The 46,060-nt window shown below is 67.2% G+C and carries 43 protein-coding genes and 1 pseudogene; 17 read left to right on the top strand and 27 right to left on the bottom strand.

Features of this window, described 5'->3' with window-relative positions; genetic code table 11:
* From A3ES_RS47580 to A3ES_RS0118750, 4 genes and pseudogenes are all read left to right on the top strand, one after another.
* Positions 1-251 (top strand): annotated as a pseudogene (locus A3ES_RS47580) (ISAs1 family transposase); the annotation flags it as partial.
* Positions 252-562: 311 nt separating this feature from the next.
* The gene (locus tag A3ES_RS0118760) at positions 563-1,153 is read left to right on the top strand and encodes a hypothetical protein (protein ID WP_157630598.1); all 591 of its coding nucleotides are present in this window, start codon (positions 563-565) and stop codon (positions 1,151-1,153) included.
* A 43-nt stretch (positions 1,154-1,196) separates the two neighbouring features.
* Positions 1,197-1,799: a hypothetical protein gene (locus A3ES_RS54105; RefSeq protein ID WP_157630597.1), complete on the top strand. Its 603-nt coding sequence runs from the start codon at positions 1,197-1,199 to the stop codon at positions 1,797-1,799.
* A 33-nt stretch (positions 1,800-1,832) separates the two neighbouring features.
* A complete protein-coding gene (locus tag A3ES_RS0118750) occupies positions 1,833-2,411 on the top strand; it encodes a hypothetical protein (RefSeq protein WP_020388377.1) in 579 nt (192 codons plus the stop codon).
* Between the two features lie 2 nt (positions 2,412-2,413).
* Here the strand turns inward: A3ES_RS0118750 and A3ES_RS0118745 are convergent, their stop codons facing one another.
* From A3ES_RS0118745 to A3ES_RS54100, 5 genes are all read right to left on the bottom strand, one after another.
* On the bottom strand, positions 2,414-2,806 hold the full coding sequence (locus A3ES_RS0118745) for a hypothetical protein (RefSeq protein ID WP_157630596.1): 393 nt from the start codon (positions 2,804-2,806) through the stop codon (positions 2,414-2,416).
* 144 nt (positions 2,807-2,950) lie between these two features.
* A complete protein-coding gene (locus tag A3ES_RS0118740) occupies positions 2,951-3,550 on the bottom strand; it encodes an RNA polymerase sigma factor (RefSeq protein ID WP_020388375.1) in 600 nt (199 codons plus the stop codon).
* Positions 3,551-4,280: 730 nt separating this feature from the next.
* On the bottom strand, positions 4,281-4,976 hold the full coding sequence (locus tag A3ES_RS0118735) for a response regulator transcription factor (protein ID WP_020388374.1): 696 nt from the start codon (positions 4,974-4,976) through the stop codon (positions 4,281-4,283).
* The gene (locus tag A3ES_RS47575; protein WP_020388373.1) at positions 4,973-6,517 is read right to left on the bottom strand and encodes a sensor histidine kinase; all 1,545 of its coding nucleotides are present in this window, start codon (positions 6,515-6,517) and stop codon (positions 4,973-4,975) included. Before A3ES_RS47575 ends, A3ES_RS0118735 begins: the two co-directional genes overlap by 4 nt.
* Positions 6,459-6,935, bottom strand: a complete 477-nt coding sequence (locus A3ES_RS54100; RefSeq protein ID WP_157630594.1) for a hypothetical protein — start codon at positions 6,933-6,935, stop codon at positions 6,459-6,461. Before A3ES_RS54100 ends, A3ES_RS47575 begins: the two co-directional genes overlap by 59 nt.
* 278 nt (positions 6,936-7,213) lie before the next feature.
* Between A3ES_RS54100 and A3ES_RS0118720 the strand changes: the two genes are divergently transcribed.
* Both A3ES_RS0118720 and A3ES_RS0118715 read left to right on the top strand, forming a co-directional pair.
* Positions 7,214-7,447 (top strand): helix-turn-helix domain-containing protein, encoded by a 234-nt coding sequence (locus tag A3ES_RS0118720; RefSeq protein WP_020388371.1) that lies wholly within the window; start codon positions 7,214-7,216, stop codon positions 7,445-7,447.
* 5 nt (positions 7,448-7,452) lie between these two features.
* Positions 7,453-8,118: a Clp protease N-terminal domain-containing protein gene (locus A3ES_RS0118715; protein ID WP_083933517.1), complete on the top strand. Its 666-nt coding sequence runs from the start codon at positions 7,453-7,455 to the stop codon at positions 8,116-8,118.
* 174 nt (positions 8,119-8,292) lie between these two features.
* On the opposite strand, the gene A3ES_RS47570 is transcribed toward A3ES_RS0118715, so the two are convergent.
* The 4 genes from A3ES_RS47570 to A3ES_RS0118695 form a co-directional block, all read right to left on the bottom strand.
* The gene (locus tag A3ES_RS47570) at positions 8,293-9,747 is read right to left on the bottom strand and encodes an AAA family ATPase (protein ID WP_020388369.1); all 1,455 of its coding nucleotides are present in this window, start codon (positions 9,745-9,747) and stop codon (positions 8,293-8,295) included.
* 75 nt (positions 9,748-9,822) lie between these two features.
* A complete protein-coding gene (locus A3ES_RS0118705) occupies positions 9,823-10,230 on the bottom strand; it encodes a nuclear transport factor 2 family protein (protein ID WP_020388368.1) in 408 nt (135 codons plus the stop codon).
* Positions 10,231-10,492: 262 nt separating this feature from the next.
* Complete coding sequence (locus A3ES_RS0118700) at positions 10,493-10,852, bottom strand: DUF1801 domain-containing protein (RefSeq protein WP_020388367.1); 360 nt, start codon at positions 10,850-10,852, stop codon at positions 10,493-10,495.
* A complete protein-coding gene (locus A3ES_RS0118695; RefSeq protein ID WP_020388366.1) occupies positions 10,849-11,193 on the bottom strand; it encodes a nuclear transport factor 2 family protein in 345 nt (114 codons plus the stop codon). Before A3ES_RS0118695 ends, A3ES_RS0118700 begins: the two co-directional genes overlap by 4 nt.
* 45 nt (positions 11,194-11,238) lie before the next feature.
* Between A3ES_RS0118695 and A3ES_RS0118690 the strand changes: the two genes are divergently transcribed.
* Both A3ES_RS0118690 and A3ES_RS47565 read left to right on the top strand, forming a co-directional pair.
* Complete coding sequence (locus A3ES_RS0118690) at positions 11,239-11,565, top strand: ArsR/SmtB family transcription factor (protein WP_026162992.1); 327 nt, start codon at positions 11,239-11,241, stop codon at positions 11,563-11,565.
* Positions 11,562-11,966 carry an SRPBCC family protein gene (locus tag A3ES_RS47565; protein ID WP_020388364.1) on the top strand — a complete coding sequence of 135 codons (405 nt, stop codon included), beginning with the start codon at positions 11,562-11,564 and terminating at the stop codon, positions 11,964-11,966. Before A3ES_RS0118690 ends, A3ES_RS47565 begins: the two co-directional genes overlap by 4 nt.
* A gap of 149 nt (positions 11,967-12,115) precedes the next feature.
* Here A3ES_RS47565 and A3ES_RS47560 read toward each other — a convergent pair whose 3' ends face one another.
* Positions 12,116-15,430: a S8 family peptidase gene (locus A3ES_RS47560; RefSeq protein WP_020388363.1), complete on the bottom strand. Its 3,315-nt coding sequence runs from the start codon at positions 15,428-15,430 to the stop codon at positions 12,116-12,118.
* 66 nt (positions 15,431-15,496) lie between these two features.
* Here A3ES_RS47560 and A3ES_RS0118675 point away from each other — a divergent pair, with 66 nt between their 5' ends.
* Positions 15,497-16,465: a helix-turn-helix domain-containing protein gene (locus A3ES_RS0118675; protein ID WP_237744993.1), complete on the top strand. Its 969-nt coding sequence runs from the start codon at positions 15,497-15,499 to the stop codon at positions 16,463-16,465.
* Between the two features lie 4 nt (positions 16,466-16,469).
* Here A3ES_RS0118675 and A3ES_RS0118670 read toward each other — a convergent pair whose 3' ends face one another.
* From A3ES_RS0118670 to A3ES_RS0118660, 3 genes are all read right to left on the bottom strand, one after another.
* Positions 16,470-17,099: an HNH endonuclease family protein gene (locus A3ES_RS0118670; RefSeq protein ID WP_020388361.1), complete on the bottom strand. Its 630-nt coding sequence runs from the start codon at positions 17,097-17,099 to the stop codon at positions 16,470-16,472.
* A 108-nt stretch (positions 17,100-17,207) separates the two neighbouring features.
* Positions 17,208-17,975 (bottom strand): YaaA family protein, encoded by a 768-nt coding sequence (locus A3ES_RS0118665; RefSeq protein ID WP_020388360.1) that lies wholly within the window; start codon positions 17,973-17,975, stop codon positions 17,208-17,210.
* Positions 17,972-18,916 (bottom strand): aldo/keto reductase, encoded by a 945-nt coding sequence (locus A3ES_RS0118660; RefSeq protein ID WP_020388359.1) that lies wholly within the window; start codon positions 18,914-18,916, stop codon positions 17,972-17,974. The genes A3ES_RS0118665 and A3ES_RS0118660 overlap by 4 nt, the downstream gene beginning before the upstream one ends.
* 58 nt (positions 18,917-18,974) lie before the next feature.
* On the opposite strand from A3ES_RS0118660, the gene pepN reads away from it, so the two are divergent.
* Positions 18,975-21,434: an aminopeptidase N gene (gene pepN, locus A3ES_RS0118655; protein ID WP_020388358.1), complete on the top strand. Its 2,460-nt coding sequence runs from the start codon at positions 18,975-18,977 to the stop codon at positions 21,432-21,434.
* Between the two features lie 223 nt (positions 21,435-21,657).
* Positions 21,658-23,130, top strand: coding sequence for a septation protein SepH (gene sepH / locus A3ES_RS0118650; protein WP_020388357.1), 1,473 nt, complete (start codon positions 21,658-21,660; stop codon positions 23,128-23,130).
* On the opposite strand, the gene pdxR is transcribed toward sepH, so the two are convergent.
* On the bottom strand, positions 23,127-24,554 hold the full coding sequence (pdxR, locus tag A3ES_RS0118645) for a MocR-like pyridoxine biosynthesis transcription factor PdxR (protein ID WP_020388356.1): 1,428 nt from the start codon (positions 24,552-24,554) through the stop codon (positions 23,127-23,129). The two genes, sepH and pdxR, sit on opposite strands and share 4 nt — an antisense overlap.
* A 102-nt stretch (positions 24,555-24,656) precedes the next feature.
* Here pdxR and A3ES_RS0118640 point away from each other — a divergent pair, with 102 nt between their 5' ends.
* Both A3ES_RS0118640 and A3ES_RS0118635 read left to right on the top strand, forming a co-directional pair.
* The gene (locus A3ES_RS0118640) at positions 24,657-25,211 is read left to right on the top strand and encodes a dihydrofolate reductase family protein (RefSeq protein WP_020388355.1); all 555 of its coding nucleotides are present in this window, start codon (positions 24,657-24,659) and stop codon (positions 25,209-25,211) included.
* 272 nt (positions 25,212-25,483) lie between these two features.
* Complete coding sequence (locus tag A3ES_RS0118635; RefSeq protein ID WP_020388354.1) at positions 25,484-25,894, top strand: hypothetical protein; 411 nt, start codon at positions 25,484-25,486, stop codon at positions 25,892-25,894.
* Positions 25,895-26,129: 235 nt separating this feature from the next.
* On the opposite strand, the gene A3ES_RS47555 is transcribed toward A3ES_RS0118635, so the two are convergent.
* From A3ES_RS47555 to A3ES_RS57100, 3 genes are read right to left on the bottom strand one after another with little or no spacing between them, the layout of a single operon-like run.
* Complete coding sequence (locus tag A3ES_RS47555; RefSeq protein WP_083933513.1) at positions 26,130-26,423, bottom strand: GNAT family N-acetyltransferase; 294 nt, start codon at positions 26,421-26,423, stop codon at positions 26,130-26,132.
* A 36-nt stretch (positions 26,424-26,459) separates the two neighbouring features.
* Positions 26,460-27,719, bottom strand: coding sequence for an erythromycin esterase family protein (locus A3ES_RS0118625; RefSeq protein WP_020388352.1), 1,260 nt, complete (start codon positions 27,717-27,719; stop codon positions 26,460-26,462).
* 42 nt (positions 27,720-27,761) lie between these two features.
* On the bottom strand, positions 27,762-28,274 hold the full coding sequence (locus A3ES_RS57100) for a metallopeptidase TldD-related protein (RefSeq protein ID WP_420323147.1): 513 nt from the start codon (positions 28,272-28,274) through the stop codon (positions 27,762-27,764).
* 82 nt (positions 28,275-28,356) lie between these two features.
* Here A3ES_RS57100 and A3ES_RS0118615 point away from each other — a divergent pair, with 82 nt between their 5' ends.
* From A3ES_RS0118615 to A3ES_RS0118605, 3 genes are read left to right on the top strand one after another with little or no spacing between them, the layout of a single operon-like run.
* On the top strand, positions 28,357-29,013 hold the full coding sequence (locus A3ES_RS0118615; protein WP_020388350.1) for an aKG-HExxH-type peptide beta-hydroxylase: 657 nt from the start codon (positions 28,357-28,359) through the stop codon (positions 29,011-29,013).
* 59 nt (positions 29,014-29,072) lie between these two features.
* Positions 29,073-32,939: a glycosyl hydrolase family 28-related protein gene (locus A3ES_RS0118610; RefSeq protein ID WP_063745972.1), complete on the top strand. Its 3,867-nt coding sequence runs from the start codon at positions 29,073-29,075 to the stop codon at positions 32,937-32,939.
* Between the two features lie 30 nt (positions 32,940-32,969).
* A complete protein-coding gene (locus tag A3ES_RS0118605; protein ID WP_020388348.1) occupies positions 32,970-34,064 on the top strand; it encodes a Gfo/Idh/MocA family protein in 1,095 nt (364 codons plus the stop codon).
* Positions 34,065-34,077: 13 nt separating this feature from the next.
* On the opposite strand, the gene A3ES_RS0118600 is transcribed toward A3ES_RS0118605, so the two are convergent.
* From A3ES_RS0118600 to A3ES_RS0118580, 4 genes are all read right to left on the bottom strand, one after another.
* Entirely contained in the window at positions 34,078-34,605 is a 528-nt protein-coding gene (locus A3ES_RS0118600) for a GNAT family N-acetyltransferase (protein WP_020388347.1), read from the bottom strand.
* A gap of 32 nt (positions 34,606-34,637) precedes the next feature.
* Positions 34,638-35,912, bottom strand: coding sequence for an ROK family transcriptional regulator (locus A3ES_RS0118595; protein ID WP_020388346.1), 1,275 nt, complete (start codon positions 35,910-35,912; stop codon positions 34,638-34,640).
* A 131-nt stretch (positions 35,913-36,043) separates the two neighbouring features.
* Complete coding sequence (locus A3ES_RS0118585) at positions 36,044-37,309, bottom strand: enolase C-terminal domain-like protein (protein WP_020388345.1); 1,266 nt, start codon at positions 37,307-37,309, stop codon at positions 36,044-36,046.
* Complete coding sequence (locus A3ES_RS0118580; protein WP_237744995.1) at positions 37,309-38,145, bottom strand: NAD-dependent epimerase/dehydratase family protein; 837 nt, start codon at positions 38,143-38,145, stop codon at positions 37,309-37,311. Before A3ES_RS0118580 ends, A3ES_RS0118585 begins: the two co-directional genes overlap by 1 nt.
* Before the next feature lie 137 nt (positions 38,146-38,282).
* Here A3ES_RS0118580 and A3ES_RS0118575 point away from each other — a divergent pair, with 137 nt between their 5' ends.
* Positions 38,283-39,479 carry an RNA-guided endonuclease InsQ/TnpB family protein gene (locus A3ES_RS0118575; RefSeq protein ID WP_026162988.1) on the top strand — a complete coding sequence of 399 codons (1,197 nt, stop codon included), beginning with the start codon at positions 38,283-38,285 and terminating at the stop codon, positions 39,477-39,479.
* Between the two features lie 34 nt (positions 39,480-39,513).
* Here A3ES_RS0118575 and A3ES_RS0118570 read toward each other — a convergent pair whose 3' ends face one another.
* The 6 genes from A3ES_RS0118570 to A3ES_RS0118545 all read right to left on the bottom strand — a co-directional run bounded on the left by A3ES_RS0118570 (position 39,514) and on the right by A3ES_RS0118545 (position 46,048).
* Positions 39,514-40,404, bottom strand: coding sequence for a carbohydrate ABC transporter permease (locus A3ES_RS0118570; RefSeq protein ID WP_020388342.1), 891 nt, complete (start codon positions 40,402-40,404; stop codon positions 39,514-39,516).
* Positions 40,401-41,336: a carbohydrate ABC transporter permease gene (locus tag A3ES_RS0118565; RefSeq protein ID WP_020388341.1), complete on the bottom strand. Its 936-nt coding sequence runs from the start codon at positions 41,334-41,336 to the stop codon at positions 40,401-40,403. Before A3ES_RS0118565 ends, A3ES_RS0118570 begins: the two co-directional genes overlap by 4 nt.
* Positions 41,337-41,340: 4 nt before the next feature.
* Positions 41,341-42,720: an ABC transporter substrate-binding protein gene (locus A3ES_RS0118560; RefSeq protein WP_020388340.1), complete on the bottom strand. Its 1,380-nt coding sequence runs from the start codon at positions 42,718-42,720 to the stop codon at positions 41,341-41,343.
* A gap of 172 nt (positions 42,721-42,892) precedes the next feature.
* Positions 42,893-44,143 (bottom strand): ABC transporter permease, encoded by a 1,251-nt coding sequence (locus A3ES_RS0118555; protein WP_237744992.1) that lies wholly within the window; start codon positions 44,141-44,143, stop codon positions 42,893-42,895.
* Positions 44,140-44,862 carry an ABC transporter ATP-binding protein gene (locus A3ES_RS0118550; protein ID WP_020388338.1) on the bottom strand — a complete coding sequence of 241 codons (723 nt, stop codon included), beginning with the start codon at positions 44,860-44,862 and terminating at the stop codon, positions 44,140-44,142. The genes A3ES_RS0118555 and A3ES_RS0118550 overlap by 4 nt, the downstream gene beginning before the upstream one ends.
* The gene (locus tag A3ES_RS0118545; RefSeq protein ID WP_157630593.1) at positions 44,855-46,048 is read right to left on the bottom strand and encodes a peptidoglycan-binding domain-containing protein; all 1,194 of its coding nucleotides are present in this window, start codon (positions 46,046-46,048) and stop codon (positions 44,855-44,857) included. The genes A3ES_RS0118550 and A3ES_RS0118545 overlap by 8 nt, the downstream gene beginning before the upstream one ends.
* Between the last annotated feature and the right edge of the window lie 12 nt (positions 46,049-46,060).

The raw sequence follows: 46,060 nt of genomic DNA, 5'->3' as shown, positions 1-46,060 counted from the left end.
ATGCCCAAGCCGACCGGGTCGCTCGCATCGTGCGGGAGCACTGGGGCTGCGAGGTGATCCACTGGCAACGCGACGTGGTCTTCGGCGAGGACGGACACACCGCTCGCACCGGGAACGGCCCGATCAATCTCGCCATCCTCCGCAACACGGCCCTGACCAGGGACAACACCAAGGACATCACGGCAGGCATCAAGACCCTACGAGCACGCGCTCGCAAACCCGAACATGCGCTGCTGGCGCTCGCATCGTAGGAAGATCAACTTTGCAACCGCCCTGCTATGGCCCGGTCGTATATGAGGCCTCCACTGGCTGTGATTCGAGCATCGACCAGGACTGGCAACTCGCGTATCTCGGCGATGCTCGTAACGACTACTACAAATCATTCAAGGGTTATGGCAGTTGCTTGGTCAAACATTGGGAGAACCGGAACTTCGGCGGCACCCAAACGCCGTTGCAGATCCAAGATAACGACATGGGGATCATGAACGCGAAAGCAAGTTCTATCGCCTGGTACTAGACCAAGCGCCTGGCGCAGTCCAGAAAATCTACAGGGGGATCAGAGATGTCCAACGCCGCTCATCGTTGCGTTGCAGTCGCACTCCTGGCAATCCTCGCAATCGCGATGACGCCACTCACCGCCTTGGCGACGCCCGTAGGTGGAATGCAGCCCACGCCGTCTCCCAGATCACACTGCGTCGCCACTGTCAACGGAGAGGGCGTCCGATGCTTCGCCACCTTCAAAGAAGCAATCATGGTAGCGACTGGCGGCCTGGTGCACGACGCGCCAGCACACCCAACGGACGCAGTAAGCAGCAAAGCATTCGAAACAAAGGTCAATTCAATTGAGCCGGGACTGGCGGCGAGTTACCTACTGAGCATCGAGTACCACTGCAAGAGATACGCCACTTTCAGTTGCTCGACGCTCAATGTCACCGGAGCCGGCCCGTGCGACGCCAATGCCGATCTGGACTGGTCGCTCGCCTACGTCGGCGACGCGCACAATGACCGATTCTCTTCCTTCAAGGGCTACAGCAACTGTGCCGTGCGGCACTACGAAGATCGCGATTTCGGCGGGGTCCGCACAGAACCCGCCACTCTCAGTCCTGATCTCGGAGCCATGAATGACGAGACGAGCTCTCTGACCTTCTACTGAAGCTTCGATTCTCTGCGAACGGCGAACAGATCAGGAGATTGGTATGAGCAATGGAGTCCGCGCCACTCTGATACGAGCCATCGTGAGCGTCGGCGCTGCAAGCATCCTGGCGATCGTATTCCAACCTGCAGCAGCTCGTGCCGCATCCCCGCCAACTCCGCCCGACGCAGCGACTCGATCACCAGCGACCTGCACCGTGAACGTTGAGACGCACCAGCAGCGATGCTTCACCTCATTCCGTGCTGCGATCAGGGCAGCCACTGCCGGCGCCGTCACAGACGCAACAGAAGACGGTAAATATGCGGCTACTGACGCCAAGCTCACAGCGAAACTTGACGCCATCGGTAAATCCAGCACAGCGGCGTCAGTAGTGCTGAGTATCGAGTACAGCGTGAGCGGCTACGTCGGTGACCAATGGGTCGTAACGGCATCGAGTGGCTGCGATACCAACCTGGACGAGGACTGGGAGCTGTCATATGTCGGCGACAGGTGGAATGACACCATCGGTTCGTTCAGAGGCTACGGAAACTGCTGGGTTCGCCACTGGGAAGATCGGGACTTCCGTGGCTCGTACACGCCAATTCAAGGCACCGACAATGACATGGGAATCATGAACAACAAGGCCAGTTCAATTGCCTGGTATTAACCGTTCGCCGCCGCATCCACGGAGGAACAGCAGATGTCTCGCGCAACCGGCAAAACCCTCACATTGCTCCTCTCGGCCGTCATTATCGGTGGCTTTGCTGCCCCGCCTGCGGCGGCGAGTGTGGCCGATGACGAGATGGCCGAAACGTCTGGCGAAACATGCGTCGTCAACGTCCAGACGAAGAAGCAGCGATGCTTCGATTCCTTCGCGCAGGCTGTTAGCCACGCAACGGCAGGCAAGGTCCGCACCGGCACCAAGACTGCGCGTCAGGCAGCGGCCGATCCCGCATTCGAAAGGCAGATCAACGCAATCGCCGCGACGCCGGCTGCCTCATATGTTCTCAGCATCGAATGGTTGTCAGGCAACTTCTCCGGCGCGCAGAGGGTATTCACGGCGACGGGCCCATGCGATTCCAGCGCCGACCTCGACTGGCAGTTAGGCTATGTCGGCGATGACTGGAACGACCGAATCACGTCATTCAGGGGATACAGCAACTGCCTGGTAAAACACTGGGAACACAAGGACTTCCGCGGTCTCTCGACTGGATTGCAAAGCGAGTCTTCAAACCTAGGAATTCTTGACAACAGGACGAGCGCCCTGCAGTGGTTCTAACCTCATTTTGCTAGTCTGGGCAGTCCCAGACCCTCACAAGTGCCCTCGCGGCCAGGGAAGACGGCAGCGATGCCGTTGCTCAGGGTGCAGGCAACCAGCGGCGGCACCTGGCCATTCGGGTTGCGCTCGTCGGGCTCCCCAGGCTGCCTCTGCCCTTCGCGGAGCATCTTGAGACGCCACAGGTCGGCGCACCGCGATATTGCGGCCGATGCGACATCTTCGGCCTTGCCGTCTTGGCCAACGCGAACCAGCGAAACCCCGGGGAAGCTTCCGTCGATGTCTCCCACGTCCGCGACGCTGTAGCAGCGCAGCTCATCGCGAACAGTTGCGGGTCGGTCGATGATGACCGCGGCGGCAGCGCTGGCGATGGCGGCAGCCGCAACTCCCGCGGACACGATCAACCATCGACGTCCGTGACGCCGCGCCTTTGACCGCGGCCGGTTCTTCACGTGCTGAAGCACGTCCGCTCTGGCCTGCCGGACCCGGTCCGGTGCCATCGTCACTGAGGGGGGCTGAAGATCATCGTTGCTCATCATTGTCTACCTTGCTTCCTGGCGGTCAGCGGTCAACTCGCGAAGCTTGGCCCGCGCCCGCGACAGTCTGGATCGGATCGTCCCGACTGGAACCCCAAGGACACTCGCCGCATCCTGATAGCTAAGACCCGCCCAACCGCACAGAGCCAAGACCTCCTGGTCATGCTTTGGCAGGTGACGCACCAGCACGAGCAGATCCTGTATCTGTCTTTCGGCATCGACTCGGTCGGCCACTTCGTCCGCCAGGTCGTCATTTGGGCGCGGCTCAGGCAGCCGGTGGAGTAGCCGTCGATACCGCCACAGGGACCGGGACCGGGACCGAACGACGATCGTGGCCACACCGAGAAGCCAGGGCAGCAGGGAGCCGTCCTCGGCCGCCGGCGGATCGCCGCCCCGCTTCCATGCCTCGATAAAGACCGCAGACGTGAGGTCGTCGGCTGCGTCAGCTGAACCGCTGAGCCGGAAACAGTGTCTGTAGACCGCCTGAACGTGGCGGTCGAAGATCTGGCCAAACGCATCGGGCTGGCCAGCCGTCGCCCGACGCCACAGGACCGCATCGCTCATCTGCGTGTGATCATCCATCTGGATCCCTTCCACGGCCGCCATACCAACCTATGGTCGCCTATCGGACCTGGGTTCCATGTCCTCAAGCACCGTGCGCTGCTGCCGACATGGGGTGTCGGCACCATCGCCGACCAAGCCCAGGCATCGACGACGACTTCACCAGCCCTATCCAGCGCCGCACCTTCGGCACCACCCCTCGTCCGCGACTGCGGCGACCCCGGTTCCCGCGAGGTCACCGGCCGCTGCGCACGATGACCGGACCTCCTGCCCGAAGTGCAAACCCTCGCAGTCCCGACACGATGGCTACACCCACTCGATCAAGGAACGACCACACACCCCATCGTGACGCCGCCGGATCTTGGTGTTGACCACACAGCTCCCTTTGCTGAGACGGGCCCGGCCGCACGACCGACATCAAAATTCGCGGAGATCTTGACCCTCACCACAGCTCAACCGACACCCATGTTCGCGGGCAGACGACTCCCGAATTCACGGTCAAAGCGGCCTCACGACGCCGCGGACGTGGCCAGCGCGATCAGAAGGTTCAAAGACTAATCGGTGCTGCGGACCGAGCTGCGGGCCAGCGGGAGAGCCGACGCCCCGGATACTCGCTGCCGCGCACGGCAGCGGCACCCACCGAGCTCGGCCAACAACTCATTTCCTGACCGGCGAGCTGTTCAACCGGTCGCACTGGCCGGATCACTAGTCGAGCGTCTCAGTCAAGTCGCCGAGCTGAGCGGTTTGGGAGACGTGGCGTCGGGTCGGGCGTCGTTCAGTGCGCCGTGGTGGTGGCCGGAGGGTCATCTGTTCCTGGTGCGAGGCGGTACCCCATCCCCCGGACGGTCTCAATCCGTTCCGTGCCGAGCTTCTGCCTCAGATAGCGGACATAGACGTCGACGATGTTCGACCCCGGATCGAAGTAGTAGCCCCATACATGGCTCAGCAGCTGTTCACGGGTCAGGACCTGCCCGGGATTGCGGAGGAACATCTCCGCCAGGAGGAACTCCCGAGCCGTGAGCTCGACCACCTTGCCGGCCACCGCGGCGCGCCGGGTGCGCAGATCGAGGACGAGGTCGCCGCATTGCAGCATGGTCGGCTCGGCCGATCGATCGTCCCGGAGCCGGAGCCGGATCCGAGCCAGGAGCTCCTCGAAGCGGAAGGGCTTGGGGATGTAGTCGTCCGCGCCGCCGTCGAGCCCGGCGACGGTGTCCTCGATCGAGTCCTTCGCGGTGAGGATGACGATCGGTATCGTGCTGCCGGCGGAGCGAAGCCGGCTCAGGACCGTGAATCCGTCCAGAGCCGGTAGCCCGAGATCGAGCACCAGCAGATCGAAGTCACCCGTCAGGGCATGGTCAAGCGCGGTCTGCCCGTCGCCAACCGTGGTCGGTGTGAAGCCGCTGGCGCGGAGCCCCTTCGCGACGAACGACGCGATCAGCTTCTCGTCCTCGGCGATCAGAATGCGGCTCACGCGCGTTCTCCGTTTCCGGCGCCACGGTATCCCTTGCTCCACCCGCGGTAGCGGACGGCCGTCCGGGGGATCTCCAGCAGGAAGGTTGCGCCGGTTCCCGGCGGGGACTCCACCCAGGCTCGGCCGCCGTGGGCCTCGGCGATCGCACGCACGATGGCCAGGCCCAGACCGGAGCCCTCCGCACTCCGGGTGCCGCCCCTGCGCTGGAATCGTTCGAAGATCCGCTCGGCATCGACCGCCGGCACACCCAGCCCGCTGTCTCGCACCCACAGCCGAACATATTCCGCGTCCTCGGATGAGCCGATCGCCACCACGTCATCGGGGCCGGTGAACTTCACCGCGTTCTGGGCCAACTGGACCAGCGCCTGGGTCAGCCGCTGCGGATCAGCAGTAATGGTCACCTGCGCGTGCCGGTCAATACGCCACTGCCGGCTGCCCAGCGCCCGGGCCTTGTCGAACACCAGATCGGTCAGCATGCCGACCTCGACCGCGGCGGGCCGCAGGAAGTCCGGCCGCTCGGAGCGTGCGAGCAGGACCAGGTCTTCGACCAGGCGGCTCATCCGGTCCAGCTCGCCCACCAGCAGGTCGCGTGTCTCAGCCACGTCGTGGGGATCGGATCCATCCAGCAGTTCAAGATGGCCGCGCACGATGGTGATAGGGGTTCTCAGCTCGTGCCCCGCGTCGTCGAGGAACTCACGCTGGGCAGCGAACGCATCCTCGAGCCGATCAAGCATCGCGTTGAACGTCCGAGCCAGCTCGGAGACATCGTCGTGGCCATTGACGTCGATCCGTCGGGTCAGATCGGTATCGCTGATCAGCAAAGCGGTGCGCCGGACATCGCGGATCGGCCGCAGCAACCGGCCTGCACTCAGCCACGCGGCCAGCGCAACAAAGATCAGCGCGATGACGGCCACCACACTGTAGGTGCGGATCACATCAGTGAACTCCGCGTGCTCGTGCGCGGTGTAGTAGGCGACCACGAACGTGCCGCGGCGATCACCCTGCGCAACGGGCATCGTGGCGAAGCGGATACTGCCGTCAGGCGACCTGTAGCTGCCGTACACAGGCACATCTGAGGCCGTCGCCTCCGAACGGAACCCGGGATCGCTGTGCAGGGGCAGGGCTTCCCGTGGTACGAACGTCTGCTCCGGCAGGAACGCGACGATCGTCTGATGCTCGTCGGGCACGTTCCGGCTCACCGCAACCTGGAGAAGCCGGTCGACACTGGTAAACCGGGCCCCGGTGACAGGATCGACCCCCGTCCGATGGAACTCGGCGAACTCCTCGATCTCCTGATAGAGCGAACGATCGATCCGCAGGTCGATGCGCTTACTCTCCAGCAGATACGCGGCACCGGCGGCACCAGCCATCCCCACAGCGGTGAGCACGATGACCCAGGTCAGAATCCGTGCCCTGACCGACCGGGCCGCCCCCCAGCCCCCACTGACCAGCCGGGCCAGCCGGGCCAGCCCGGCCGGCTCATCAGTTCCCGTCGTCCCCGTCGTCGTCCCCGTCCACTTCGCCGGTGGGAGCGTCGTCATCTCGGCTACTGCCGTTCGAGGTCCCCGGATCCACGCCATCGTCGTCCCCACCATCGTCGCCACCGCCGACGCCACGCCGGACAGTGGCCGAATCGTCCGCGTCGTCGCCGCCGGGCTGGGCCTTGGCACTGCGCTTTGACGGGACCGGCGGCACCAAGGTCCGCTTTACCGGTGCCTGTGTCGTCGCCCCGCGCGTCGTGGCCACCCGGGGAGTGGGCTCTACCGACGGCGTGGGCTTGACCGGTTCAGGCGAGCGCTTTACCGGCGCCGGTGTCGCGGGCGCCGTGGTCGGGACCGGTACAACCAGCTGCTCACCGAGCCCGGGCGGAGAGCTCCTCCCGCCGAGCAACCCGGCGACCAGGCCCGAGGCAGCAGCCCCTGTCAACCCCAACGTCACCAGCTTGGTCAACAAGATCATGAAACGACAGTCGCGCGCCTCGCCCAGATCCACAATGAGAACAAGATGAGGATCCACTCATCAAAGGCGACTCCTCGGGCGGTCGCGCCCCTGCTCCCCCTCCAGGAGGCGGAGGCTGTCCTCGGCCGAGTGGGAGGGAGCCTGACCTTGACCCCGCGCCTTCCTCACAGCCCCCCGAGCAGCGCCTGGACACAGCCCAGGAATGCCGGCGCGCGCCCGGCGTAACGGGGGCGTCAAAGAGACTTGACGACAGTCAAACGTCAATCTACCTTGACGGCATGGGTGTCGAGCTGGATGAGGCGATGCAGATGGTGGAGGCGGCGACGAGCCCGGACCCTGAGACCGGGTTGGCCGCGGTGGTCGCGCTACGCGGTCTGGTCGAGGTTCTCGAGGTACTACAGGTCGACTACGCGCGAGCGCAGGGCTGGTCGTGGCGCGACATCGCCCGCCGGCTGGGCGTGACCAAGCAGGCCGTGCATTACAAGCACGGCCTGCGCTTCCGGGGCCGGTGAGCGCAATGATGGACCGGCTCACCCCGGCAGCCCAGCGCGTGATGGTCGCCGCGCTCGATGCGGCCGAGGAACTCGGCCATGGCCACATCGGCGACGAGCACGTCCTGCTCGGCCTGCTGGGTGATGACGCAGGGTGGGCCCAGCGGTTCTTGCATGCACACGGCCTAAACCCCGACGCAGTGCGGACCGATCTGCTTCGCCTCACAGAGGACGGGCGCATCCCTACGTCGCACGGCGATGATGCCGCAAACCTGCGCGCGGTCGGGATCGATGTCGACCAGGTGGCACGCCGGCTGACGGCGGCGTTCGGCCCGGACGCCGTCGGCGAGGCGGTCTGGCGCGCCAGTCATCGGTCATGGTGGCGTGGCGGTGGCCGACGCCGCACCCCGCTGTGCGGGAAGCCATTCTTCGCCAAGCGGGCCGTGGCTCTCGCCGCCGAGTACGCAGACGCCCGAGGGCGGCACGACGTAGATCCGGAGCATCTGTTGTACGGGGTCTTGCAGGACGCGGCTGACCCATTCGGCACCGGCTTGGGGCGGCGAGGCCGCAAGCAGCTGGCCCAGCTCGGATGGAGTATCGGCGCGAGCAACCCCGCCGCCGCGATCCTGACCGCTCGTGGCCTCGACCCTGACCAGCTGCGTGCCCAACTATCTGCCCACCCCGCGCCTTGACCTTGGCGGCAGCGGCCAAACTTGCCCGATCGGGGAACCGTCCTCGGCGACCTCCAACCGAACCTCAGTAACGTCAACGACGCCGCCGGTCTCGCCGTCAGTCAAGCCGCTCGGTCCGATCACTCCGATCGGCCTGTACGTCTCAACGTCGGCTGGCCTGCCCGCTGAAGGCCCTTAACGACCCGGGCCAGCGCGCCAGGTGCCGTGGGACGAGTAAGACGGAGCCAGGCCCGGCTCGGGGTGGGTGCCCGGCGGCGGCTCCTGGTCCGAGGCGCCGAGGAGGCGGCGAGTGAGGGTGTCGCGGGCGGAGAGGAGGTCTTCGGCCGCGGCACGGAGTTCCGCGTCGCCTGGACTGGTCGACCCGTTCTCGGCGCCGAGCAGTACGGCGCGACGTACCAACTCCTTGGCGAAAGACGCTGTGGTGCCGTCGGTCAGGTCGACCACCTCGGCCACGCACTCCGGGCTGACGTTCAGGGCCGGGCCGTACAGCGAGAGGAGCCGCGCCCGGCCGGCTGCGTCGGGCAGCGGTATCTCCACCGCCAGATCGATCCGGCCCGGTCGCTGGCTCAACGCCGGCTCGAGCAGATCAGCGCGGTTGGTCGTGAGCAGGAAAGCCACGTCCGCCTCTTCGGTCAGGCCGTCCATCTCGTTGAGAACCTGGAAAAGCAGCGGCCCTCCCCCGCGGGAGAAGTCGCGCGACTCCGCGACCAGGTCACAGTCCTCGAGGACGACAAGAGCGGGCTGGAGCATCCGGGCCAGCGCGCACGCCTCGCCGATGAACCCGATACTCGTCCCGGCGAGCAGCACCACCGTGAACTCGGGCAAGCGCGACAGCAGATACCGCACAGTGTGGGTCTTGCCCGTTCCCGGCGGCCCATAGAGCAGTACGCCGCGCCGCAAGTGCTGGCCGGCGTTGCGAAGTGCCTCGCGATGTTCGGCAATCCCGATCACCTCGCGCTCGACCCGTTCCAGCACGCCACCGGGCAGTACGACGTCATCCCGCGAGATCTCCGGCCGCGCGTGCAACCGGAACGGCCCAACCCCCTGGCCGAACTCGTGACTCTCGAACGAGACGACCTGACCACGGAAGACGTTGCGCTCGCGGATCAGCCCGGGCAACGCATCCAGGAAGCGCTGACCGGATTCCTTGCTGAGAGCAACGACCTCCAGCTGTACGCCGTTCCGCCCGTACTGCGGATTGGCCGCCCGTAACAACGCGACGTACCGGTCGTCGCCTTTGCTGCCCAGGTAGAACCCGAACGCGACACAATCCATCTCCTCATCGACCGAGACCGCCAGCCGCTGATACTCGACCGAGCCCACGGCGAACCGGTGATGCACCGAGATCTCAAGCAACTCCGCGAGCGGGAAGTGCCCACGATCTGCCCCGGCCACACCGATCAACTCGAATTCGTCGAACCACGCCTCTACCGCGAGTTGCACATTCGGCAGATCGAACGACGAGAACGACGCGGCGACCACCGGCAGACTGGCGACGTCGACCCCGAGGTGATCGCTCAACCTGATCCCAAGCGCCTCCCGGCCAGGCACGGCGGGCGGCAGCTGCATCCGCTCCAGAAATCCCTGGAACAACCTGGTGAACTCCGCAATCTCATCCGGACCACTCACGGCATCCCCTAGTCGACAACCGATCCCCCATCATCCTCGCCCAGAGCGCCGAATCCCGTCGCTGTGATGGAGGCCTCAGGGCGCCTTGGCTGGCGTGATGTGGGTCAGCACGCACAGCCAGCGGTGATCGCGTCGCGCGAACACGCTCGTCGTCCACTCGTCGGCGTCGAACCGTCGGCCCTCGTAGTGGGCGGTGTTCGTCGCCCGCGCAGTGAGGACGGCGATTTCACCGTAGACCTGAACCCTGGGCTCGCCGACATGGTCCATCGCGGAATGGGTCAGCCCACCAGACGTGATGAAGGACAGGAACTGCTCCTTGGAGGCAACGCCCGACTCCGAGACGATCACCCAGTCATCTGCCATAAAGCTGCCGATCCGCTCGGCGTCGTCCGAAACGATCGCTCGCAACCAGTCCTCGTCGATCGCGACAAGCTCGGCGCGGACTGGATCATCCGAGCCGGTTATCGTGGCGTCGTCGCTCATCGGTTCCTCCCAATCTCCAAGCAGGTCAAGGCGCGCTTGGCGGCTACTCCTGGCCGTGCAGACCGGACTACGTGTCACCGAACTGACCGGGCTTGACGGCAGCGATATCAGTCTCGGCACCGGCGCCAACGTCCGCTGCAACCCTACGGCAAGGGACGCAAGCACCGAGCGTTCCCATGACCGCAGATACGCCGCCGCGGTAGGTCGGTCGTGCCCAGGCGAAGGACGTGCGGGGCTGTATCGCGCCGGCCAATGACTGGCGTTACTGGCCGGATTTCCATTCGCACCAGGCGCGGACGGCGGCCTGGAGGTCAGCGCGGCCGGCTTCGAGTTGGGTGAGTTCGGTGAAGCGCATGGTGCGGACGAGTCGGCCGTCACCCTGCAGGCGCGGGTGGTCGCCCGGTATCTCTGCTCCTCGGTGGAACATGATGCTGACGACATTCCTCGACGGATTGAAGCTGGCGATGTTGCCCTTGAACGCGAAGGTGGGTGTCTGCCATTTGATCGACTCGGTAACACGGGCGTCCGCTTCGAGAATGATCTCCCGGGCGCGCCTGAGTATCACGTCAAGAGGGTGGTCGGCGTCATCAAGCCACTTGTCCACCGCGGGGTTGCGGTTCATCCGGCGAGGAAGCCCATGAAGGCTGCCGTGTCGGTCACGAAGACCGAGCTCACGATCGTCTCTTCGCGAACGGTGAGTTGCTCGACGATCCGGATCGTGCGGTCGCCGCGGGCGGCGTCGTACATCTGGAAGCCGATCTCGTCCTGATAGGCCTCGGCCACCATCGTCGTGGTCGCGTCGCGGGGGAACGCTCCGCTGTCCATGAACGCTTCCCGGCCATCGATGGTCATGTCACCGGCCACAAAACGGAAGTCCGGTGCGAGCAGGGTCGCCACTGTTGCCGTGTCGCCCGCCGTCCATGCGTCGAAGTACCGGCGGGCGATCTGTTGGGTATGACTCATTGGAGCCTCCTCAGGACACGAGGTATCATCTGCGAAGAATCTTATATGCGATGGGGCTTAGGTGTCACGGTGCAGGACGCGATCGATGCGATCTCCCATCCCGGCCGCCGGGCCATGCTCCGGCTGGTGCTCGACCACGAACTGCCCGTGAGCGAACTGGCCGAGAGGGTGGGGCTGAGTCAGCCTGCCGCCAGCCAGCACCTCAAGATCCTCCGAGAGGCGGGCCTCATCCGCGGGCGCGTGGATGGGCGGCAGCGGCTCTACCGGGTGGACCTCGAGGGACTCGACCGGCTCCGCCGCGAACTCGACACCTTCTGGGAGCCGGCGCTGGAGTCGCTCAAGGACGCCGCCGAGACCGGTGACCTGCCATGAGACTCGCCGCCCACGAGGTCACGATTAACGCCCCGATCGAGGTCGTCTGGGCGCATCTGACTACGGCCCGTGGACTGGTTCGATGGGTTGGCCCGCACGCCACGGCCGATCCCACCCCCGGCGGGGGCCTGAGCTGGACCCACCCCAACGGCGCCACCGTGGTCGGCCGATTCGTGGAACTCGTCCCGCCCCGACGGGTGGTCTTCACCTACGGGTGGGAGGACGGTCGGCTTGGCGTGCCCCCTGAGAGCACCACCGTCGAGATCGACCTCACCGACAACGACGGCGCGACCACCGTTCGGCTCGTGCACCACGGGCTGCCCCCGCAGAGCGTGCACGAACACACGCAGGGATGGGCCTACTTCCTTGGCGTACTGTCGGACACCATCTCCGCGAGCTGAGCGACCTGGTGGGGATGACAGCCGCGGGTGTCGTCACGTTGCTGCTTCAGCGAGTCATCTGGAGATAAGGGCCGGGCGCGCGCGTCGAGGCTTGACCGGGAGTCCCCATCCGGTCCGTGCGCGCCCGGCCCGTACGGCCGGCAGCCGAGCTACTTCACCGGGATCGCCCCGATCACGGTCTGCTCGACGCTGCCACCGGCCGCGTCTGTGGCGGTCGCGCGCAAGGACAGGCTCTGCCCTGGCAGAACAGACCAAGGCGGAACGAGGGCTGTGTACCCACCGGCGACCGGCAAGACGAGGGCCGGCGTCCAGTGACGGCCCGCGTCAACGGAGTACGAGAGTTTGGCGCTGGTGACGCGGGAAGGCGTCGAGCGGAGCAGGTGGCTCACGTTGAGCTTGATCTGGAGGGCACGCCAGGCCGTGGCCCGGCCGTAGCCGTCGACGTCCGCGTCGTAGCCGACCTGCAGCAGTGCAGGCACAACGCCGTTGGCCTTGATCGGGTCCGGTGGCGGCGCCGAGTCGAAGTTCCACACCGTAGACGCCTCGCTGGACCTCGGGTACTTCGAAGCGTCCAGGCTCCAGCTCTGCTCGAGCCGGAATCGTCCACTCCCGTTGGGAATCCGGAAGTAGCTCGACCCGCCGCTCGTCTCCCCCACCAGCACGCCGTCGCGGAACAACGAGAGCTTCCTGCCCTTGTACGCCGACGCCGGCAGCTTCCCGTCGTGGAGCGCGTCCGCGACGCCCGCATCCGCGAACAAGTAGGTCGGCGTATGCGATGCGCCGACCACAGCGGGGTGGAGCGCCGTACCGAAGGTCCGCTGCACTCTGGCACCCGACGGGAAGGGCGAGTTGGTCAGGTCGCACAACCGCGTCGCACTGGCCGGGCTGAACGTCAGACACTGATTCCACTCGGCGGCAGGATCAGCAGTGAGCAACTCGACCCGCTTGGACGGTACTGCGACCGGTCGCCGAGTCACCCAGCCGATGCCGGTCGCTCCTGTCGACCAAGCCCTCTCGACCGTCTCCGTGCCGCTGCTCGCGAACGTGCCGAAGGAGTTTTCCACCCGTGCCATCCGGCTCAGCGCCCGCCGGTCCAGATGCGGACTCAGCGGCAACGAGAACCGGTCCTTCGGGTAGAGCAACTCATAGACCGCCGGGTCGTTCGGGCCCACCTTCCCGGTCGGTTCCAGTCGCCAGCGCGTGGTCGCCTCGAAGGCCCCGCTCGCCGTGGTTGTCGTCGGCTGGACGAACACGGTGCCTGCGGCAACTTGTCCCGGCGTGAAGAAGTAGAAGTCGCTGAGCCCACGCGTCGCGCTGCGCCGCGAGATCCCGATCGCCGACTCGATCACCGCGGTCTTGACGCCCTCCACGGTCGGCGGGGGCAGCACCTTCGCTTCACGGGCATCGACGACGTACGTCGTATCGGCCACGACCAGCACATCCGCAGTACCGGCGAGAGCGAACGTCTCCGGCCGATCACCGGCGGCTGGGGTGGTCACGCCGGAGAAGATTCCGTAGTGCCCGCGATCCATCCGGATCGAGCCGGTGCCGTTGGCGTCCAGGTGCAGGGTTGCCGAGCCACCCGTGTCGTAGTTGAAGACGGACGCCTGGCCGCCCGCGTACGGCGTACCGGTGCGGTCGAGGACGCGGACTGTCAGGTCGTAGCGTTCGGACTCGTCGTAGGCGCCGAAGCCCAGGCGGAGCAGGCGTTGCTGGTCGGGTCCGGTGAAGTCGATGCCGCCGTGCCAGAGGCCGTCGGGCAGTACGGCCGGATCGACCGTGATCGTCGTACTGGCTGTTCCTCCCGCTGGGATGGTGAGGGTCGCCGGGGTGGCGACGACGGCCTCCGCTGGAGCCGAGGTGCTCTTGTCGTTCTGCTGCTGGTCTGTGACCGAGACCGTCGCTGGTGTGTCGCCGGTGTTCGTCAGGGTCACGACGCGGCTGCGCACGGACTTGTCGGGGTAGCGCAGATAGGCGAAGTCGACCGAGGCGACGTCGGCGGTGATGCCCGAGCTGGTAGCTCGCTGCAGATCGAGTCGGCCGGCGCCGTGAGTCCAGCTGTTGAAGATCGGCGCCGGATCGGCGGAGTTGGTGAGCTGGGTCTTGAGCTGCTGCCAGGTCCGATCAGGTTGCTGCTGCAGCAGCAACGCGGCTGCTCCGGCGACGATCGGGGTCGCCTGCGAAGTACCGGACATCGCTGTGTAGAGGTCGCCGTCGCGGGCTCCTGCCTTCGCGCCGAGGATGGTGACGCCGGGAGCCATCACGTCTGGCTTGAGCCGGTACGAGCCGCGCGTCGGACCCTCGCTCGAGAAGCTCGCCTGCTTGTCGTTCCCGTCGACCGCACCCACGGTCAACGCGGAGGCCGCCACACCGGGGCTCCCGATCGTGTACGGGTTCGCGCCGAAGCCGCCGCGGTTTCCGGCAGCGGCCACGAACAGTGTGCCGGTCTGGGCCGTGAGTTGGTCGAGAGCGACGGCGACCGGATCGTCGCCGTTGGCCGGCGCGGCGCTGAGGCTGAGGTTGACCACATCGGCGCCTTGACCGGCGGCCCACTCCATCCCGGCGATTACCCAGGACTCCTGCCCGAACCCGTCATCGGCCAGGACCTTGCCGGAGATCAGCTCGGCGGCCGGCGCGATGCCTTGGCGCGCGCCGTCGGAGCCCGCGCCGCTGCCGACGATCAGCGAGGACACATGGGTGCCGTGACCATTGCCGTCGGCCGGGGTCGCCGTCTCGGTGAAGTTGGACTGCGACGTCACCTTGCCGTCGAGCGCCGGGTGCCCCGCATCCACGCCGGTGTCGAGGACCGCGACCTTCACACCGCGGCCGTCGAGCCCCTTCGCCCGAGCTGCCGATGCCTTGACCTGGTCCAGGTAGCGGTCCTGCGCCAGCACCGATTGTGACGTTAAAGCAGTCGCGCTGACGGCCCGGTCAAGCCAGACTTTCCGGATGGTGGCGCGACGGGCGGCAAGTTGGGTACCGAACCCTGCCGCCGACGCCTTCGGCAGTACTCCGGCAGTTGCGCCGATGCTGGTCAACGCCCGGCCGCTCTGCAACGCGGTCGAGCGGCTGTCGTCCCGGACGATGACGGGCAGGTCCGGGCGGTGCGCGTCGTCGTACCGCATCTCGATCAGGCCGGTCACGTCGAACAGCGCCGGGTCGAGCACCTCCGGGATCAGCGGCGCGACGTCCTTGGGGATGACGGAGATGCGGCCGGCGTCTCGCAGTACGGAGAAGCCGGCGGCACCGGTCGAGCGCGGCTCGACCCGGACGGTTGGCTTGCCGGTCTGGTCGGGGGCGCCGAGGGTGACGCGGTCGCCGGTCACCAAAGTCACTGAAGTCCCCACCGCCGGCTCGGTGCCTGCAGGGGTCGGCTGCCCACTGCCCAGGGCCGGCGACGGAACCGCCGTGAGGACGACGGCACTCGTCAGGGCAGCAAGCAAAACCGGGGCGGGGAACTTCATTGGTCCGTGGTATCCAATCCAGAGCTGTCCACGCCACGAGATAGCGTGTCGGATGCCGGACATGTCATGAACTGGTCAGGAGGACGGGTGCTGGAGACGATCGGCGTGGACGCAGCGGACGAGGCGGCGTACCGGGCTTTGCTGGCCAGTCCTGGTTGCTGTGTGGACGACCTGGCCAAGCGGCTCGGCCGCGACCTGGACGACGTGCGCGCCACCGTCGACCGGCTGGAGCAGCTCGGGCTGCTGACCACGGCCGGAGACGAGCCGGTGCGGCTGCTGCCAACCCGGCCGGACGTCGCGATCGACGCGCTGGTCGCGGTACGGCGAGCCGAGCTCGACCGGGTTCGCGCGGAAGCAAGGGTGATGCTGTCGGAGCTGCGCGCGCAGGAGCAGCATCGGCCGGAGAACCTGGTCGAGGTGATTGTCGGACAGGAAGCGATCGCGGCCCGCTTCGCGCAACTGCTCAACGGGACGGAAGAACAGCTCCTGGTACTGGACCGGCCGCCGTACGCGTCGGAGATCGAGCAGTCCGACAACCGGGTGCGCGGATTGCTGCGCGAAGGGGTCAGCGTCCGCGGGATCTACTCCCCCGACTCACTCGACGTACCGGGCGGGGTCGACGAGGCGTACAGCGCAGCCGATGCCGGCGAGACGTCGCGGGTGCATCCGCAGGTGCCGATGAAACTGGCCGTGTTCGACCGGACGGCCGCGCTGCTGCCGTTGTCCGTCGACCAGCTCGTCGACAGCGCGCTCGTGGTCCATCCCTGCGCGCTGCTCGACGCGTTGATCGAGATGTTCTCGCTGCTGTGGGACCAGGCGGTCCCGGTGGTGACGGCCCGGATGGATCCGCTCGACGCCCGGCTGATGACGTTGCTCGCGGCCGGGTTCAAGGACGACGCGATCGCACGGCAGCTCGCACTGAGCAGCCGCACGGTCGGCCGTCGGGTCGCCGAGCTGATGGAGACGCTCGGCGCCCGCACCCGTTTCCAGGCCGGCGTCCATGCCCAGCGACGCCGGCTGCTCGAGGATGCCTGAGGAGTCAGCAGGCGTTGAGCATCTGCTGCAGAGCGGTCTTCTCGGTCGACTGCAACGACAGACCGTAGGTGTACTTCACCCAGATCCACTCGCGGGCGTAGATGCAGTGCACCGAGGTGTTGGCCGGCTTCCAAGACGCAGGATCCCGGTCGCCCTTGGAACGGTTGCTCGACGCCGAGACGGCGATCAACTGCGCGATCGTGAGGTCGTTGGCGAACTGCTCGCGCTTGGCCGTCGTCCAGGTGTTCGCGCCAGATCTCCAAGCCTCCGCCAACGCCACGATGTGGTCGATGTCGATCGCCGAGTCGTCGGTGATGTAGACGGCGTCGTACACGCTGTACCACTTGCCGGCGGTCGGCTCGCAGTCGCTGTCGACGGTCACACCGGTGCCGTCGCGCTTGAGGACCTCATCGCGGGTGTCACACGTCCCCGACACCGTGCGCCAGTGCGGGAACTTGTCCCGGCTGTAGCCGGTCGTGGTGCCTTCCGCCTTCACAGTCAGCGAGTTCAGCTGAGTCTGCGCCGTACTGGCTGAGGGCGGGGTCGGTGGATAGGCGAGTGCCGGCTGGGTGCCGACGACCCAGGCTGTCGTCGCGGCGACAACGGTGATCGAGCATGCAAAGAGACGACGCATCTTCAGGCCTCCGAGTTGGGCGGTGCCCCCCTGACGAACTGCGCTGTCTCAACCCTTCCCCGCCCTGACGGCCAGGGAAACCATCTCTTGGTGAAGGCCTGATGAAGGCTAGTCGTGCTCCACCACGGTCAGCGTCCACGCCGCGCCGGTCCGCTCGAGTTCGGCGTTCCAGCGCTCGGAGATCAGCTTGTGCAGAGCCTTCGGCGTGCCCGGATCCTTGCCCGACTCCAGCAGGTGCCGCGCCACCAGACCGCGTGTGTGCTTCGCGTTGTGCGACACCACCGAGCGGACTCCCCCGCGCTCACGCACGACGGACACGGCCACCCACTTGGCCGCCTGCTCGCCCGACGGCCGCCAGGCAGCGGCGTACGTCGAGGAACGGCAGTCCACGATCACCGACTTCCCCGCGGCCTGTTCGAGCGACACCGCCAGCGGATCGCGCCACACCGACGCGAGCGGCCCGAGCCCGGGCAACGTCGTACCCATCGACAGCCGGTACGCCGGTACGCGGTCCGCCATCCGCAAGGCACCCCACGCCGCCGACATCACCAGCAGCCGCGAGTTGGCCCGTCGTTTGGTGCCCGGCGACAGGGTCGAGTAGCCGAGTGCGTCGTACAGGACACCCGAGTACAGCTCCGACACCGGCACGGAAGGCTCGGAACGCCATCTGGTGTTCCGCTCGACCTCATCCTTCAGCGACGCACCGACACCCAGTACGCCGTACGCGTCGGCCGTGGAACTCACCTTGGCCAGCGACTCCAGTACGGTCTCGCGGACCTCGTTGAGTTCCGGGAACGACAGCGACGGCAACTGGACCGCGTTGCCACGGGAGCGACCGGACTTGCCTTCGGACGGCGGGAGCAGGATCAGGGTCACGTGAGTTCGTCCAGGATCGCCAGGTCCTCGACGGTCGGGTCCCACAGGCCTGCCGTCACGTTCTGCGCGATCTGCTCGGGCTTGGTCGCCCCCGCGATCACCGAAGCGACGGCCGGCTGAGCGGCCAGGCCGCCGATCGCGACGTCGAGCAGGGTCAGATCCCGCTCGGCGGCGAAGGTCTCCAACGCCTCGATCTTGTCGAAGTCGGCGCGCGCCAGCCGCTCGGGCATCTTGGCCAGCCGAGATCCCTCGGGGGCCTCCTGGCCGCGCTTGTACTTGCCGGTCAGCAGACCGGACGAGAGCGGGAAGAACGGCAGCACGCCGATACCGAGATGCTCGCAGGCCGGGATCAATTCGTCCTCGGCCTCGCGCGCGAGCAGGTTGTAGTGGTTCTGCGCGCTGATGAAGTGCTCGACACCCGCCGTCCGCGCGGCCCAGTCGGCGTCGACCACCTGCCAGCCGGCTAACTGCGAGCTGCCGAGGTAGCGGACCTTGCCCTCGGCAACCAGTTCGGACAGCGCCGCCAGGGTCTCCTCGATCGGCGTGACCGGGTCCGGCACGTGCAGCTGATAGAGATCGATCCAGTCCGTGCCGAGCCGGCGCAGGCTGGACTCGACCGCTTTGCGGATGTAGCGGCGGGAACCGCGCACACCCCAGTCGGGCCCGTTGTCGCCCTTCATGTCACCGCCGAACTTCGTGGCGATCACCGCCTCGTCGCGGCGGCCGCCGAGCGCCTTGCCGAGGATCTCCTCACTCGACCCGCGGTCGCCGCGATAGACGTCGGCGGTGTCGAACAGCGTGATCCCCGCGTCGAGAGCCGCCGTCACCACGGCGTCGGCCTGCTCCGCGTCGATCCTGCCCCCGAAGTTGTTGCAGCCCAGGCCCACCACACTCACGGTGAGGCCGGAGTCGCCCAATTGGCGGTACTCCATCTCGGTCATGGGCAAACTGTATCGATGCCTCTGCCGGAGGCTGGGACGACCGCATAGAGTGCACGCCATGCCGAGTCTCACCGCCGACGGTGCCCGCACCCGGGCCGCCGCTCTCACCGTTCATTCCTACGACGTCGACCTCGACCTCACCCAGGGCGAGCGCACGTTCGGATCGACCACCAGGATCGTCTTCTCCGCCGCCGAGCAGTCCAGCTGGCTCGACGTGCGGCCCGGCGAACTGACGTCGGTGCTGCTGAACGGGACGCCGGTCGACGTGGCCGGCCTGGCCGGCGGCCGGCTCGGCCTCAACGGTCTGGCAGCTGAGAACGAACTCGTCGTGACCGCCTCGATGCTGTACTCCAACGACGGCGAGGGCCTGCACCGCAGCGTGGACGCCGCCGACGGGCTGACCTACCTGTACGCGATGTCGTTCCTCGACGCCGCTCCCCGGATCTTCGCCTGTTTCGACCAGCCCGACCTCAAGGCGCCGTACAAGGTCAAGGTGACCGTGCCGCCGGAGTGGATCGTGCTCGGCAACGGCGCCGCGACCCAGGTGTCGCCGGGCCGGTGGGAGCTGGCCGAGACCAAGCCGCTGTCGACGTACTTCGTGACGCTGGTCGCCGGGCCGTACCACCAGATCCTCGGTGAGCACGACGGCATCCCGCTCGGCCTGGTCTCGCGGCAGTCGCTGGCCGAGGCGCTCGACCGGGAGGCCGAGGACCTGTTCGAGGTGACCGCGCAGTCCTTCGACGAGTTCCACCGGCTGTTCGGGTACCGCTACCCGTTCGGTGAGTACCACCAGGCGTTCGTGCCCGAGTTCAACGCCGGCGCGATGGAGAACCCGGGCTGCGTGACGTTCCGCGACTCGATGGTCTTCCGCTCCACGGTCACCGACGGCGAGCGCAGCAGCCGGGCCCGGACCGTCGTCCATGAGATGGCGCACCAGTGGTTCGGCGACACGGTCACCATGCAGTGGTGGAACGACCTGTGGCTGAACGAGTCGTTCGCGGAGTACATGGCGCACCGGGTCGCGACCACCGCGACGCGGTACACCGACAACTGGATCGACTTCGCCTTCATCCGCAAGTGGTGGGGCCTGCAGGCCGACCAGCGGTCCTCGACCCACCCGGTCGCCGCTGACGCGGTCAAGGACGCGCTCGCCTCGCTCAACGACTTCGACGGCATCTCCTACGCCAAGGGTGCGGCGGTGCTCAAGCAGCTCAACGCCTACCTCGGTGATGAGGTGTTCCTGGCCGGCGTGAAGGCGCACATCAGCTCGAACGAGTTCGGCAACGCCACCTTCGCCGACCTGGTCGCGAAGTGGACCGAGGCCGGAGCGGTCGGACTCGAGGCCTGGGCACAGAACTGGCTCCGCACCCCGGGGCTCGACACAATCACCGCCGAGCGCACGGCCACCGGCATCAGACTGCACCGCACGGCGCCCGCCGACTACCCGGCCGACCGCCCGCACCAGCTGACCATCGCCGGGTACGACGAATCCGGGCGCGGCACCTCCGTGCCGGTCCTGCTCGACGCGGACGTGGTGGAGGTCGAGCTCGACCCGTCGATCGCGGTCGTCGTACCGGACGCGGCGGACGACACCTGGGCCAAGATCCGCCTCGACGCGGCAAGCCTGGGCAAGCTGGCCGCCGTGATGCCGAAGGTCGAGGACGGCGTCACCCGCGCGGTGATCCTGAACAGCCTGCGCGACGCGACCGCCGACGCCGAGCTCGACCCGCGGCTCGGGTTCGACGTGGTACTCGCCGCGCTGCCGGTCGAGGGCAGCGACATCGCCGTCGAGACGATGGTCGGCTGGGTCAGGAGCCAGTTGCTGGGGCGGTACCTGGCGGTCGAGCCGTACCGCGGACGGCTGGCCGAAGTACTGACTGAGCGGCTTCGGTCGACGCCGGCCGGCAGCAGCCTGCAGCTGGCGGTCGCCCGCGGGGTCGTCGGGACCACCGACGACGTGGAGCTGCTGAGCGGATGGCTCGCGGGAGACGGCGTACCGGAGGGCCTCGCCGTCGACGCGGATCTGCGCTGGCTGATCACGCTGCGGCTGGCCAGGCTCGGTGCCATCGACGACGCCGGCATCGACGCCGAGCTGGCCCGCGACAACTCATCCGAGGGCGTCGTGCACGCGACCCGGTGCCGGGCCGCCCTGCCGACGGTCGCGGCCAAGGAACGCGCCTGGGCCCAGATCACCACGGATGCCGAGATCGCCAACTACGAGCTGTACGCCGCGTGCGAGGGCTTCTGGCAGTACGGCCAGCTCGAGCTCACGGCGCCGTACGTCGACCGGTACTTCGCGGAGATCGCGGCGACCGAGAAGCTGCGCTCAGGCTGGGCGGTCGCGAGGAGCGCGGCGCTCGCGTACCCGGTCTATGCGGTCGACGCCCGGGCGCTCGGGCTCGCCGCCGATCTGGTCGCCGGCGAGGACGTCGCGGCGGGAATCCGGCGGGCGGTCGGGGATCAGCACGACGACCTCGCGCGGGCGCTCGCGATCCGGGCGGCCTTTCCCGGGAACTGAACAGGAACCGACCGGGAACTGACCGGTTTCCGGGGGTTCGGTGTCGTGATCACTCGCCGTTGTGACTAGTGTGACTGATGTGACGACAAGGACCCTCCTGAGCAGGCAAGATGGGGTTTTGTGACGTAACCTCCACAATGACCGTCGGGCACGGCGCGCCGGTCTTGGTCGAGGCGCAGGTATCGGGAGAGACTGTCGAGAACCGCACAGGAGAACAAAGGCAATGCGCGAGGCGAGGCTCGTTGGCCTGAGTCAGGATGGCAAGCAACTCATCCTGGCGCTGGCAGAGACGGGTGAGGAGTTCGCCGTCCCGGTCGACGACCGGTTGCGTGCGGCCCTGCGCGGCGACCGTGCCCGACTCGGCCAGCTGGAGATTCAAATGGAGAGCGCGCTCCGCCCACGAGACATCCAGGCTCGGATCCGAGCCGGTGAGAGTCCCGAGGCGGTCGCCGCCGTCGCGCAGATGCCGATGGAACGCGTGATGGCGTTCGCCGGCCCCGTGCTGGCCGAGCGCGACCACGTCGCCAGCCTGGCCCAGCGCGCCTCCGTACGCCGGCGCGGTGGCGGCGACGCCCCCACCCGCAACCTCGGCGCCTGGGTGACCGAGCGGCTCCGGATCCGTGGCGTCGACCCGGCCTCGGCCGAGTGGGACGCCTGGCGGCGCGACGACGGCCGCTGGGCCGTGCGGGTGTCGTACTTCGCCGAGGAAAACGACGAGAAGGTCGCGATGTTCGCCTACGACGCCCCGGGACGGTACGCCGTACCGGATGACGACGAGGCGCGCTGGCTGGTCGGCGAGCAGGTGCAGGTGATCGCGCCGCAGCCGACGTCCGAGCGGCGGCTCACCGCCGTGGCCGACTTCGATCTGAGCATCGCGCCGGATCATGGCGCGGACAGCTACGAGGCCGGCTTCGAGGACACGATCAGCTTGCCGCGTGGGCGCGCTGCCCAGGCGGATCGCGATGCGAACCGCGACACCGGACGTGGGTACGGGCGCGACCCGGAGTACGGGACGGCCCGCGATGTCGAGCGTGGGCCGCGACGGGTGCACTCGGTGCCGAGCCCGGATGAAGAGCCGACGCTGATCGACGTACCGATCGAGCCGCCGCAGACGCTGCGACCGGCTGTCCGTGCGGTCGAGCGCCCGGCGCAGTTGCCGGTGGAGGCGCCGCCGCTGTCACCGCCGGAGGAGCGCGCCGCCGCCCCCGAGAACCGCTTCACCGAACGCCGGATGCCGCCCGCGGAAACCCGCCACCCCGAAACCCGGCACCCCGACCACGAGCCTCGCCAACCGGAGCCTCGTGAGTCCGAGCCACGTGATCCTCGTCAGGCGGAGCCACGCCAGGCCGAGTCGCGTCAGGCCGAGTCTCGTCGGACGGAGCCTCGTGGGTCCGCGCCGCTGCCGGTCGACGAGGGCGCTCGCCCTGCCGACCCGCGTCCTGCTGAGTCCCGTACCGCCGAAGCCCGTCCGGCGGAGGCCCGGCGCGATGCTCCTCGTCCGGCGGCTCCCAAGCCGGCCGACCCGCGGCGCAAGCCAGCGCCTCCCGCCGAGCAGCCGGCTGCTGCGGCCGAGCCCGCGGCTGCCGCCGAGCCCGCAGCCGCGCCGGAAGAGAAGAAGAAGCCCGCCAAGCGCGGCTCCAAGCGAGCCAGCGTGCCGAGCTGGGACGAGATCATGTTCGGCAAAAAGGCCGACTAGCCTGCTCCGATCACCTCGGCCAGGACGCGTACTCCACGTCGGATGCGTGACTCGTTGACATTGCCGAAGCCAAGGACGAGACCCGGCGCAGTACCTGCGGCGAACTCGTCGCCTCCGAAGCAGTAGTCACCTAGACCGCGTACTTCCACCGATCGCTGCCTGGCCCCGGTCACGACATCTGCTTCCCGTACGCCGGCCGGCAGCCGGAGTACGGCGTGACAGCCCGCCGCGAGACCACCCAGCCGGAGAGTCGGCAAAAACTCATCCACGGCAGCAATGAGCGTGCTGCGCCGATCCTGGTAGATCGTCCGCATCCGGCGCAGGTGCCCGTCGTAGCGACCTGACTCCATCAGGCGGGCGAGCGCGAGCTGATCGAGGGCGGGAGCTCCGCGACTGGTCAGCGCCTTCGCGTCGACGAGCGCGTCGACCAGGCCCGGTGGCGCGAACATCCAGCCGATCCGGATTCCCGGCGCGAGCGTCTTGCTCACCGACCCCAGCGCGATCACCCGCTCGGGCGACAGACCCTGCAGGGAGCCGACCGGCTGGCGGTCGTAGCGGAACTCCGCGTCGTAGTCGTCCTCGATCACGAATCCGTCGACCGCCTCCGCCCAGGCCAGCAGCTCGTGCCGGCGCTCCGGGCTGAGCGCCACGCCAGTAGGGCACTGGTGCGCAGGTGTCAGCAAGACGGCTCGCGCTCCGCTGGACGCCAGTCGGCCGACGTCGACACCATCCTCGTCGACCGGCACCGGAACCGCCTGGAGACCGAACCGCTCGGCGATCCGATCATGCTCTCGTGGCCCCGGGCTCTCCAGCCCGACGCGCTCAATGCCATTCCTTGCCAGGGTTGCGAAGACGAGCGTCAGTGCATGCCGGAAACCGCCGGTCACGACAGTGTGCTCCGCGAACGCGGCTCCTGCCCGGACCCGACGGTGGTACGCCGCCAGTACCTCTCGCAGCCGCTGGTCACCCCCATCGGGCTCATCGCCCATCAAGGCAGCGGGAGCGAGCCGGGCCGCATCACCGAGCGCCCAGACCCAGTCCCGGACCGGCGCCGAGGCCAGATCCGGTACGCCGTACTCGAACTCGATGTCGCACTTGGCCCTCGCTGGATCCACCTTTGGCAACCGTGCCTCGGCAGGGGCCGTTGCCTCTGCCCGCTCGGCCACCCGGGTCCCGGAGCCCACCTCGGTGATGAGGTAGCCCTCGGCGTACAGCTGCGCGTAGCTGTCGACCACGAGTCCCCGCGAGATCCGCAGCTGCCCAGCGAGGCTCCGCGACGAGGGCAGACGCTCGCCAGGGCGGAGCGCCCCTGCGCGGATCGCCGAGCGCAACTGCTCTTGCAACTGTTGCCCCAGCTGACGGGGTACTTCGCGGTCCAGTTGCAACAGCAGCCCTGGCCCGTCGCCCTTCCACTGCACGGCCATGACGCCTCCCAAGTGGTCCACTGCCGGCCCGCCGGATTGGACCTTCAGCCAGAGCCGATTCGACCACAGGCTGGGGCCATCCGAACGATGAAAGGACCAACAATGCGCGAGATCGTCAACTCCACCTACATCACCCTCGACGGCATCGTCGAAAACCCCGGCAGCTGGCCCAGCCTGGGTGGCTTCTCCGGCGAGGGAACCAAGGTTCAGACGGAGTTGATCCAGTCCTGCTCGGCCATCCTGATGGGCCGGCACACCTATGAGAGCTTCGCCGGCGTCTGGCCTACCCTGTCCGGCGACCTCGCCGACAAGATGAACTCCCTGCCCAAGTACGTCGCGTCCACCACGCTGACCAGCCCGACCTGGAACAACACCCACGTCATCGAGGGGGACCTCGTCACCGCGGTCAGACAACTGAAGGAAGAGCCAGGCGACGACATCGTCCAGTACGGCTTCGGGCCGGTCACCCGCACACTCATCACCGCGGGCCTCCTGGACCGCCTGCGCCTCTGGCTCCATCCCTTCTTCGTCGGCCACGGCAACAGCCAGGACCTCCTCTACCGCGACACCGGCGTGACCCGGTTCGACCTCGTCGGCACCACCGCCCTGAGCTCGGGGATCGTGATCCTGGACTACCGCATCCGCGCCGAGAGCTGACCCCGATCAACTGAGCAGGAAGCCCCGGTAGCCGTCGTTGACGACGTCAGCGCAGGCCTGCCGGGGCAGCGGCGTACCGGGTGGTTGTGGACAGGTGTCTCAGATAGCGGGCTTTGTTTGGCAGTGCCCCGCGGAGTCTGCCATGATCTTCCGCATGCGGATCACGCTGTGTTGTTGCTGTTGTTGTCGCTGACGCGCGCCGTCTGAGGCGCGCGAGGCCCTGTCCTTTTCCCAGGCCCGCCCGCCGACACCAGCCACACAGGATTCCCGAGATGAACCTCTCCGCTTTGGCCGACCTGCTCACGTCCCGTGGGCTGCGCCTGTTGCCGGGCTCCCACGCCGTACCGGTCGAACTGCTGGTCGAGTTGCCGGACGAAACGATCGCCCGCTTCACCGCCCGCGGTACGACGCTGCGGTTGCGCCACTACTCCCCCGACGCGCTCATCTCGATCGTGATCGCCCCCGAATGCGGCTGCGGCGACCACCACCCGCAGACCGGCCCCGACCGCGTCACCCTGAGCGCCTTCACCACCCCGCTGTCAGAGCACCTGCTCGACGGCGAACTCCTCTTCGGCTGGACCACCCACGAAGCCGGCGCCCTCCGCCTCCCCGACGCCATCCCCCACTTCTTCACCCTCCTCCCCTTCCTAACCCCCACCCGCTCCCTAGCCGTAGTCGCCTAACCCACCCACCTGCCTCCCCGCCTGACTGAGCCGCGGGTTATTCGCGGCCCGTGACCCGGACCGCCATCACACACCAACCTCGGCTGGGTGCATTCGGCTGAGCGTGCACAGGCGTGCTACCGGGCAGAAACGGCAAGTTGGCATGTGGTGGCCGTCCGGGCCCGCCACCCAACATCACAAACACCGTGTTAGTACTAGCCGACCAGCAATCCTGGGCCGTTCCGGTTGGGGGACATTAAGGGGCGAGGGGCTTCTCGAACCAGTGGTCTTGGAATTGGGCGGGGGTGGTGGTGGGCGGCGGGATCTCGGTGAAGTCGGCGGAGGTGTAGAAGGCACGGGCTTCGACGAGGTCGGTGCGAGTGTCCAGGAAGAGGCGCGGTAGCCCTTGCGAGCGAGCCCATTCCTCGGCGGCGGCGAGAAGTGCCCGGGCTCCACCGCAGCGACGGTGGTCGGGGCTGAGGTAGAAGCGCGTGAGCTCGCCGGTGGGGTACACCCCGAGATGACCGGCCGCGACGCCGTCCGCACGCAGTACGAGGAAGACGCCGAGACCGCTGGCAGGGAACTCTCAATTGTTCTTTTCGGGGAGCGGCACCGAAGGGGTGGAGGTTGCTACGTAGGCCAGGCCGTCGTACTCGCGGGTGAGCAGCGTTGGGGTGAACTGCATCCGGTAGGTCCAGCGCTGCACGTAGGCGCCGAAGCTGCGGAACATCTGCGGCTCGGCCAGCCACCTCTTCACCGGCTCGGGCGCTTCGTCGGCACCGCGCAGGTTCAGCCAGTGGTCGCCTGGAGTCGCGGCCGCCAACTGTCCTTCGAGCGCGTTGAACCCACCACGATCGATGCTGTTGGCAACGACTGGCCCATCCATCGCCCCCGGCCACGGGCCAGGCCGCAGCCGGCGCGCGCGAAACGCACCCGAGCCGAAGAGCAACGCCAGCGCGTAGTACTCCGATCCGAACCGCTCCCGCAGGTGCTGTCCCATCGGCCGCAACCCCGGCGTCTGCCGGCTCGCGGCCAGATGCCCGTTGTGCGCCCAAACCGCGATCCGCCGGGTCGGATTCTCGTCGGCCAGCCGCTCGACAGCCTTGGCCATATACGCGTCCCGTGCGGCGAACACCGTCTCCGCAGGATCCTTGTGCTCCTTCGGCCGCCCGACCAGCTCAGCGGCCCGCTCCAGAATCCGCGCGTGCTCCAAGACAACTTCCGAAGCCCCCTTGGCCTCCAGGAACGGGATCAACTGCTGCGCCTCCCGAACCACCAGTCGCGTCGGATCCGGCACCGACCCCGGCTGAGCATCCTCCAGAAACCCGAAGCCCTCCTCGAACGCCGCCAGCCGATCAGGCACCGACTCAGCCAGAAATCCCCGTACTGCGGCCAGCGACGCCGAACACCGTTGCGGGTCGATCCCCGCGAAGCCGATCTGCTCACCGGCAGGCCGCCCTGCGTTGTACGACCGCATCCACTCGACCAGCGCGACGACCTCCTCGGTCCGCCACGTCCAGAACCCAAGCCCGGCCACCACCGTCGCGGCATCGCCGACACCATCGCGCACATACGCGTCCACCGCCGGCGCCGCCGACTCGCTGGCCTCCATCGCGAGCATCGAATACCCGAGCTCATTGACCAAGTACTCGAACAGCCGATGCTTCAACTGGAAGAACTCCCGCGTCCCATGCGACGCCTCCCCCAGCCCAACCACCCGCACACCGTCCAGCACCTTCCCCAGCGGAGCAAGATCCTCGACGGGAGCCCCCGCGACCAGACTCGTCAACGGACACGCAGTACCGGACAGCCACTGCTGGATCTCGGCCAAACTCTCGGTCGCCACTGAAAAAGCCTACCCAGCCGCCCGGCTTTGCTGTGGATCCGGTCAGCCGGCACCGATCCGGACGTGGCCGATAGCCACTGTCACACCGTCGGCCAGGCCAGGGAAAGCCGTGTGGTCGTCCCCGACCGCTTCAATGCCGGTCAGCACCGTGGCGAGATCGCAGGCAAGGATGCACTGCGAGACGTGTTCGGCCAGTTCACCGTTGCGGATCAGACGACCAGAGAAGCTGATCGAGAAGTCACCGCTCGCCAGATTGGCACCACCCTGCAAACCGGCGATCGATTGGACGAGGACGCCGTCGGCCAGACCGGCGATGATCTCGTCCACGGTGTCGAGGCCCCGTTCCCGGCGGTCTCCGAACCGCTGATCCACATCCGGCACTACCTTTCCCGGCTGGAGGACAGCCAGCACCTCACCGCGGCCCAGCACCTGCGGGTACTCACGCGGCTGAAGAGCGGCTGGTACGGCGATCGCACCTTGCCGCGGGTGGTGGAACTCCTCGACGAAGAGGGGTACTCGCAGGCACGCGCCGACGTACGGGACTTCGGCGAGCATCGGATCAAGACCAGGGATCTCGAACTGTTCCTGGCCGATCGACCATGGCGCACCAGCAACTGACGAAGGAGTTACCAGGGCCGTGCAGGCAGAACAGTTTTTCGCAGAGATCGGTGGAGTCCCCTTCATCGACGACGCCACCGTCCAGCCCAAGACGATCCTCTCCGCGGTGGCGATGGTCCGCAGGAACACCGAACCCGAGGCGTTCGCCAAACCTGTCGACTACCTCGACCCGGAGAACGCCTGCCAGATCTTCGAACGGCACGCCCGCTCCACCCCGGACGACATCCAGTGGTCGCCGATGCCCGCGGCCGAACAGGAACTGGTGGGTCAGGCCGAGAGCGACATTCTGGGCTGGAAGCCGGAGTGGGCGCCGCTGCTGAGAATCCCGAAGCGTTACCGGCGGATGGCGACCAGCACGGGCAGTACGTCGGTCCTGGTCCCGCAGACCATCTATCTCGGTCCCGGTGCGTTCCGCGATGCCGAGACGTTGCGCGAAACCCTCGTGCACGAACATGCCCACATCTGGCTGAACTTCGTGGCCGAGGCGTTCGACCTGCAGGCCGCGGAGGCACCCAGGGACTACACGCTTCCGTCGGGTACCTCGGGCAAGACCTACCGAGGGGTGCTGTCCGCTGCACACTTCGCGGCGGCGGCCTCTCGGGCACTTGCGGTCCGGCTGGAGTTCGCTCAGCCCGGACGGCGGCACGCGCGAGTCACTCGGCTCTTGAATAAGTAACACGCATGGTTTAACTTACACGCACCCCGCTCCTGGGTCCGCCACCTGGAGGTTCTGCCATGTCCTCAAGACGCCTGCTAGCGGGGTTCCTGCCCGCTCTTTTGCTGGGCGGCGTGCTCGCCGTACCGGCAGCACACGCGGCAACGATGTACCCGAGCGGCGTCGGCGCCGACCTCGGTGCGACTCCCACGACACTGGGCGTGAAGCCGACGGCCGGCGCTGACCCGGCCGGGCTGCAGACCGGTACGGAGCAAGGCCGCACCTATTGGCGAACTAGCCAGGCGGCCGACACCAGCTACTTCAACTTCGATGTCGACGGTGACTACGTCGGTGAGCTGAACACCGATGACGTCGTGGTCACGGTCACCTATCTCGACAGCGGCACAGGGACTCTGCAACTCCAGTACGACGCCGCAGCCGACCCCGCGGCGCGTGCCGACGACGTCCAGTTGAAGAACACTGGCCAGTGGCAGACTGGCACCTTCGTGTTGAGCGACATCGAGTTCGCCGACCGCCTCGGTGGCGGCGACCTGCGTCTCCAAGGCAGCGAAGACATCACTGTCGCCGGCCTGCGCATCAGTACTGCGGGGGCCTCGGTCGAGCTCGGTGCCTCGCCCGCGCAGAACGGCATCTCGCCTCGCGCGGGCGACCGCCCGGAGAACCTCGTCACCGGCGTACAGGACGGACGGGCGTACTGGCAGACCGATCGGAGCGCTCCGGCGCCAGGCACGAACTTTATGTACATGAACGTGTCGGACACCTACCTCTACGACAACCGCAACCTGGTGCTGATCAGCATCGACTACTTCGATGAGGGCAACGGCCAGTTCGGGCTGCACTACGACTCCCCCGGCGAGACGATCCCGGAGAAGTTCAAGAACTCCGAAGTGATCACCTATGGCAACACCTTGACCTGGAAGACCCACACCTTCGCCCTCAGCGATGCGGTGATGACGAACCGGTCCAACGGCTCGGACTTCCGGATCCACCTGGGTGGTGGCGCGGCGGACCTCAAGGTCGCTGCGGTCCGGGTCGCAAAGGTGGCGACCGTTCTCGACGTCACCGAAGGGCTGGTCGACCTGATCGACGAAGCGGCCCGGGTGCAGAAGGCTGCCCGCGAAGGGGCACGCGACGGTCAGTTCCCAGTCGGCAGCCGCGCCACCTTCCTGCAGGCGATCAACGACGCGCGGGCTGTCGCGAGCACTCCGGGCGTCACCGATGTCCAGGTGAAGGCCGCGCTGCAAACGCTGCAGACCAAGCTCGACGCATTCATCGCTTCGGTCGTCGACACCAACTTCGCACCAGCCGGTACTGCGAGCGCCAGCGGTGGCACCGACGCGTCGAAGGCCAACGACGGCAACCATCAGACCGTCTGGACGAGTGCAGCCGGTGATTCCTGGCTCCAGCTGGATCTCAAGACGCCGCGCGCCGTGAACGACGTCCGGGTCGAATGGGCACAGACCTCCTCACCCGACTACACGGTCCAGGTCTCGGACGACGGCATCACCTTCACCACGGTCGGCCGGACTGGATCGCCGGGCGCCAACCAGTTCAGCAAGACCCGTTTCGCGACCGTGACGGCGCGCTACGTCCGAGTCGCGATGACCGGCGCCGACAACTTCACCGTCAAGGAACTGCAGTTGCGCGAATCGCCGGTCGTCACCCCGAAGCCGACGCTGATCGACACGATCAACCCGACCGAGGATGGCGTGGTCGCCGACTTCGACGCCACGAAGTACGGCGCGGACGGCAGTGGACGCAAGGACTCGACCAAGGCGATCCAGCAGGCGATCTACGCGTGCCAGGATGCGGGCGGCGGGACCGTCTGGCTCCCCGCTGGCAAGTACCTGGTCAAGGACACGATCGAGGTACACGCCTTCTGCACCCTGCGGGGCGACCGCCGCGACCCGGACCTGCAGAGCAAGGGAGACTACGGCACCGTCATCGTCGCGGATCTTGCCTCAGGCAACGATGGCCCGTCGCTGTTCCGGATCGGCGGCTCGGCCGGCGTGATCGGCCTGACCACCTACTACCCGCGCCAGAGCGCGACCACCCCGATCCCGTACAACTACACCTTCGAGATCCCCGGCGGTGCCTGGATCGGCAACGAGAACTACATGATGTCGACCGTCTCGGACGTCACCATGCTCAACTCGTACCGCGGCATCGGGATCAGCACGATGCCCAACGACCGCGGCAACGCGCCGAGCTCAGGGCAGGTGCACGAGTCGACGACGATCCGTAACATCCGGGGAACCGCTCTCTTCGAAGGCGCCCGCGCCTACAACGGCGCCGACGTCGGCACCTGGGAGAACGTGACCTTCAGCAACGCCTACTGGGCCGCGGCGCCGTCGGCGTACCGGCCGCCGGCGCGGTCCGTGCTCGACGGCTGGACACGGGCCAACGGCACCGGGCTCGTGCTCGGCGACCTCGAGTGGGATCAGTTCCACAAGATCGCGCTCTCTGACTACAAGATCGGCATCCACGTCGTCGCAGGTCAGCGCGCGCAGTTCACCGGCAGCTTCCTGCAGCCCGACGTACGGCGTACCGGGACCGCGCTCAAGGTGGACGTGATGGACGAACGCTGGGGACTCACTCTCGCCGGCGGCCGGATGGAGGGCGAGCAAGGCATCCAGAACGACTCTCGTGGCTATGTGAAGGCCACCGGCACCACGGTCACCGGCACAGTTGCGGGCATTGTGCACCGGATGTCGGGCACCGCCCCGGGCTACACCCAGAGAGCGCTCCCCGGTCCGTCGCGCAAGGCCTTGTACGTCGTGGATGCGCCGCACGGCATCGGTTACCTGCCCACGGCTGACGCGACGAGCGCAGTACAGAAGACGCTCGACAAGGCCGGGCGTGCTGGCGGCGGCATCGTGTATCTCCCGGCTGGGTGGTATCGCATCAGCAGTCATCTCAATGTTCCCGCGAAGGTCGAACTGCGAGGTGCGTCCGCAGTACCCAACCGGGATCAAAGTGGCGCAAGCGGCGGCACAGTGCTGCATGCCTTTGAAGGACGGGCCACCGCTGCACCCGACACGGCGACCGCGCTGCTGACACTCAATGGCAAGAGCGCAGGCCTCCGCGGACTGCGCGTCTTCTACCCCGAGCAGAACCCGGGCACGGCCGAGGGCATCGTCCCCTACCCGTACGCCGTCCGCGGCAAGGGCGAAGCGACGTACGTCATCAACGCCGGCTTCCCGAACGCGTGGAACGGCATCGACCTCACCACCTACCGCAACGACGGCTTCGTCGTCCGCAAGGTCGCGGGGGCCTTCTTCGACCACGCGATCGCCGTCGGGCGCAGTACCGGCGGGCGGATCGAGGGAGTGCTGTCCAACGGCAACGCGGTCACCCGGATCGGCTACCAATGGCCGCACTGGATGAACGAGGGCAGCATCTTCGAGCTGGTGATCGACAAGTACATGCGCAAGACGGCCAAGATCGTCACCGTCGACGGCGCTCGCGGTCTGACGCTCTTCAATGTCTTCGCGTACGGGTTCCACGACGGGCTGGTCGTCAACGACGGTCAGGTGGACGCGTTCAACCTTGGTACTGACAACCTCGGCGAAGGCGGCTTCACGGTGAAGGTCGTCAAGGGTGACGTCGAGGCGACCAATCTGGCTCGCTACAACGGCGCGACCAGCACCGGGCCGGTCACCCTGCACAACGTGATGGTGATCAACGTCGTCCAGCGGCAGGTAGCTGTCGCCGCCGTCGGGACCGGCACAGTGAAGCTCGCCGGCAACGAATCCGAGCCAGGAACGTACGAAGTCGGCGCGCAGGTCACAGTGACAGCCACGCCCGGGTCGGATAGCGTTTTCCGGAACTGGACCGTGGACGGCGCGGTGGTCTCGACCGACGCGTCGTACAGCTTTGCCGTGACCGCGGACCAGCTACTGACCGCGAACTTCGCACCGAGGTAGCTGCTGCGTAGGTCTTACCGAAGGGACGAGATGTCTGACTCGACGAACAACCACCAGGTCGCCATCGTGGGCTGCGGCATCATCGGCCGCACCCACGCCGACACCGTGGCTGCCCGGCCGGACGCTGAAGTGACCGCGCTGGTCGACGGCGATCGCGCCGCCGCGGAGGCTCTGGTCGCCAGGCTGAAGGAGGCCGGGCGCCCCGAGCCGAAGGTGTACGGCGACCTCGGGGCGGCTCTGTCGGGAGCGGACATCTCGCTCGTCGCGATCTGCACGCCGAGCGGCACGCATGCCGCGCTCGCCGAGCAGGCGCTGAACGAGAAGAAGCACGTCGTCATCGAGAAGCCGCTCGACGTCGACCTCCCGCGGGCCCGCCGCCTCGGTGCGGCGGCCACTCGGGCGGCCGGTCACGGCGTCGTCTCGTCGGTGATCAGCCAGCACCGGTTCGACCCGGGCAGCGCGCAGGTCTCGGAGGCGATCAAGGCTGGCCGCTTCGGCCAGCTCACCTCAGCTGTCGCCACGGTGGCCTGGTGGCGCAGTGACGAGTACTACGCGTCCGCCGGCTGGCGTGGCACCTGGGCTCAGGACGGCGGCGGCGCACTGATGAACCAGGGCGTCCACACGGTCGACCTGCTGCTGTGGTTCATGGGCCGGCCGGTCAACATCCAGGCTCAGGCACTCCGCGCGGCGCACCACGCGATCGAGGTCGAGGACACGGTCGTCGCCACTCTGACCTTCGAGAACGGCTCCGTCGCAACCCTGCACGCGACGACCGCCGCCTTCCCGGGCGGCCGCACCCGCGTCTCGGTCCACGGCACCGAGGGTGGCGCCGAGATCGAGGACGACCTGTTGCGCCGGTTCAACGTCGACGGCTCCACCGACGACCAGTCCGTCGACACCGAACGCCCGGGCGGCCACGTGGCGCAGTACGCGGACATCTTCGATGCCATCGGCAACGGAGTGCAGCCGGGCATCACCGTGCACGACGCCATCGAAGCGCTCGCCACCGTGCGGGCCGTCTACATCGCGTCCACGCTGCAACGCCCGGTCAAGTTCCTCGACGTCCTCGAAGGCCGCTACGACGACGTCGACGTCAGCCGCGGAATCCGTCTGCCGCCCAGCTGACGAACTCGTGGGGTCAGGCGGGTTCGCCGGGGGCGCGGTTGTTGAGGATGCGCTGGTAGAGGTGGCTGGCTTGCCAGGCGCCGGCGATGTGCAGATAGTCGGGCGCTGTGCCGATCTGGGTGAAGCCGGCCTTCGTCAGCACCCGTTGGGAGGCGACGTTGGCGGTCATCGTGCTCGCCTGGATCCGGTGCAGGAGCAGTTCGCTGTCCGCGATCTCGGCGACCGCCTGTACGCCGGCTGTCGCGAGCCCTTTGCCGAGCATGTCGGCGTCGATCCAGTAGCCGAGGTGCCCGTTGCGAAAGGGTCCGGGCACGATGTCGGTCAGCGTCATCGCCCCCACCACCCGGTCACCCTGGAAGAGGAACCACGGCACGATCTCCCGCTTGTCGAAGCGGGCCAACTGCTCCTTGAGGCGATCCTCCTGTGCGGCCGTGGTGAACCAGCGCTCCGACCGCAGAGGCTCCCACGGCTGCAGGTGCTCGCGATTGCGCACCTGCGCTTCCGCGAATGCAGCGGCGTCCGCGAGGGTCGCCACTCGCATCACAACATCGTCAGTCAGGGGTCTGTCGAGAGTCACTTCGGCAGCCTACGAGCCTGACTCGAACCGCCGACCCGCGGGGTGAAGGCGTCGTGGAAGATCGTCGAGGCGGCACCGACCGCGGCCGCGTCGGCCTGCAGCATCGACTCCTCCACCGCGACCGTCCGGGTGCCTTTTGCGATCGGGTGCGAATTCACTGCCCGGCTGATTTCGGAGAGGAACACCTCGGCGATTTCTGGGGCGAACGCCGGGCCACCCAGCACGATCAAATCGATGTCCAGCAGATCGACCAGGCCGACGGCACCCTGCGCAATCACCGAGGCGACTTGGCTGACCGCCTTCTGGGCCGCTTCATCGCCACTCGCAGCGGCTTTGCAGACCGCTTTGTAGCGCTTCGCCTCATCGGTCGTGCCAGTATCGGTCTCGACATATCCGAAGCCGGCCGCGATCACCGGCAGCGAAGCGGTCGGATTGCATTCGGCCATCATCCGCGGGCCGTTCTTCTCGTCCCACTCCCCCATCCTCAGCGCGCACAACTGCCCGAACTCACCGGCGTTCGCGGTCAGGCCGCGGTAGATCGAGCCGTTCAGGATCAGCCCGCTGCCGACCCCGGTGCCGAGGTAGAGATAAGCGAAGTCGCGCGCCCGGGCCGACCGCCCGATCCAGCGCTCACCGATCGCCGCCGCGGTCCCGTCCTTCTCGACCAGGACCGGGTGATTCAGCTTGCCCTGCAGCAGATGCCTGATCTCGAGTCCGCGCCAGGCCGGTTGCAGCGGCAGGTCGAGCAACGTGCCGTCGGCATTGATCGGCCCCGGTACTGCGACGCCGACGCCGAGCATCGAGTCGGCGTCCACCTGGCTGATACTCAACGCGGCCGACACAGTGGCCGCGGCCAGGTCGACGAGCCGCGTGGCATCCAGATCGGCCGGCAGGTCGACGGTCTCCCGGCGCACGATCGCGCCGTCGAGATCGACCACGGCGACGGTCAGCAGCTCGGGGTCGATGTGGATGCCGACGGCATGGGCCGCGTTCGACCGCAGCCGCACCGGAGTACGGGGTTTGCCGAGGCGTTCGGCGCGTTCCTGCTTCTCCTCGACCAGCAGGCCCTGCTGCAACAGGATGCGCAGGATCCGCGACACCGACTGCTGGGTCAGCCCGGTCCGCCGGGAGATCTCGGTGCGGCTGATGATGCCCGCGAGCCGGATCGTCTCGATGATCACGGCCTCGTTGAAGGAGCCCAGGTCGTACTGGTTCGCGCCGGACCGCGTCGGCTCGTCGAGCACCGCCGAGTCACTCTCAGGCGTGACCATCGCCCACCTCCTCCTCGTCCGTTACTTTCCCTGCTGATGAAACAGGCCCCCGGACTAGCCGAGATCGTACCCTGCGGCCACGGCCTCTTCGGGAGTCCAGTGCGGCGTCGAGTCGGTGAGTACGGCGAACTTCACGGTGCCTCCAACGCCCCGTCCGGACGCCGTACGCCGGCCGCCCACTCGTCGTGGCCGGACAGCTCGGCCGGGAAGCGGGCCGCTGCCTCCACGTCGATGTCGATGCCCCATCCCGGCGTTTCGTTCGGAGTCAGCCAGCCGTCGACGATCCGCAGCGTGCCAGGGAAGACCTCGTGGACAGCGTCGTTGTAGATATGGCCCTCCTGGATGCCGAAGGCAACCGAACTGACGTCGAGTGCGACGTTGGCGGCGGCACCGATCGGCGACGTGTCGCCCGGGCCGTGCCACGCAGTACGGACTCCGCAGAGCTCGGCCAGGTCGGCGACCTTGCGAGCGGCGGTGAGGCCGCCGATGTCGGAGATATGCGAGCGGATGAAGTCGACCCCGCCGTCGCGAACCAGCCGGACGGCGTCGCTCATCGAGGTGGTCAACTCACCGACGGCCAACGGTACGGGCGACGCGGCGCGGACCTCGGGCAGGCGGTCCCAGTGCTCCGGTGGCAGGACGTCCTCGAGGAAGAACAGCCGGTACGGCTCCAGCGAACGCGCGAGCAACACCGCTTCCTTCGGCGTCAGGCGCGAGTGCACGTCATGCAGCAGTTCGATGTTGTCGGGCAGAGATTGCCGGGCCGCCGCGAACAGGTCGGGCGTAGTACGGAGGTAGTCGCGAGCACTCCAACCATTCCGGTACGGCGCATCCGGGTACAGCGTGGCCAGGCGCGGGGCGCCGTACCCACCGCCGCCCGGCGTGGATACCTGCAGGCGGATGTGACGCCAGCCCTGCGCGACGAACTCCTTCGCCTGCTCCAGCGTCTGCTCGATGTTGATGCCGCCGGCATGGATATAGGTGTCGGCGGCGGCGCGGACCTTGCCACCGAGCAGCTCGTAGACCGGCATACCGGCTCGCTTGCCGGCGATGTCCCACAGCGCCTGGTCGATGCCGGAGATCGCGTTGTTGGTGACCGGTCCCCCGCGCCAGTAACCGGAGAAGCCAGCCAGCCGGACCAGGTCGCCGATGTCGCCGGGGTAGCGGCCGATCAGCAACCGCGCGAGGTGCTCGTCGACGAACGTCTGGACCGCCTTCCACCGCTGCGTGAACGTCGCGCAGCCCAGGCCGTACAACCCCGGCTCGGTGGTGTCGATCTTCACCACCACCAGCGGGATGCCCTGTGGCGCGGTCACGATCGCCTGGACCGCACGGATCCGGATGTCGTCGCGGACCGGCCAGGGCTGGGCGAAGGTGGCGGGGGTCTCCTGCGGCATCAGATCTCCAGACGGTTGATGGGTAGGTCGAGCTCGTGGCGCGCTTGGAAGCCGAGCACGGTCCGCGCGGCGGTCAGGTCGATCGGCACTTCGCGCCCGACAAACCGGCGCAGGCGCGGCACACCGGGCGCGAAGGCGTCGAGCAGCGCCTCGGTCTCGTACGGCGCAGTGGTGGTGCCGGCGGCAACGAAGAAGATGTGGGCCCCGGACAACGTTGCCGTCAGCCCCAACTCGATCGCGTACGCCGCATCCCGCGTATCCAGATATGACCACGCCTCCCGTACCCCGCCCGCCGGGTCACCGGCGGCGATCCGCTCGATCACGTCGGGTGAGTTCACATGCGGGAACCGGAAACACACCACGTCCATCCCCCAGCGCCGCCAGACCATCCGTGCGGTGTTCTCGTCGTTCTGCTTCGACAACGAGTAGGGATCGGCGACATCGGCCGGGATCTTCTCGTCCAACGGATAGTAGGCGGGCAGGATGTCGTCGGGATTGAAGGGCACCCCGAAGGCATTGATGCTGCTGGCAACCACAGCCCGCTTGATGCCCAGGGCACCGGCCTGCGCCAGCACGTTGAAGGTCGACACCACATTGGTGGTGTAGACCTCGTACGCCGTACCGGCCGACGGATGAGGCAGCGCGGCCAAGTGCACGACGGCGTCGACACCCTCCAGCGCCCTCGCGACATCCTCCTCCGACCGGGCATCACCGACCACGACCCGATCCGCCTTCAACCCGTCATCCTCGACATTCGTCAACGCGGTCACCAACGCACCAAGCTCGGACAGATGACGCGTAGCAACCGACCCGATCCGCCCAGCCGCCCCCGTCACCAACACCTGCCGCCCATTCAATGAGGAAGTCACCTGAGTTGTCGCGGAGTGACCCCGCCCTTCAGGTCGGAGAGAGACCGCAACTCCCTCCCTTCGGGGATCGGAAACTGTCGGTACCGGCTGATTAGATCGAGTACATGTCCCGGTTCCGGATATACCCGACACCAGTGCAGCAGGCTGCGTTGCTGGAGCACTGCAGGCACGCCCGGTACGTGTGGAACCTGGCCGTGGAGCAATGGGCGATGTGGACCAAGGACAAAGGCTTGACGCCGGGCTATACGGAGAAAAGCCGACAGTTGACCGAAGCGCGAGCCGCCTTCGACTGGCTGCGGGCTGGGTCGCAGACCGTGCAGCAGCAGGCGCTGCGGGACTTCGATCAGGCAATCAAGAACTTCTACAGAGGGACCCACGGGCGGCCGAAGTGGCGCAAAGCCGGGCTGTCCGAAGGGTTCCGCATCGTCGGCCCTCAGGCGTCCCGGGTAATGAGGCTCAGCCGCAAGTGGGCTGCGGTCAAGGTGCCCAAGGTCGGCTGGGTGCGGATCCGGCTGTCCCGTGAGATTCCCGCAGCGAAGTCGTATCGGGTGACCCGCGACCGGGTGGGTCGCTGGCACATTGCGTTCGCGGTCGTCCCACCGGCGATCCCCGCACCGGGTACGGGTCTGATCGTCGGTGTTGACCGAGGAATTGCAGTGTCGGCGGCGTTGAGTACCGGTGAACTTTTGACCTGCCCTGGCTTGTCTGACCGAGAACAGGAACGACTCAAGGACCTGCAACGCCGTCTTGCCCGCTGCCGTCGCGGCTCCAACCGGCGCAAGCGAGTGCAGGCTGCCGCCGCCAAGCTGTATGCCCGCGCCGTTGACCGCCGCAAAGACTGGGTGGAGAAGACCAGTACGGAGTTGGCCCGACGATTCGACGTTATCCGCGTGGAAGACTTGCGCATCACTCAGATGATCAAGCGCCCCAAGCCGAAACCCGATCCCGAACGGCCAGGCGCCTACTTGCCGAACCGTCGTTGCGCCAAAGCCGGTCTGAACCGTGGCGTTCTGGCCAACGGGTGGGGCGCCCTGGTACGTCGTCTGGAGTACAAAGCTGCCGGACGAGTCGAGAAAGTGAACCCTGCGTACACGTCGCAGACCTGTAGCACCTGTGGGCATTGCGCACCGGACAACCGCAAGAGCCAAGCGGTCTTCCGGTGTGTAGCCTGCGGGCACCAGGCGAACGCCGATGTGAACGCTGCTGTCAACATCGCGGCCGGACGGGCCGTCAGCGCACGCCGAGAGACGCCGACAAGGGTCTCGCCGAAGCGTGAACCTCAACTCGCTACCTCCACGTAGTGGTTGGAATCCCCGCCTCAGGGCGAGGAGGACGTCAATCTTTGATGCCGCCTGACATTCCGACCCCGCGCAGGAACTGCTTCTGGAAGATCAAGAAGAGCACGACGGGGATCAGGACCGCCAGGAATAATGCGCTCATCTGCAGGGAGATTTCCGTGGTTTCCGCCACTCTGGGGAGTGCGACTGAGATCGGTTGCAGCTTTGGGTCAGGGAGGACCAGGAGCGGCCAGAGATAGTCCTTCCAGGAACCGATCACGGTGAGCAGCGCGACGACTCCGAGGATGGGCTTGGACAGCGGCAGGATCAGCGACGTGAACAGTCTCAGGTTGCTGGCGCCGTCGATCCGCGCCGCCTCGATCAGCTCGCGCGGGATCGCGTCGAAGTACCGCTTCATCACCAAGATGTTGAACGCGCCCGCCGCCTGTGGCAGCCAGACCGCCCAGAACGTGTTCTGCAGGTTCACGCCCAGGACCGGCATCTTCAGGATGGTCAGGTAGAGCGGGACCAGCGAGATCACGCCGGGCAGGAACAGCGTCGCGAGTACGGCGCCGGTGACGATCGGCCCCCATTTCGGGCGGAGCACGCTCAGCACGAACGCGCCCGTCGTACAGACGAACAGCGTCGAGAGCAGCGACCCGATCGCGATGATCGCCGTGTTGCCGAGGTACGAGCCGATCTGCACCCGCGTCCACGCGTCCGGCATGTTCTGCCACTGGATGCCGCTCGGCCACAACTGCATCGGGCCCTGCAGGATGTCCTGGCTGGTCGACAACCCGGACTTCAGCAGCCACAGCAGCGGACCGACACCGGCGATCACCACACCGATGAACAGCAGCACCTGAATCGCGGGCAACCCGTACTGAATCAGCGGCCGCTTGCGATCGGCCGTGGAGATGATGCCGCGCTCCTGCGCCTCGGCGGTCATGTCGTACTCCAGCGTCTGGTCATGAAGTGATAGGCCACCGACAGCACGCACAGCACCAGCGCGAGCAGCACGCTGAGCGCGGTGGCGGCACCGAAGTCGCCGTTGATGAACGCGTACCGGTAGATCAGCAACAGGATCGTCGTGGTCGCGTTGTCCGGACCGCCGCCGGTGAACAGGAACGGTTCGGTGAACACCTGGAACGTCCCGATCAGCTGCAGCAGCATCATGATCAGGATGATTCCGCGGATCTGCGGCAGCGTGACGTGCCAGACCCGCCGCCAGATCCCGGCCCCGTCCAGCTCGGCCGCCTCGTACAGTTCGGTCCGTACGCCGGTCAGCGCGGCCAGGTAGATGATCGAGGTCGCCCCGGCGCCGGCCCAGGTCGCCTCGATCACGATCGCCGGCATCGCCAGGTCCGGCGAGTTCAGCCAGGCGAACGGCCCGATCCCGAACCAGCCAAGGATCGCGTTGAACACCCCCGACGTACTCGGGTCGTAGAAGAACTTCCACAACAGGATCGCCGCCACCGGCGGGACGACCGCCGGCAGGTAGGAGAACACGTTGTAGAGCCAGCCGGTCTTGCGCAGTTCGCTGATGAACACCGCCAGGAACAGCGGCACCGGGAAGCCGAAGATCAGCGCGAGCAGCGCGAAGTACAGGGTGTTGAGTGTTGCCTGGGGCAACTGTGGGTCGGTCAGCACGTAGCTGAAGTTGGCCATGCCGACCCACTCGGGCGTGGTGACCAGGTTGTTCTTCTGGAAGGACAGCACCAGCCCGCGGACGATCGGGCCCCAGGAGAAGTACAGGAAGATCAGTACCAGGGGCAGGGCGAAGACGATGCTGCTCAGTCCGCCGGAGCGGTACCAGGTGACCGGGCTCCGGCGGGACCGAGAGGCGGGGATCGCCGTCGAGGGACGCGTCAGGACAGCCATCGGACTACCGCGCCAGGCGGGCGTCGATCTTCGAAGCGGCGTCGGTGAGTAACTTGTCGATGTCCGCGTCCTTCTTGGTCAGCACCTGCTGGACGACCGGGTCGAGCAGCGCGTAGACCTCCTGGCCCTTCTTGACCGGCTCGGGCAGCAGCTTCAGCGAGGTGGTGGACTCGACGTAGCCCTTGAACTGCTGGACCGGCACGTTGTTGAACGGCTCACGCCACTTGTTGTACTGGTCGTAGGTCTGCTGGCTCAGCGGCGTGATGCCGGGCCGGCCGACGAAGCCCTTGTCGGCGATGGTGTCCTTGGCGTTCTGCACCGCGAGCGACTCGGTGGTGTACTTGTCGAACTCCTGCGACTTGATCCACTTGAGCGCGGCGACGATCTCGTTCTTGGTCGACTTCGGGTTGATCATCTTGATCGAACCGCCGGTCAGGGTGCCGTGCGGGCCGCCGTCCTGCGGCAGGGCGCCCTCGCCGAAGTCGGCCGGCTTCATCCCGAAGTTCTTGACGCACATGTCGTAGGCGTCCGGCGCCTGCATGATCATGCCGATCTTGCCGGCCGCGAAGTCCTGCCGGGCCTCCTCCTGGTTGTAGAGGAAGTTCGTGCCCATGGTGTTATCGGTCCAGCGCATGTCCTTCAGCAACTGCAGCGCCTTCTTGGCCGGCGCGTCGTTGAAGGTGCTCTTCTTGCCATCGGGACTCTGGACCGTGCCGCCCATGCTGTAGGTCATCGTGGTGAGCATCCAGCCACCGGTGTTGTCCTTGGTCAGCTGCGCGTAACCGGCCTTGCCGGTCTTCTCGGTGATCTGCTTCGCGTACTGACGGACCTCGTCCCAGTTCGCCGGCGGCTTGTCCGGGTCGAGGCCGGCCTGCTTGAACAGTGCGCGGTTGTAGGCGAGCCCGACCGAGAAGGCCTCGAACGGTACGCCGTAGATCCGGCCCTTGTCGTCCTGGACCATCTTCAGCGTCTCGGGATTGAGGTCCTTGGTCAGGTCGACCAGCTTGAGTTCGTCGGTGATGTCCGGCAACTGCTTGTTCGGAATCATGTTCAGCGGCTCGGTGAAGCTGATGCTCATCACCGTCGGGAGCGAGCCACCGGCCACCTGCGCCTGGAAGGTCTGCGCGTCCCAGGCCGTCTCGGTCGCCTTGACGGTGATGTTGGGATGGTCGGCCATGAACTTCTTGACGTTGCGCTCGAAGGCGGCGACGTCGGCCGGCTTGTCCGGCTTGGGCTTGTTCCCGACAGTGATCGTGACGGGCGCCTTCTGGTCGATCGCCCCACCGCCGGTCGCCGCCGGCGTACTGCCGTCCGCGCAGGCTGCCGTCGTCAGCACCAGCGCCGCCGAAGTCAGGGTCACGACAAACCGTGCCGTTCTCGTCATCGGAACTCCTCAGGTTTCCGGGATCACCCCGACCAACTGGGCGGTTCAGGGGTGTGGTCTGGGCCACAGAAGCCCAAGTCCCGAGTAAGTTAAACCATGCGTGTTACTTTATCAATGCCCAGCTTGGTCACGGTTCGAAACAGCACTGATCGGCTGTCGTGAGCCGCGTACGTCAGGTCCCTGAACGCAGGGCCTCGACCGGTTGCAGGGCCGCCGCGCGGAGCGCGGGGTACAGACCTGCCAGGAGGCCGGTGACACCGCCGATCACGGGGGCGAGGAGGGGAACGAAGGGGTCGATCACCGGTGTCCAGGACTGATAGGCCGCGACGGCGACGACCACCAGCATGCCGATACTCGCGCCGAGGACACCGCCCAGCACCCCCATGGTGACGCTCTCCATCAGGAACTGGCCGGCGATGTGGCGGCGGGTCGCTCCCAGCGCGCGGCGTAGACCGATCTCACCGACCCGCTCCATCACGGAGACCAGTGTCACGTTGGCGATACCGATCGCGCCGACGAGAAGCGAGACACCTCCGAGCATCAGGAACAACACGTTCAGGTCGCGGCTGACACCGGCCCGCAGCTGCTGGGGCGGCTGCGGCGAGGAGATCTTCAGGGTGTCGGGCTTGTCGGGTCGAAGCGCGAGTGGGATCTGGCGCGAAAGGAGTGAGGTGGCACCGACGGCCGTCTCGACAACGACGGATTGTGGTGCTTGCAGCGCAAAGAGGCTGCGGGCGGCGCCTTCGGGGATGATCACCGCGCTGAGCAGGGTGTGTTTGCGGGCGACCTCGTCGAGGATGCCGATCACGGTCAGGACCTGGTCGCCGATCCGGATCGCCGTCGAGCCGTCCAGCCGAGTGATCCCCAGCTGTTCGGCCGCGTTCGGGCCGAGTACGGCCACGTGGTCGCCTCGTTGTTCGTGGCCTCGATCAGGAAGGCGACCGCTGTGGAGTTTCGCCCTGATCGCTGTGAACAGCTCCGGTGAGGCGGCCTCGACGGCCAGCTTGAAGTCCGTGCGTCGCCGCGGATCGCGCATCGGTGAGGCGCTGACCAGATCGTCGCCGACGTCGATCTCGCTCAAGGTGCCTGCAGCGACGACACCGTTCAGGCGGCTGAGCCGTTGCGGCGCATCCCACGGGATGGTGGGTCCCGGATCGCCGTTGGGGTCAGGGTTGGCGAGTACGGTGATCTCGGTGGCGTTGAGCTCGTCGAAGCGGCCGATGATCTGGTTGCCGGCGGTGCGGGACAGCCCGAGGGTCGCCACCAGGGCGGCCAGGCCGATCACAGTGCCGAGGACGGTCAGGGCCATCCGCAGCGGGCGGCCGAACAATCCGGCGAACGCCTCGGTCAGCAGGTCACGTGCCCACATGCCCGACCGGCCGGCCTCGGCCGGCCCCCGACGGCTGGGCGCGGGGGTGGTCATCCGTCACCCGCGATCTTGCCGTCGGCGATGCGCAGCCTGCGCTCGGCCCGGTCAGCGACTGTGATGTCGTGGGTGATCATGATGATAGTGAGGCCCTTGTCATGGAGGCCGCCGAGCAGCTCGAGGATGCCCTGGGTCGTGGCTGAGTCCAGGTTGCCTGTGGGCTCGTCACAGAGCAGTAGTTTCGGGCCGCTGATCAGCGCCCGGGCGATCGCTACTCGTTGCCGCTCTCCGCCGGACAGCCGGGTGGGCAGAAAGTCGGTGCGACCCTCGAGACCGACGGCGCTCAGCGCGGCATGAGCGCGGCCCTGTCGCCCGGTGCGTGGACGCCTCCCATAGACCTCGGCCAGCGTGACGTTCTCGAGGACGCTGCGGTGGGCCATCAGGTGGAAGGACTGGAAGATGAAGGCCAGGTAGTGGCTGCGCATCCCCGCGCGCTGACGATCGTTCAGGGTCGACACGTCGACGCCTGCGAGCCGGTAGGTTCCACTGGTCTGGCGGTCGAGGCAGCCGACGATATTGAGCAGGGTGGACTTGCCTGAGCCGGAAGCGCCCACGATGGCCACCCATTCGCCTGTTCGTACCTCCAGATCGACTGAGCGCAGCGCCTCCACCGGCGCGACCGACCCATACCGGCGGGTGATCCGGGTCAGCTCGACCATCGGGACAGCGGCCTCAACCAACCTTTCGTCATCGATGCCTGGGCTGTCCTCAACCACCGTTCTTCGCCTCCTTCGGTGCGCCGTCCGCGGAGAATCCGACCACGACGAGGTCACCCGCCTTGAGCTCACCGCCGGCAGCAGTGACCGCGACGTAGCCCTCGGCGGACAGGCCCGGCTCGACGCGAACAGGGGTGACCTTGCCGCCTGCGGACCGCTGCACGCGCGACTCGCCGTCCGGCCCCAGCGACAAGGCGGCGACCGGAACCGCCAGCGTCGACACCTTTGTCGACCTGATCACCACGGTCAGCCGCACCGATGCGCCGATGAGGGCGGGAACGGGCCGGGGCACGATCACCTGGAAGGCGACATGGAAACCGTCCGCGCCGCCGGTGCCCGGCTGCTGGGCGAGATGGCTGATCGTTCCACTGGTCTTGATACCCAGGGCCGGCTCGTCGATGAGCACGGCTGCGCCCGCCCGGATCAGTTTGGCCTGCTCGACGGGAAGCACGCCATCCACCTCGACGATCGAATTGGTGACGGTCACCAGGCTGCCTTGCGGCTCGGTTCCGAGCTTGGCGTCGGCCTTGCTGACCCGCAACGGCGTCGCTGCGACGAAGACGACCTCGTCGGCGGGAAGCTGTATCCCGCCGCCGCCACGCGCGCCCCGGATCAGCGCGGACTCCGCCGGCTGCGCCGCGTCCACCTGCGCCGAGGTGGCCACGACCGGGGCGAAACCGTGTCTCCGGTACAGGGCTCCGACCGCCTGGGCAGTCGCCTGGTCGTACAAGCCGTCGACGCGGCCGGGATTCAGCATCAGCCGGCCAAGAGCCACTTCGAGCTGGCGGACGTCGTTGCCGGACATGCCCGGTCCCAGGTCACGATAAGTCGGCTGCGCGCCGTCGAGCAGGAACGTCGGGCGACCCGAGATGGTCAGCAACACGCTGCCCTCGGTGACGAGCGCACCGGCGCTCGGAAGGCTGGTGACCACCCGGGCGCCCTGCTTCAGCGCTGATCTGGTCACCGACAAACTCTGTGCCGACCCGTAGTGCCCGATACCGCGGCTCACGATCCGGGTCGCCAGCACCCGCGTCTCGACCGGGACCAGGATCGGGGCGGCGGGCGGCGGCGCGGCGCTGGCGGCGATCTCGGCCGGCGACCGGATCCGGGAGCTCGCGAACCAGGTCCCCAACGACGACAGCAGCACCACTGCCAGCACCGATAGCGCGAGCCTCCGTCGCTTCATCTGCATCAGCCT

Origin of the sequence: Kribbella catacumbae DSM 19601 (genome assembly GCF_000372465.1) — a bacterium.
In the GTDB taxonomy this organism is placed as follows: domain Bacteria; phylum Actinomycetota; class Actinomycetes; order Propionibacteriales; family Kribbellaceae; genus Kribbella; species Kribbella catacumbae.
The sequence above is the reverse complement of the archived record's forward strand: the minus strand, read 5'-3'. Positions and strand labels throughout refer to the sequence as shown.

Coding starts and splice junctions, on each gene's coding strand:
- A3ES_RS0118760 (WP_157630598.1), top strand. CDS start 563: ATGTCCAACGCCGCTCATCGTTGCGTTGCAGTCGCACTCCTGGCAATC.
- A3ES_RS54105 (WP_157630597.1), top strand. CDS start 1,197: ATGAGCAATGGAGTCCGCGCCACTCTGATACGAGCCATCGTGAGCGTC.
- A3ES_RS0118750 (WP_020388377.1), top strand. CDS start 1,833: ATGTCTCGCGCAACCGGCAAAACCCTCACATTGCTCCTCTCGGCCGTC.
- A3ES_RS0118740 (WP_020388375.1), bottom strand. CDS start 3,550: ATGGCGGCCGTGGAAGGGATCCAGATGGATGATCACACGCAGATGAGC.
- A3ES_RS47575 (WP_020388373.1), bottom strand. CDS start 6,517: ATGACGACGCTCCCACCGGCGAAGTGGACGGGGACGACGACGGGGACG.
- A3ES_RS54100 (WP_157630594.1), bottom strand. CDS start 6,935: ATGATCTTGTTGACCAAGCTGGTGACGTTGGGGTTGACAGGGGCTGCT.
- A3ES_RS0118720 (WP_020388371.1), top strand. CDS start 7,214: ATGGGTGTCGAGCTGGATGAGGCGATGCAGATGGTGGAGGCGGCGACG.
- A3ES_RS0118715 (WP_083933517.1), top strand. CDS start 7,453: ATGATGGACCGGCTCACCCCGGCAGCCCAGCGCGTGATGGTCGCCGCG.
- A3ES_RS0118705 (WP_020388368.1), bottom strand. CDS start 10,230: ATGAGCGACGACGCCACGATAACCGGCTCGGATGATCCAGTCCGCGCC.
- A3ES_RS0118700 (WP_020388367.1), bottom strand. CDS start 10,852: ATGAACCGCAACCCCGCGGTGGACAAGTGGCTTGATGACGCCGACCAC.
- A3ES_RS0118695 (WP_020388366.1), bottom strand. CDS start 11,193: ATGAGTCATACCCAACAGATCGCCCGCCGGTACTTCGACGCATGGACG.
- A3ES_RS0118690 (WP_026162992.1), top strand. CDS start 11,239: ATGCGATGGGGCTTAGGTGTCACGGTGCAGGACGCGATCGATGCGATC.
- A3ES_RS47565 (WP_020388364.1), top strand. CDS start 11,562: ATGAGACTCGCCGCCCACGAGGTCACGATTAACGCCCCGATCGAGGTC.
- A3ES_RS47560 (WP_020388363.1), bottom strand. CDS start 15,430: ATGAAGTTCCCCGCCCCGGTTTTGCTTGCTGCCCTGACGAGTGCCGTC.
- A3ES_RS0118675 (WP_237744993.1), top strand. CDS start 15,497: ATGAACTGGTCAGGAGGACGGGTGCTGGAGACGATCGGCGTGGACGCA.
- A3ES_RS0118670 (WP_020388361.1), bottom strand. CDS start 17,099: ATGCGTCGTCTCTTTGCATGCTCGATCACCGTTGTCGCCGCGACGACA.
- A3ES_RS0118660 (WP_020388359.1), bottom strand. CDS start 18,916: ATGACCGAGATGGAGTACCGCCAATTGGGCGACTCCGGCCTCACCGTG.
- pepN (WP_020388358.1), top strand. CDS start 18,975: ATGCCGAGTCTCACCGCCGACGGTGCCCGCACCCGGGCCGCCGCTCTC.
- sepH (WP_020388357.1), top strand. CDS start 21,658: ATGCGCGAGGCGAGGCTCGTTGGCCTGAGTCAGGATGGCAAGCAACTC.
- pdxR (WP_020388356.1), bottom strand. CDS start 24,554: ATGGCCGTGCAGTGGAAGGGCGACGGGCCAGGGCTGCTGTTGCAACTG.
- A3ES_RS0118640 (WP_020388355.1), top strand. CDS start 24,657: ATGCGCGAGATCGTCAACTCCACCTACATCACCCTCGACGGCATCGTC.
- A3ES_RS0118635 (WP_020388354.1), top strand. CDS start 25,484: ATGAACCTCTCCGCTTTGGCCGACCTGCTCACGTCCCGTGGGCTGCGC.
- A3ES_RS57100 (WP_420323147.1), bottom strand. CDS start 28,274: ATGCTCGCCGAAGTCCCGTACGTCGGCGCGTGCCTGCGAGTACCCCTC.
- A3ES_RS0118610 (WP_063745972.1), top strand. CDS start 29,073: ATGTCCTCAAGACGCCTGCTAGCGGGGTTCCTGCCCGCTCTTTTGCTG.
- A3ES_RS0118605 (WP_020388348.1), top strand. CDS start 32,970: ATGTCTGACTCGACGAACAACCACCAGGTCGCCATCGTGGGCTGCGGC.
- A3ES_RS0118600 (WP_020388347.1), bottom strand. CDS start 34,605: ATGCGAGTGGCGACCCTCGCGGACGCCGCTGCATTCGCGGAAGCGCAG.
- A3ES_RS0118595 (WP_020388346.1), bottom strand. CDS start 35,912: ATGGTCACGCCTGAGAGTGACTCGGCGGTGCTCGACGAGCCGACGCGG.
- A3ES_RS0118585 (WP_020388345.1), bottom strand. CDS start 37,309: ATGCCGCAGGAGACCCCCGCCACCTTCGCCCAGCCCTGGCCGGTCCGC.
- A3ES_RS0118575 (WP_026162988.1), top strand. CDS start 38,283: ATGTCCCGGTTCCGGATATACCCGACACCAGTGCAGCAGGCTGCGTTG.
- A3ES_RS0118570 (WP_020388342.1), bottom strand. CDS start 40,404: ATGACCGCCGAGGCGCAGGAGCGCGGCATCATCTCCACGGCCGATCGC.
- A3ES_RS0118565 (WP_020388341.1), bottom strand. CDS start 41,336: ATGGCTGTCCTGACGCGTCCCTCGACGGCGATCCCCGCCTCTCGGTCC.
- A3ES_RS0118560 (WP_020388340.1), bottom strand. CDS start 42,720: ATGACGAGAACGGCACGGTTTGTCGTGACCCTGACTTCGGCGGCGCTG.
- A3ES_RS0118555 (WP_237744992.1), bottom strand. CDS start 44,143: ATGACCACCCCCGCGCCCAGCCGTCGGGGGCCGGCCGAGGCCGGCCGG.
- A3ES_RS0118545 (WP_157630593.1), bottom strand. CDS start 46,048: ATGAAGCGACGGAGGCTCGCGCTATCGGTGCTGGCAGTGGTGCTGCTG.